Genomic DNA, 57,378 nt, shown 5'->3' with positions numbered 1-57,378 from the left:
CCACCGGCGACGTGGAGCGCGCGTTCGTCGCCGCCATGGCCAAGCCCTCGGCGTGAGGGTCCTGACCAGACCCGTTAGTCTGTGCGCATGTCCGAACCGACCGGTGCAGCCCGCCGTCGCGGGCCCTTCAAGGTCGGGGACCAGGTCCAGCTCACCGATCCCAAGGGACGCCACTACACGTTCACGCTCGAAGAGGGAAAGAGCTTCCACACCCACAAGGGAGCCTTCCCACACGACGAGCTGATCGGCGCTCCCGAGGGCAGTGTCGTCCGTACCACGGGAAACGTCGCCTATCTCGCGCTGCGCCCCCTGCTCCCCGACTACGTCCTGTCCATGCCGCGCGGCGCCGCCGTCGTGTATCCGAAGGACGCGGGCCAAGTCCTCGCGATGGCCGACATCTTCCCGGGAGCGCGCGTCGTCGAGGCGGGCGTCGGCTCGGGATCGCTGAGCACCTTCCTGCTGCGCGCCATCGGCGACCAGGGGATGCTGCACAGCTACGAACGCCGCGAGGACTTCGCCGACATCGCGCGGCAGAACGTCGAGCGCTACTTCGGCGAACCGCACCCCGCCTGGACCCTCAGCGTCGGCGACCTCCAGGACCACCTCTCGGACAGCGACGTCGACCGCGTCATCCTCGACATGCTCGCCCCGTGGGAGTGCCTGGAGTCCGTCTCCAAGGCCCTCGTCCCCGGCGGCATCCTGTGCAGCTACGTCGCCACCACGACCCAACTGGCCCGCATGGTCGAGTCGATCCGCGAGCACGGCACGTTCAACGAGCCGCAGGCATGGGAGACCATGGTGCGCAACTGGCATGTGGAGGGCCTGGCCGTACGCCCCGACCACCGCATGATCGGGCACACCGGCTTCCTGCTCACCGCCCGCCGCCTCGCCGACGGCGTCGAGCCGCCGCTGCGCCGCCGCCGTCCCGCCAAGGGCGCCTACGGGGACGACTACACGGGCCCGGGCAGCACCTCCGGCCGCTCCTGACAGGCCCGTTGGGCCCGCCGCGGCCTCCCGGCCGCTCGGCACGTCCCACATCCCGCACCTCGTCCGTCCCGTCGCCGCACCTCAACCCGGCGGCGGGACGGGCGCGTTGGGGCCGAAAGAGCTGACGCACGGTCAGCATCCCTGCGGAGAACGGAGAACCGCCCCACCTCCCCGTTCCCGTGCGGTGTGACGTATGGCACGATGCTGAGCACCCCCAAGCACACGTCTCACAGGAGTCACCCGGCGTGACGGAACTGCCGCACACCCGTACCCGCGTGGTGCACTGGCTCAGCACCGCCGTGGCCCTCGCCGCCGTCGTCGGAGCCTCGGCCCTCATCCAGCCCGTGGACGCCACGGCGCAGCCCACGCTCACCACCACCTCCGCGGGCCCGGCGCCCGACCCGAAGAAGGCGGATTTCCCCGTCGATTGCGGTTCCCCGTCCGTCAAGGTCGACGTCGTCGACAAGGGCTACGCGGACTTCGACGGCGACGGACGCAGGGAGACGGTCGCGTCCGTGCGCTGCCACTCCGGTACGGGTACGCCGCCCAACGCTCTGTTCGTGCTCGCCGCCGCCGCCCGACCCGGCGACGCTCCGCGCGTCGTGGCCACGATGCTGCGCACCAAGGAGCGGATGACCGTTCAGGATCTGAGCGTCGGCGGCCGTACGGTCTCGGCCAAGCTCCTCGGCTACTCGTCGCCCTCCGTACCGAGCTGCTGTCCGGACAAGCAGCGCAAGGTGAAGTGGGAGTGGAAGGACGGGAAGTTCGCGCTCGAGGCCGCTCCGGTCCAGGGCGGCCCGGAGAGCGTCTGACCGGCAACGCACCGTTTCCCGCCCGGGAATTGGGCACTCAGCGTGAGCGCCGGTGACTCTGCGCGCTAGTCGGCGTCGGGGCCGTAGACTTCAACACTGTCCGAAACACGGCGGACATGGATGCAGTCGCCGGGGCATTCCTTGGCCGAGTCCGCGACGTCGTTGAGGAGTGGAAGCGGTACGGGAGTCGTCGCGCCCTTGTCCTGAAGAAGCTCGTCGTCGGCGCTTTTGACATAGGCCAAGCCGTCGATGTCCAGCTCGAACACCTCGGGTGCGTACTGCGCGCAGATGCCGTCGCCGGTGCACAGATCCTGGTCGATCCAGACCTCGAGTGCGTCGTCCCCGGTGCTCATCCTGTCGCCTGCCGTTCCTGCGCTCGTGATGGAAAGCTGCTGTCCATGAAGGGGTGTTGACAGTTCCGACCCTACAACCGGCCGCTTTCGGATGGTCATGGGTGGGTATTCAGCTGGCGTGAGGGAGCGCGCAAGGGTGAAGATCAGACACACCGCGACCGTCTTTGTGATCTAGGGTTTCAACATGTACCCGCCCAGGTAGGGTCAGGAAGCGTCCAGCTCCCCCTGGAGGAGGTGAGGACCGTGGCAGCCCACGACGACGACATCAACCGCGGCATCCGGCCCGGTCGGGGTTCCGAAGACCCGTCCGGCCAGGTCGCGTATCTGGAGCAGGAGATCGCCGTCCTGCGCCGCAAGCTCGCCGACTCTCCGCGGCACACTCGGATTCTTGAAGAGCGGATCGTCGAGCTTCAGACGAATCTTGCCGGCGTCTCCGCGCAGAACGAGCGGCTCTCCAACACTCTCCGTGAGGCGCGCGATCAGATCGTGGCTCTCAAGGAAGAGGTCGACCGTCTCGCACAGCCGCCGGCCGGCTTCGGTGTTTTCCTCTCCGCGAACGAGGACGGCACAGCCGACATCTTCACCGGTGGACGCAAGCTCCGCGTGAACGTCAGCCCCAGCGTCGAGCTCGAAGAGCTCCGGCGCGGCCAGGAACTGATGCTCAACGAAGCGCTCAACGTGGTCGAGGCGATGGAGTTCGAGACCGCGGGCGACATCGTCATGCTCAAGGAGGTCCTGGAGGACGGGGAGCGCGCACTGGTCGTCGGCCACACCGACGAGGAGCGCGTGGTCCGCCTGGCCGAGCCCCTGCTGGAGTCGACGCTCCGCGCGGGCGACGCACTGCTGCTGGAGCCGCGTTCCGGCTACGTCTTCGAGGTCGTGCCGAAGAGCGAGGTCGAGGAGCTGGTCCTCGAAGAGGTCCCCGACATCGACTACCAGAAGATCGGCGGTCTGCGCGGTCAGATCGAGCAGATCCGTGACGCGGTGGAGCTGCCGTACCTGCACCCGGATCTCTTCAAGGAGCACGAACTGCGCCCGCCCAAGGGCGTTCTGCTCTACGGTCCTCCCGGCTGCGGCAAGACGCTCATCGCCAAGGCCGTCGCCAACTCCCTGGCCAAGAAGGTGGCGGAGGTCACCGGCAAGCCCCAGGGGAAGAGCTACTTCCTCAACATCAAGGGCCCGGAGCTGCTCAACAAGTACGTGGGCGAGACCGAGCGGCACATCCGTCTGGTCTTCCAGCGCGCCAGGGAGAAGGCGAGCGAGGGCACGCCCGTCATCGTTTTCTTCGACGAGATGGACTCCCTCTTCCGCACCCGCGGCTCGGGCGTCAGCTCGGACGTGGAGAACACGATCGTTCCGCAGCTGCTCTCCGAGATCGACGGCGTGGAGGGCCTGGAGAACGTCATCGTGATCGGCGCCTCCAACCGCGAGGACATGATCGACCCGGCGATCCTGCGGCCCGGCCGTCTCGACGTGAAGATCAAGATCGAGCGTCCGGACGCCGAGGCCGCCAAGGACATCTTCTCGAAGTACCTCACCGCGAACCTCCCGCTGCACGCGGACGACGTCGCGGAGCACGGCGGCAACGCCAACGCCGCCTGCGACGCGATGATCCAGTCCGTCGTGGAGCAGATGTACGCGGAGTCCGAGGAGAACCGCTTCCTGGAGGTCACCTACGCCAACGGCGACAAGGAAGTGCTCTACTTCAAGGACTTCAACTCCGGCGCCATGATCGAGAACATCGTCGGCCGGGCGAAGAAGATGGCGATCAAGGCGTACCTGGACCAGAACCAGAAGGGTCTGCGCGTCTCCCATCTGCTCGCCGCCTGCGTGGACGAGTTCAAGGAGAACGAGGACCTGCCGAACACGACCAACCCCGACGACTGGGCCCGCATCTCCGGCAAGAAGGGCGAGCGCATCGTCTACATCCGCACGCTGGTCACCGGAAAGCAGGGTGCGGACACCGGCCGTTCCATCGACACCGTGGCCAACACCGGTCAGTACCTGTAAGCAGACAGCGATCCGGCTGCGGACGCCCCTGGTGGACCCCCGCCGAGGCAGGGGAGGCGTCCCGTGGCCGGATCCTTTTTGAGCAGTGCGAGGAAGTCCGCTGAGTGATCTCCCGACTTCAGGCCGTGCGTTCTAGGCTCGTCCGTAGTGCCGCTGCGTGCAGTGCTGAGGGAAGGACCGAAGACGGGGCGGACGCGCAGCGGGACTTGAGCGGTGACCCACAGGCGGGCCGCTGCCGGGCAAGGAGGACCGCATGACCGTACGGCGAGTAATGGGCATCGAGACCGAGTACGGAATCTCCGTACCCGGCCATCCCAACGCCAATGCCATGCTCACCTCATCCCAGATCGTCAACGCCTACGCCGCGGCGATGCACCGGGCACGCCGTGCCCGCTGGGACTTCGAGGAGGAGAACCCGCTGCGGGACGCCCGCGGCTTCGACCTGGCACGGGAGTCGGCCGACGCCAGCCAGCTCACCGACGAGGACATCGGCCTGGCGAACGTCATCCTCACCAACGGCGCGCGTCTCTACGTCGACCACGCACACCCCGAGTACAGCGCGCCCGAGGTCACCAACCCCATGGACGCCGTCCTGTGGGACAAGGCCGGCGAGCGGATCATGGCGGAGGCGGCGGAGCGCGCCGCCGAGGTCCCAGGCACCCAGGCGATCCACCTCTACAAGAACAACACCGACAACAAGGGCGCCTCGTACGGCACCCATGAGAACTACCTGATGAAGCGGGAGACGCCGTTCTCCGACATCGTGCGGCACCTGACGCCGTTCTTCGTCTCCCGCCAGGTGATCTGCGGTGCCGGCCGTGTGGGCCTGGGCCAGGATGGCAGCGAGCACGGGTTCCAGCTCAGCCAGAGAGCCGACTACTTCGAGGTCGAGGTCGGGCTGGAGACGACGCTCAAGCGCCCGATCATCAACACCCGGGACGAGCCGCACGCCGACGCGGAGAAGTACCGCAGGCTGCACGTGATCATCGGCGACGCGAACCTCTCGGAGGTCTCCACCTACCTCAAGCTCGGCACCACCGCCCTCGTCCTGTCGATGATCGAGGACAACTTCATCGCGGTCGACCTCGCCGTCGACCAGCCCGTGCGCACGCTCCACCACGTCTCGCACGACCCGACGCTGGGCAAGCTGATCACGCTGCGCAGCGGCCGTACGCTCACGGGCGTCCAGCTTCAGATGGAGTACTGCGAGCTGGCCCGCAAGTACGTGGAGGAGCGCTGGGGCGCCGACGCCGACGAGCAGACCAAGGACGTGCTCACGCGCTGGGAGGACGTGCTCACGAGGCTGGAGCAGGACCCGATGAGCCTGTCCGGCGAGCTGGACTGGGTGGCCAAGCGTGAGCTGATGGAGGGCTACCGGCGCCGTGACCGGCTGGGCTGGGACGCCGCGCGGCTGCACCTGGTGGACCTCCAGTACGCGGACGTACGACCCGACAAGGGGCTCTACAACCGCCTCGCCAACCGCGGCAACATCCAGCGGCTGCTGGAGGAGGAGGACATCCAGCGGGCCGTGGGCAAGCCGCCGGAGGACACCCGGGCCTACTTCCGCGGCCGCTGCCTGGAGCAGTACGCGGACGACGTGGCCGCCGCCTCCTGGGACTCGGTGATCTTCGACCTCCCCGGCCGTGACTCTCTGCAACGGGTGCCCACGCTGGAGCCGCTGCGCGGCACCCGCGATCACGTCAAGGAGCTGCTCGACCGCTGCCGCAGCGCGGAGGACCTGGTGAGGGTGCTTTCCGGGGGCTGAGGACGGCTATTCGATGCCGCATGCGGGAATCACCGGGGTGGTACTCCGACGTTGGAGAAGTGAAGGGCCGATGTCAGTCCCTGCTTGTAGGGTCTGATCTTGTACGTCACGCGTACACCGAACCGAGCGGGGTGAGGGATATGGCGACCAAGGACACGGGCGGCGGGCAGCAGAAGGCCACCCGTCAGACCGAGGAAACCGAGGAACAGACTGACGAGACACAGGTCTCCGATGACCTCAAGGAGCGCCAGGAAGCACTCTCGGACGATGTGGACTCCGTCCTGGACGAGATCGACGACGTCCTCGAGGAGAACGCGGAGGACTTCGTGCGGTCCTTCGTTCAGAAGGGCGGAGAGTAGTCGCGTGATCACCGTCCTGCGTCCCCGGAGCCGGGGGCGCAGGACGGATGACTTCCGGGCCTGAGGGTAAGGTCCGTGCAGGATTTCAAGATCTCTCCTCTGACCGACTTCCGATCCGTGGAAGGAAACGTGTGGAAGCCAACACTCGTGACACAGGGCGTCTGCCGGCTGCCTTCCTGACGCCCGGCTCGTCCTCGTTCATGGACTTCCTGTCCGAGCACGCTCCTGAGGTGCTGCCCGGCAGCCGGCCGCTGCCTGCTGTCGAGGGCGCCGTGCAGGCTCCGCACGGCACGACCATCGTCGCGGCGACGTACTCGGGCGGCGTGGTGCTCGCCGGAGACCGCCGCGCGACGATGGGGAACGTCATCGCGCAGCGCGACATCGAGAAGGTCTTCCCGGCTGACGAGTACTCAGCCGTGGGAATCGCCGGCACGGCGGGACTCGCGGTGGAGATGGTGAAGCTCTTCCAGCTGGAGCTGGAGCACTTCGAGAAGGTGGAGGGCTCGACGCTCTCGCTGGAGGGCAAGGCCAACCGCCTGTCGACCATGATCCGCAGCAATCTCGGCATGGCCCTCCAGGGCCTGGCCGTCGTCCCGGTCTTCGCGGGGTACGACGTGGACCGCGAGAAGGGCCGGATCTTCTCCTACGACGTGACGGGCGGCCGCTCGGAGGAGCTGGGCTTCACGGCCGTGGGCTCCGGTTCGGTCTTCGCGCGGGGCTCCCTGAAGAAGCTGCACCGGGAGGACCTGACGGAGGAGCAGGTCTCCACGGTCGCGCTCCAGGCGCTCTACGACGCCGCGGACGACGACTCCGCGACGGGCGGCCCCGACATGGCACGCAAGATCTATCCGACGCTCACGGTCATCTCCGACGAGGGCTGCCGCAAGCTCGCCGAGGAGGAGGTCTCCGCGCTCGTACGCACGATGCACGACGCCCGGCTCCAGCACCCCAACGGGCCGCAGGCCCCGCTCACCTGACGAAGGCCACGGGGCCTTCAGCGCCCTCTGACAGGAGAAGGAAGGGACGGATAGCCGGTGTCGACGCCGTTCTACGTCTCACCACAGCAGGCCATGGCGGACCGCGCCGAGTATGCCCGCAAGGGCATCGCCCGGGGCCGCAGCGTGGTCGTGTTGCAGTACACCGACGGCATCGTGTTCGTCGCCGAGAACCCCTCGCGTTCGCTTCACAAGATCAGCGAGATCTATGACCGCATCGCCTTCGCGGCGGTGGGCAAGTACAACGAGTTCGAGAATCTGCGGATCGGCGGCGTCCGTTATGCGGATCTGCGTGGATTCACCTATGACCGCGCCGATGTGACGGCCCGTGGGCTGGCGAACGTCTACGCCCAGACGCTGGGGACGATCTTCTCCAGCGCGGCGGAGAAGCCGTACGAGGTGGAGCTGATCGTCGCCGAGGTCGGGCCCGGGCCCGAGGACGACCAGATCTACCGGCTCCCGCACGACGGTTCCATCGTCGACGAGCACGGCTCGCTCGCCGTCGGAGGCAACTCCGACCAGATCAACAGCTATCTCGAGCAGCGCCACCGCGACGACATGACCCTCGAGGAGGCCGTGAAGCTCGGCAAGGAGTCCCTGGCGCGCGACAACAACGGCGGTGAACGCGAGGTCACCGCCGACCAGTTGGAGGTCGCGCTGCTCGACCGCAGCCGTGTGCAGCAGCGCAAGTTCAAGCGTGTGCTGGGCAGTCAGCTGCGGCGGCTGCTGGGGGAGGACGAGAGCTCCGGCGGCGGTTCGGGCTCCTCATCGGGTTCGTCTTCGGACGACGACAGCACGGAAGAGTCCTCCGGCGAGGACTCGGAGGAGTAGCGGGCCGCCGGTCCCGGACCGGGTCCCTCATCCGCTGCGATGTGCCCCGCAGGCTCAACTGCCTGCGGGGCACACGGCCTTGGAGGCTCGGGCCTCAAGCCCCGGGCCCGGGCCGCTCGCCGCCAGTGCGGCTTCGGCTCGGCAGTCTCAGCGGGGCCGACGGGGGTCAGTGGCTCTCGGGTGCTCCGGTCCCGGTGCCCGCCTCGGGCGGTCCGGCCGTGGACCCGCGGCGTACGAGCCGCACGGGCAGCACGGGGGCGCCGGGCGCCCGCCCCGCCAGTACGGCGAGCAGCGCGCGCATGCCTGCCGCGCCGACCTCCTCCGCGGGGAGCCGTACCGTCGTCAACTCCGGTTCCAGCGCCGTCGCCAGGCTCAGATCGTCGAAGCCGGTCACGGACACGTCCTCGGGCACCCGCAGCCCCAGTCGCCGTGCCGCCTTGCAGGCCCCGGCGGCCAGCAGGTCGTCGTCGCAGACCAGCGCCGTGGGCCGGGGGCGGGCGGTGAGGGCTCGGGTGGCGGCCCTCAGCGCGTCCTCGACGTCGAGGGCGCTGCGCTCGGTCCGTACGACCGCCCCCGGAGCCGCCGCGACCGCCTCCGACAGCGCACGGGCCCGCTCCCGGAAGGTCCAGGTGTCCACCGCGGCGGCCAGATGCGCGAGGCGCAGGTGACCGAGCCCGAGTAGGTGCCCGGCCGCCTGGCGCATGCCGTCGGCGATGTCGAGATTGACGGTGGCGGCGGCCCGGTCGCCCGCCGGGTCGGTGTCCAGCATCACCAGCGGCAACCCGCCCTCGCGGAGAGCGGCCAGCGCGTCGGCGGCCATCGACGAGGCGATCACGCCGTCGAGCGCGGCCCGCGCGGAGCCGAAGGGGTCGACGGCCGGCCCGGTGCCCGCGGGGGAGGGGTAGAGGACCACTCCGAAGTCGTGCTCGGCGGCGACGCGTGAGGCGCCGGCGTGCACGCGCGCGAAGTAGTCGTGGGTGAGGGCGGGCACGACGAGGAGCGCGGTGCGCGTACGGCCCAGACGGAGGCTGCGTGCGGCCAGATTGGGGCGGTAGCCGAGCTCCCGTGCGGCCGTCCGTACGGTCTCCGCGGTACGGGCCGAGACCCGGCCCTGCCACTTGCCGCCCAGTACCAGGGAGACCGTCGCCTGCGAGACGTTCGCGTGGCGTGCGACGTCGCGGCTCGTGGGGCGGCCGGGAGAGGCCCCGGGGGCGGCAGGCGGCTGGTCCGCTCCGCCGGGACAGCCGGGCCGCCTGCTGCTCGCCATCCGTAGCGCTCCTTCTCCGTCCGTGGCCCGGCCCGGGGGAGTTCTCGGATTCCAGGTGGACCGTGGGGTGAGCGACATGGTACGTATGACGGCGGCCGTTATACGTACAACGTGACAGCGTGGCCTGCTGAGCCTCGGAAGGGAGACGGAAGCCATGGCGACGGGCTATGCCGAGCTGCTGCGGGCCCGCCACGCGATGCGGCTGCTCGCGGGCACGCTGACGGGAAGGCTGCCCAACGCCACGGGCCCGCTTGCGATCGTGCTCTTCACCCGCGCGGAAGGCGGGAGTTACACGCTCGCGGGCGTCCTCTCCGCCGTGTACGGGCTCGCGACCGCCCTCGGCCAGCCGCTGCTGGGACGCCTCGTCGACCTCCACGGACAGCCGCGCGTGATGCTTCCCGCGGCAGTGCTCTCGGCGCTGGGGATGCTGCTGCTCACGCTCGCCGGCACGGATCCGGTCTGGGCCGCCGCCGTCGGCGTGCTCGTCGCCGGGGTCTGCACGCCACCGCTCGAAGGCGGACTGCGCGCGCTGTGGCCCAGCGTGCTGCGCGGGCCCGAGAAGGTGCACAGGGCGTACGCGCTCGACGCCGTCGCGCAGGAGGTGATGTTCGCCGTCGGGCCGCTGCTGGTGACGGTGTTCGTGGCGATGTGGAACGAGGCCGCGGCGCTGCTGCTCATCAACGCGCTCGGCGTGCTGGGTGCCCTGTCCGTCGTCGTATCGCCGCCCTCGCGTGCCTGGCGCTCCGCTCCGCGCGAGCCCCACTGGCTGGGTGCTCTCCGCTCGCCGGGGCTGCTGGCGCTGCTGGGCACCTTCTTCTTCGTCGGTCTCGCGCTGGGCGCCGTCGCCGTCGCGTCCGTCAGTTACGCGGACGATCACGGCGAGGCGCTCATCTCCAGCTATCTGCTCTCCGCGCTGGGCTTCGGCGCGCTCGCCGGCGGCCTCGTCTACGGGGCGCGGCGCTGGCCGGGCGCTCCCGAACGCCGCCTGGTGTGGCTGGTTCTCGCCCTTGCCGCGGGCTATATGCCGCTGGCTCTCGTGCCCGGGGTCGTCGCGATGACGGTCCTTGCGGGTGTCGCGGGTGTGTTCCTCGCTCCGGCGCTCGCGTGCGCGTTCGTGGTGGTCGACCGGCACGCGCCTTCCGGGACCGTCACGGAGGCCTTCTCCTGGCTGGTCACGACGTTCGGCGTCGGTGCGGCCGCCGGTACGGGCGTGGTGGGTCCCGTGATCGAGGCGGGCGGCGCCTCGGCGGGGTTCGCGGTCGTCGGCGGGGGAGGGCTCGCGGCCTTCCTCGTACTGCTGCTGACGGCCCGTGCCCTCTCGGCGGCGCCACCGGCGGGCTCCCGCAGCGCCGCCGCGGGAACTGCGTCAGGCCCCTCTCCCGACCGGGCGGCGGGGTCCGCGGCGAGCCCGGACGGGAGCCCCGGCGCAGCGCTCGCGGCAGGCGCCGCAGCGGCTCCCGGCCACGCGTCGGCGCCGGTCACCGAGGCGGAAAATGATCGCAACGGTGCCCCCCAACCCGGTTTCAGAACAGGCCCTCAGGCGTAATGTTCAGTCATGGACCGCCGAATCTTCGGGCTTGAGAACGAGTACGGCGTCACGTGTACGTTCCGGGGTCAGCGCCGTCTGTCCCCCGACGAAGTGGCGCGGTATCTCTTCCGCCGTGTCGTGTCATGGGGCCGCAGCAGCAACGTGTTTCTGCGCAACGGCGCCCGCCTCTACCTGGATGTGGGCTCACACCCCGAGTACGCGACTCCCGAGTGCGACAACGTGACCGAGCTGGTCACCCACGACAAGTCCGGCGAGCGCATCCTCGAGGGTCTCCTCGTCGATGCCGAACGGCGCCTGCACGAGGAAGGAATCGCAGGCGACGTCTTTCTCTTCAAGAACAACACCGACTCCGCGGGCAACTCCTACGGCTGCCACGAGAACTATCTCGTCGCGCGGCACGGGGAGTTCTCCCGGCTCGCGGACGTGCTCATCCCCTTTCTCGTCACGCGGCAGCTCGTATGCGGCGCGGGGAAGGTGCTCCAGACGCCGCGCGGCGCCGTCTACTGCGTCAGCCAGCGCGCCGAGCACATCTGGGAGGGCGTCAGCTCCGCGACGACGCGCTCCCGCCCGATCATCAACACCCGCGACGAGCCGCACGCGGACGCGGAGCGCTACCGCCGTCTCCACGTGATCGTCGGCGACTCCAACATGTCCGAGACGACCATGCTGCTCAAGGTCGGCGCCACCGACCTCGTGCTGCGCATGATCGAGGCGGGCACGGTGATGCGCGACCTGACCCTGGAGAACCCGATCCGGGCCATCCGCGAGGTCAGCCACGACATCACGGGGCAGCGCAAGGTGCGCCTGGCGAGCGGCCGTGAGGCGTCGGCGCTGGAGGTGCAGCAGGAGTACTACGAGAAGGCGCTGGACTTCTGCGACCGCAGGGGCATCCGCACGGGCCGCGTGGAGCGCGTACTGGAGCTGTGGGGCCGCTCGCTGGACGCCATCCGCACCCAGGAGCTCGACAAGATCAACACGGAGATCGACTGGGTCATGAAGTACCAGCTGATCGAGCGCTACCGGAACAAGAACAACATCACGATGTCGCACCCCCGCATCGCGCAGATAGATCTCGCCTACCACGACATCCACCGTCGCCGTGGCCTCTACTACCTGCTGGAGCGCAACGGCCAGGCCGCCCGCATCTGCAACGACCTGAAGATCTTCGAGGGCAAGTCGGTGCCGCCGCAGACGACTCGTGCGCGGCTGCGCGGCGACTTCATCAGGCGGGCTCAGGAGCAGCGCAGGGACTTCACCGTCGACTGGGTCCATCTCAAGCTCAACGACCAGGCGCAGCGCACCGTGCTGTGCAAGGACCCCTTCCGGTCGGTCGACGAGCGGGTGGAGAAGCTCATCGCAGGTATGTAAGAGGTGCGACAGGGGGGACGGGATGTCCGGACGGGGCCGTAGGGTTGCCCCCGACCGTCCGGACATCCCTACACCGCGAGTTGGACACAATGCTGAAGACCCCCGGGGGAACGACCCCCCGCCCCAGGAAGCCCTTCGTGCGCCGCATCGTCGCGGCTCTCGCCGTATCAGCGCTGGTCGCCTCCGTCGCCGGCTGCGGCGGCGAGGACGAGAACGGGCAGCCCCCGAAGGTCACCGGCGCCACGGACAAGAAGCCCAAGGTGGCCAAGGGCAAGGGCAAGCCTCCGAAGGGCCTGAAGGTGAAGGTCCTGAAGGAGGGCAAGGGGCAGAAGGTCAAGAAGGGCGACTCGCTCAACGCGAACTACCACGGCCAGCTGTGGAACGGCAAGGAGTTCGACAGCAGCTGGAAGCGCGGCCAGCCCGCCACTTTCCAGATCGGCACGGGCAAGGTCATCAAGGGCTGGGACGAAGCCCTCGTCGGCAAGAAGCTCGGCAGCCGCGTCGAGATGGTGGTGCCCCCGGCGAAGGGTTACGGCAAGCAGGGCCAGCCCCCCACGATCCCGAAGAACTCCACGCTGGTCTTCGTCGTCGACCTCGAGAAGATCATGCCGAACAAGATCGACGGCAAGCCGGCCAAGCTCGACCACAACCCGGACCTGCCGAAGGTGAGCACTGAGGTCGAGGCGGACAAGGCGCCCAAGATCACGATGCCGAAGGGCAAGGACAAGGCGCCGGACAAGCTGCTCGACGAGACGATCGTCAAGGGCGACGGCAAGAAGGTCACCGATAAGAGCACCATCCTGACCCAGTTCTCGGCGAAGCTCTGGAAGGGCGGCAGGCAGCTCGACGACACCTGGGCGCAGGGCGGCCCGCAGGAGATCCCCGTCTCCAAGATCCCCGGCTGGTCCGAGGCGCTGAAGGGGAAGAAGGCGGGCAGCCGCGTGGTGATCTCCGTCCCGAAGGACGAGTTCCCGAAGCAGCAGCGCAAGCAGTTCTCCTCGGGCGTGGTCTTCTCCGTGGACGTGCTGAGCGTCAAATGACCCCGCGTGACAGACTGGCGCGGTTGTCCGAATGATTCGTTGCTAGGAGCCATTTCGTGAGCATCGACAAGCCCGAGGTCGACTTTCCCGAGGGCGCGCCGCCTGCCGATCTGGAGATCGTGGATCTCTGGGAGGGCGACGGGCCCGAGGCCAAGGCCGGCGACAACGTCTCCGTCCACTACGTGGGCGTCTCCTTCTCCAGCGGCGAGGAGTTCGACGCCAGCTGGAACCGGGGCAAGCCGCTTCAGTTCCAGCTCGGCGCCGGCCAGGTCATCCCCGGCTGGGACCGCGGTGTGCAGGGCATGAAGGTCGGCGGGCGCCGCCGGCTGACCATTCCCGCCCATCTCGCGTACGGGGAGCAGGGCGCGGGCGGCGGCCGTATCAAGCCGAACGAGACCCTGATCTTCGTCTGCGACCTGGTCTCCGTCTGAGTCCGGGCCGCTGCGCGGTTTCGACCGGGGGTCCCGCCCGAGGGCGGGGCCCCCGGTCTTGCTTTTGCGGGGAACGCCCCGAGCGGTACGGTCAATTGCCGAGAAGAGCACAGAGAAGTACGAGAAGTACGGGAGCACGAGGGAGCCCATGGCGATTGCCAAGGCCGAGCGGCTGATGAATCTGGCGCTGTGCCTGCTCGGGACCCGGCGCCCGCTGACGAAGCGCGAGCTGCGTACCTCGATCGAGGCATATCTGGAGGCCGGCAGCGACGAGGCCTTCAACAGGATGTTCGAGCGCGACAAGGACGATCTGCGCGAACTCGGCCTCGTCATCGACACCGTGGAGAGCCTGGACGGCGATACCGGCTACCGGGCGCAGCGCGACAGCAACCGCCTCCCGCCCATCGCTCTCGACGCCGAGGAGGCCACTGCCCTCGGCCTCGCCGCCCGCGTCTGGCAGCAGGCACGCCTCGCCGGGGCGGCGAGCGGCGCCCTCCAGAAGCTGCACGCCGCCGGCGGCATGCCGCACCACGGCGAGCAGGGCGACGCGGCCGTGCCCTCGGTGCCGCACAGCACGCTGGAGCCCCATATCCCCGCCCGTGAGGCGGCGTTCGAGCCGCTGATGCTCGCGTGCAGGGACCGGCGCCCCGTCGTCTTCGACTACCGCAAGTCCAACGCCGCCCGTCCGGAGCGCCGCCAGGTCGAGCCCTGGACGCTGGAGTGCTGGCGCGGCCACTGGTATCTCGCGGGGTACGACCGCGACCGGCAGGCCGAGCGGGTCTTCCGCATCTCACGGATCACGGGGCCGGTGCGCTCACGCTCGTCGGCGTTCACCGCCGTGGTGCCGGACCAGGTGACCGTACGGGAGACCGTGGAGCGCTGGGCGGGGGAGAGCGCGTCCCGCAGCGCGCGCATCCGGCTGCGCGCGGGTGCGGGCTACCCGCTGCGGGCCCGGGCCACCGAGGTACGTGAACTGCCCGGCGGCTGGGAGGAGTTGGAGATCCCGTACGGCCACGGGCTGGACGCCTGGCTGGTGGAGTTCGGGCCGGACGTGGTCGTGCTGGAGCCGGCCGAACTGCGGGCCGAAGTGGTGGACCGGCTGCGCGCCGTCGCCAAGGGCTGAGGGGGAGCACAGACGTGGCACCGAACGCCATCGACCAGACCCGAAGGATGCTGTCGCTGGTCACGTATCTGCGCGACCGTCCCGGTGCCCGCATCGACGACGTGGCCCGCGCCTTCGGCATCACCTCCGACGAGCTGATCTCCGACCTGGACGTGCTGCCGATGTGCGGCACCAGCTTCCGCGGCGGCGATCTGCTGGAGATCGACACCGACGGCGAGCGGATCTGGTGGCGGAACGCCGACGCCCTCGGCAGCGACACCGCCCAGCCGCTGCGCCTGGCCTCCGACGAGGCCACCGCACTGCTCGTCGCCGCACGCGCCGTGGCGACCCTGCCGGGGCTCCGCGAGAGCGACCGGGACGCGCTGCGCCGTGCCACCGCGAAGCTGGAGGAGGCCGCCGGCGAGAGCGCGGGCGCCAGCTCGCGGCTGTCGGTCACCTTCGAGTCGGAGGGCGGCGTCTTCGCCGACATGGACCGTGCCATCGCCGAGCAGCGCAGGCTGTGGCTGCGCTACTACTCCCCTGCGCGCGACGAGTTGACCGAGCGCGAGGTCGATCCGATCCGCCTCTTCGCGGTGGGGCACACCTATCTGGAGGGCTGGTGCCGGCTCTCCGAGGCCCGCCGTACCTTCCGGCTGGACCGGGTCGCGGCCATCCGGCTGCTGGAGGAGCCCGCGGATCCGCCGGCCGTGGAGCTGCGCGATCTGAGCGAGGGGCTGGTGCAGCCGTCCGCCGACGATCCGGAGGTCGTGGTCGAGGTGGGTCCCGGTGGCCGCTGGGTCGCCGAGTACTACCCGTACGACAGCGCGGAGGAACTGCCCGACGGGGGCCTGCGTGTGACCCTGCGCACTCCCGATCCGGCCTCGCTGCGGCGCCTGGCCCTGCGGCTGGGCCGCGACGGCAGGATCGTGGCGCCCCGCGAACTCGCCGACAGCGCACGCGAGGCGGCGCGCACGGCGCTGGCGGCGTACGGGGAGTAGGGAGGGCGTCCGCCCCCCGCCCCGCTCCCACTAGGCTCGGCTCATGCTCTGGCCCATGTTCTTTCTCGCGCTCGCCTTCTGCGGAATCGCCGTGCTCGGCGTGCTGGCCGTCCGGGTCGGGCTGGAAGTGCGCCGGTTCACCCGGGCCGTCGGCGACAGCTCGGAGCGCATCACCCGTGCCGCAGAGGATCTGGAACGGGCCGCGGTGCCGCTGGCGGGCCGGGCCGGAGCCGCGCGTGAGGCGCACGAGGGTGCGGGCGGCAAACCGGACGACCTACGTGATCAGCGCGCTGACCTGCGAAGCGATCCGCAGGGTGAGGCACGGGCCGACGTGTCCGGCGGTGCGCGGCAGGCCGGGGCGAACGGCACCGGCCCGAAGCGGCACTGAGCGGACGCCGCGACGGAGGTGCACGGGTGCCCTGCCTGGCCCGTACCTTTGAGCGGTAAGCTGCGCAGTGCCGCGTTGCGGCAGCGGGGGGCGAGCGCTACTTCGGGTCAGTGCGGGCATTGCCCGCTGTTCACGGCCCAGGGTTACGATCGCTGGAGCACTCGCTTGACGCAGCCCGTCCGATTCCACACGGCAGGCAAGGACATACGCCGGCCCCGGCGAGAAGGTAGTGGCACATGATCGGCAACCTGAAGCCCCTGGAGATCGTTCTGATCGTCCTGGTCATCCTGCTGCTGTTCGGCGCCAAGAAGCTTCCGGACATGGCCCGTTCACTGGGCAAGTCTGCCCGCATCCTCAAGAGCGAGGCCAAGCAGATGAAGAAGGACGGCGGCGACGACTCCGACGCCGGGACCGCCGACTCGCAGCAGGCGCACAAGACCATCCAGGCCGCGCCCGGCGACGTCGCCAGCTCCCGGCCCGTCTCCGAGCCGAGCAGCCAGCAGCAGCAGAACCAGTCCTGACCGTCGTGTGACCCCGCCGTACGGCGCCGGCACGGCGACGGCGGCACGTATGGCACGACCGGCATTTCCGACACTTCAGACAACGAGGACCTGGGTTGCTCAAGTCAGCCCGTAAAGAGGGCAAAAGGGAGAAGGACCCCGAGGGGCGGATGCCCCTCGCGGACCATTTGCGGGAGCTGCGCAACCGGCTGCTGAAGGCGGTGCTGGCGATCCTCGTCGTCACCGTCGTGGCGATGATCTACTACAAGCAGATCGCCGACTTCCTCACGGACCCCGTGCGCGAATCCGTCGGCTGCACGCAGGGCTTCGGGCGGGCCGCGAAGGACGGCGAGACCTGCGCCGAGATCACCATCAACGGTCTGATCGCCCCCTTCACGATCATGCTCAAGGTCGCGCTGATGGCCGGCGTGGTCGCTGCCTCCCCGATCTGGCTCCACCAGCTGTGGGCCTTCCTCGCCCCCGGTCTGCACAAGCACGAGAAGAAGTACGCGCGCGCCTTCGTCGGCGCCGGGGTCCCGCTCTTCCTCGGCGGCGCCTACCTCGCGTACCTGATCCTGCCCCAGGCGGCCGCGGCGCTCCTCGACTTCACCCCGGACGGCACCGGGAACCTGATCCCGCTGGACGACTTCATCGACATCGTCACGCGGCTCGTGATCGTCTTCGGTCTCGCCTTCGAACTTCCGCTGCTGCTGGTGATGTTGAACCTCACCGGCATCCTCAGCGGACGCCGGCTGCTGAGCTGGTGGCGGGTGATGGTGCTGTGCATCACGATCTTCTCCGCGGTGGCCACGCCGACGGGCGACCCGCTGACGATGTCGGCTCTGGCGGCGCCCATCGTGCTGCTGTTCTTCGGCGCCGTGGGCATCTGCCTCCTGAACGACCGGCGCCGCAGCCGGAGCGATCCGTACGCGGACCTGGACGACGACGAGGCGACGGAGATCGACGCCCCCGACGCCCTCGACCAGGGTGAGAGCGTCCCCGCGCCCCGATCGCTCCCGGAGGGCGAGTCCGGCGGCGGCCCGGGTGAGAACGGCAACGGCCGGCAGGGACGCGACGGTTACGACGACGCGACCTGACCGGGTATGGTCCGCGCGTGACCAGCGAGATCACTCTTTTCGTCAATCCCACGGCGGGCCGCGGCCGTGGGGCCGGCGCCGCGCAGCCCGCGGCTGACGCCCTGCGCGGAGCCGGCTTCGCCGTACGCACCGTCGTCGGCAACGACGCGGACGACGCGCTCGTGCGCGCACGCGAGGCCGTGCAGGCCGGCACCGGAGCGCTGATCGCCGTCGGCGGCGACGGCATGGCCTCCCTCGCGTTGCAGGCCGTCGCCGGTACGGAGACCCCGCTCGGCGTCGTGGCCGTGGGCACCGGAAACGATTTCGCCCGGGCCACGGGCCTGCCGGTGCGGCACCCCGCCGAGGCCGGGCGGGTCGTCGCCGAGGCGCTCAAGGCGGGGCACGAGCGGCACATCGACCTCGGCAGAATCGGGGACCGCTGGTTCGGGTCGGTGCTCGCCTCGGGCTTCGACTCACGCGTCAACGACCGCGGCAACCGGATGCGCTGGCCCTCCGGCAAGGCCAAGTACGACCTGGCGATCCTCGCCGAGCTGGCCGCCTTCAAGACCATCCCGTACCGCATCACGCTCGACGACGGGGAGCCGCTGGAGACCGAGGCCACGCTGGTGGCCGTCGGCAACGGGCCCTCGTACGGCGGCGGCATGCGCATCTGTCACGGCGCCGAGCTGGACGACGGGCTCCTCGACGTGACGGTCGTGGGGGAGTGCAGCCGCGCCACGCTGCTGCGGGTCTTCCCCCGCGTATACAAGGGCACCCATCTGTCCCATCCGGTCGTCACGACTTACCGGGCGCGGAGCGTGCGCCTGGAGGCGCCGGACGTCACGGGATACGCGGACGGGGAGCCGGCGGGGCCGCTGCCGCTGACGGCGCGGGTCGTGCCGCGGGCGGTGCGGCTGCTCGTCGCCCCGTGACCCCCCGCGCCCGCCTGCCTTGCGGCATCGCCACGGCGGGACCCCGTGATCCGTGACCGGACGATGATCGTGCGTCGCTGTCGGAGGTGGCCGGTAGGCTCGTAGTCACGATGACCGAGGATCTGTCCCCCGCAGAGCGATACGCACAGGCGCGGCTGCGCGCCGCAGAGCAGGCCACCGCTCTCGCCCCGTTCCGTGACCTGTACGACTTCGATCTCGACGAGTTCCAGATCGAGGCGTGCAAAGCCCTCGAAGCCGGGAAGGGAGTGCTGGTCGCGGCGCCGACCGGCTCCGGCAAGACGATCGTCGGCGAGTTCGCCGTCCATCTCGCCCTCACGCAGGGCCGCAAGTGCTTCTACACCACCCCGATCAAGGCCCTGTCCAACCAGAAGTTCAACGACCTGGCCAAGCGGCACGGCGCGGACCGCGTGGGCCTGCTGACGGGGGACAACAGCGTCAACGCCGACGCCCCGGTCATCGTCATGACCACCGAGGTCCTGCGGAACATGCTGTATGCGGGCTCGCAGGCGCTCGACGGCCTCGGACACGTGGTCATGGACGAGGTGCACTATCTCTCCGACCGCTTCCGCGGCGCCGTATGGGAAGAGGTGATCATCCACCTTCCCGAGTCGGTCACGCTGGTCTCGCTCTCGGCGACCGTCTCCAACGCCGAGGAGTTCGGCGACTGGCTGGACACCGTCCGCGGCGACACCGAGGTGATCGTCTCGGAGCACCGTCCCGTGCCGCTGTGGCAGCACGTGCTGGCCGGGCGCCGGATGTACGACCTGTTCGAGGAGAAGGGCGACAAGCGCGAGGTCAATCCGGACCTGGTGCGCATGGCCCGCATGGAGAACACCCGGCTGACCGGGCCGCGCGACCGCCGCCGCGGCAGCCCGCGCAGGGAGGCCGACCGCGAGCGCGAGCGGCGCCGGCGCTCCCGCGTATGGACGCCGGGCCGCCCCGAGGTCATCGACCGCCTGGACTCCGAGGGGCTGCTGCCCGCGATCACCTTCATCTTCAGCCGCGCCGGATGCGAGGCCGCGGTGCAGCAGTGCCTGTACGCGGGGCTGCGGCTGAACGACAGCGCCGCCCGCGCGCGGGTCCGCGACATCGTCGAGGAGCGCACCGCCGACATCCCGGACTCCGATCTGCACGTGCTGGGCTACTTCGAGTGGCTGGAGGGTCTGGAGCGGGGCATCGCCGCGCACCACGCGGGCATGCTGCCGACCTTCAAGGAGGTCGTCGAGGAGCTGTTCGTACGGGGCCTGGTCAAGGCCGTCTTCGCCACGGAGACGCTCGCGCTCGGCATCAACATGCCGGCCCGCTCGGTGGTCCTGGAGAAGCTGGTCAAGTGGAACGGCGAGCAGCACGCGGACATCACCCCCGGTGAGTTCACGCAGCTGACGGGGCGTGCGGGCCGCCGCGGCATCGACATCGAGGGGCACGCGGTCGTGCTGTGGCAGCGCGGCATGGACCCGGGCGCCCTCGCGGGCCTGGCCGGTACGCGTACGTATCCGCTGCGTTCGTCCTTCAAGCCCTCGTACAACATGGCCGTCAACCTGGTCGGGCAGTTCGGGCGGCACACCTCGCGCGAGCTGCTCGAGACGTCCTTCGCGCAGTTCCAGGCCGACCGTTCCGTGGTCGGCATCTCCCGGCAGGTGCAGCACAACGAGGAGGGCCTGGAGGGCTATCGGGAGTCCATGACCTGCCACCTCGGGGACTTCGAGGAGTACTCGCGGCTGCGCCGCAGGCTGAAGGACCGTGAGACGGAGCTGGCCAAGCAGGGCGCCCTCCAGCGCAGGGCGCAGGCCGCGGCGGCGCTGGAGAAGCTGAAGCCGGGCGACGTCATCCACGTACCGACGGGCAAGTTCGCGGGGCTGGCGCTGGTGCTCGACCCGGGCACGGGCGGCGGTGGCGGGCGCGGCCCGTCACATCAGCGCGGCTGGCAAGCGCAGGAGGGCCCGCGTCCGCTCGTGCTGACGGCTCAGCGGCAGGTGAAGCGGCTGGGCTCCATCGACTTCCCCGTGCCGGTCGAGGCGCTGGAGCGGATGCGCATCCCGAGGTCGTTCAACGCGCGCAGCCCCGCGTCGCGACGCGATCTGGCGTCGGCGCTGCGTACGAAGGCCGGGCACCACGCACCGCCGCGGCACCGCAAGCAGCGGTCGGGCGCGGCGGACGACGAGGAGATCGCCAGGCTGCGCGCGGAGATCCGCCGCCACCCCTGCCACGGCTGCGACGAGCGGGAGAACCACGCGCGCTGGGCGGAGCGCTACCACCGGCTCAAGCGGGACACGCGTCAGCTGGAGCGCAAGATCGAGGGCCGCACCAACACCATCGCCCGCACCTTCGACCGGGTCTCGGCGGTGCTGACGGAGCTGGACTATCTCCGCGGCGACGAGGTGACGGAGAACGGGCGGCGGCTGGCGCGGCTCTACGGAGAGCTGGATCTGCTGGCGAGCGAATGCCTGCGCTACGGCGTCTGGGACGGTCTGCCGCCCTCCGAACTGGCCGCCTGCGTCTCGGCGTTGGTGTACGAGTCGCGTGCGGCCGACGACGCGCTGCCGCCCAAGCTTCCCGGCGGCGGGGCGCGCGACGCCCTGGAGGAGATGGTGCGCATCTGGGGCCGTCTGGACGGCCTCGAGGAGGAGCACCGCATCAGCCAGACCGAGGGCGTCGGCCAGCGCGAGCCCGACCTCGGCTTCGCGTGGGCCGCGTACCGCTGGGCCGAGGGGCACGGCCTGGACTCCGTGCTGCGCGACGCCGACATGCCCGCCGGGGATTTCGTGCGCTGGTGCAAGCAGTGCATCGACGTGCTGGGGCAGATCTCCGTCGCCGCCCCGGCCGGCGGTGACGTGGCGAAGAACGCGCGCAGGGCGGTCGAGTCGATGCGCCGCGGTGTCGTGGAGTACACGAGCGTGGGCTGAGCGGCCGCGGCGCGGTGCCGCCGACTGCCGGGCAAGCCGACTGCCGGGCAACGGGCGGGAGTTGGCGCGGAGGACGGCTCGGCGGGCGTACGGGTTGGTGCCGTGCGCCGCGCGGGCATGTACAACGCGCCTGATGTTCTCGTGCCCCGCGGGAGGTCGCTGTGCGCACCACGTCCGGAACCACGTCCGGAGCCGTGTCCGGAACCACCGCCGGATCCGGCCCCGTCTTCCCGCCGGCGCGCGCAGCCCGCGCCCGGCGCTGGGCCGCCGCCGCGGCAGCGCTCGCCGCGGCGCTGACGCTCTCGTCCGCGGCTCCCGCTCCGCCGCCCGGCGAGGCCCGCGCTCCGGCGTCGGCGGACGGCCTGCGCGTCACCCAGATCCAGGCGATGGCCACCCACAACAGCTATCACCGTGAAGCCCCGTTCGCGGAGCAGCAGTTGATGGCACGGCACGATCCGGGCTTCCGTACGCTGCTCTACAGCCATGCGTCGCTGCCCGTGCAGTTCGAACGCCAGCAGGCCCGCGGCATCGAGCTCGACGTCCTCCCCGACCCCGACGGCGGCCTCTACGCCGACCCGCTGATCCGCAAGGACGCCGGACTGCCTCCCCTGACCGATCCCCGGCTGCGCGAGCCGGGCTTCAAGGTGCTGCACTGGGCCGACTTCGACTACCGCAGCAGCTGCGTCACGCTCAAGGGCTGTCTGAGCCAGGTGAAGCGGTGGTCCGAGCGCCACCCCGCCCATGTGCCGGTCCCCGTACTGCTCGAACTCAAGCAGACCGACCCGGAGATGGAGGCCCGCGGCGGCGCGAAGAGCCCGCCCTGGGACACGAAGATGCTGGATGCGCTGGACGCGGAGATCCGCAGTGTCTTCCCGGACGAGGCGACGCTCACCGCCGACGACATCCGCCGCCCCGGCGAGACCCTGGAGGAGTCGGTGCTCGCGCACGGCTGGCCGCGTCTGTCCGCCGCGCGCGGCAAGGTCATGTTCCTGATGGACAACGACGACCAGCGGCTACAGGACGCCTACCGCGCCGGCGGCCGGGAGAGCCTCCAGGGCAGGGTGCTGTTCACCGATTCCGAGCCCGGCCGTCCCGACGCGGCGTACATGAAGGTCAACGATCCGACGGGGCCCAACAGGGCCGTCATCCAGGAGCTGGTGAAGAAGGGCTACTTCGTACGCACCCGCTCCGACGAACCGCTCGACCAGGCCGCCGGCGGCGACACGGGCATGCTGCGCGACGCGCTGGCCTCGGGCGCGCAGATGATCTCGACGGACTTCCCCGTACCCGGTCTCGCCGCACGCTACGGCTCGGACTACGTGGCCGAACTCCCGCACGGCAGCGGCCCGGTGAGGTGCAATCCGGTCACGGCGCCGGGGCCGGGCTGCCCGCGCGGGCGGCTGGAGCGCTGAACGGGGACCGGCGGCGGCTCGGGGCCCGTGCCCGCCCCCCTGGCAGGGGCGCCCGGTTCCGCGTCCGGGCCCGCGGCCGGCCGGTCAGTGCGCGCGTCCGCGGTCAGGGACGGCCCTACGCCGGGCCCTACGTCGCGGACTCCTGCTCCGCCTCCACCTGGGCGTTCCACTCTTTCTTCGACGCCTGCCAGCCGTCCTCGTCGTGTCCCAGTCGCCAGTAGCCGGAGATGGACAACTGGTCGCGCTCCAGGCCCCGTTCGAGACGCAGGTGGCGGCGGAGCTCCTTCACGAAGCCGGCCTCGCCGTGCACGAAGGCCTGCACCGTGCCCGCCGGGAAGTCGAGGGCCCGCACCGCCTCCACCAGCTTCGTCCCGACACGGGCCGTGCCGCGGTGCAGCCACACCACGGTCGCGGTGTCCGGCACGCTCAGCTTCTGCTCCTCCTGCGGGCCCTCGACCTCGATGAGGGCCCGCACATCGGCGTCCGCGGGCATGGCTTCGAGCGCCGCGGCGATGGCCGGCAGGGCGCTCTCGTCACCGGCGAGGAGGTGCCAGTCGGCGGCGGGGTCCGGGCCGTACGCGCCCCCGGGGCCGAGGAAGCGGATCTCGTCGCCGGGCCGTGCGTCGCGCGCCCACGGACCGGCCAGGCCCTCGTCGCCGTGCACGACGAAGTCGAGGGTCAGCTCGCGTGCCGAGGGCGCCCAGGAGCGGACCGTGTACGTACGGGTGACCGGCCACTGGTCGCGCGGGAAGTCCGCGCGGACGCGCGCCATGTCCATGGGCTCCGGATACTCCACGCCCGGGACCGGGAAGAGCAGCTTCACATAGTGATCCGTGTACTGGCCCGCCTCGAACCCGTCGAGGCCGGGACCCGAGAGCACGACGCGCACCATGTGGGGCGTGAGCTGCTCGGTGCGGACCACGCGGGCGTGGTGGACCTGGTTCTTGCGGGCCGTGCGGTCTGCCACGTGAAACTCCAGGGGCGCGGAAGCGGGGCGGAGAGGGGCTCATGGGGGAGCCGTGGGGCCGGCGGCCTCGCCGGCCCCGGCAAGTTAGGTTTGCCTAAGTTCCCCAAAGCTACCACTTCACGCCGCGTATGCCGCGCCGGAAGGCAGACGGACGATCTGCGGGATACGGCCCGGCTGCCGGTGCGCGGCGGCCTGCCCGAGCCCTCGCCCGAGTCCGCGCTCAGCCCTCCCGCTCCGCCAGTACGTTCAGCAGCCGTTCCAATGAGCCGCCGAGGCCCCACCGCTCCGCGAGCACATCCAGCGCCCGCGGGTCCCACGGCCGGACCGGCAGGGCCGCGTCGAACTCCGGCAGTGCCACGTCGTCGGCGACCCGCACCACCTTCGGTGCCACCGCCAGATAGGGGCGCGCCTCGGCCAGCCGCTTGCGCTGCGCGGGCGTGATCGCCGACGCCGGGTCGTCGGCGGCCGCGATGATCCCCGCCAGGTCGCCGTAGCGCTCCAGCAGCTTCGCGGCCGTCTTCTCGCCGATGCCCTGCACGCCGGGCAGCCCGTCGCTCGGGTCGCCGCGCAGCAGGGCGAGATCGGCGTAACCCGCGCCGTCCACGCCGTACTTGGCGCGCAGCGCGGCACCGTCGTAGACGTCCAGGTTCCCCACGCCCTTGACCGGATACAGCACCCGTACGCCCCGGGCGTCGTCGATCAGCTGGAACAGGTCGCGGTCGCCGGTGACGATGTCCACGGGCGAGGCCGCGCGGGCGGTGAGGGTGCCGATGACGTCGTCCGCCTCGTAGCCCGCCGCGCCGACGCGGGCGATGCCGATCGCGTCCAGCACCTCGTCGATCACGGGCACCTGCGGCGCGAGAGTGTCCGGGATCTCCTCCGCGTCCGGTCCGGCGGCCGCCTCTTCGGCCACGCGGTGCGCCTTGTAGGACGGGATGAGGTCGACGCGCCACTGGGGACGCCAGTCGAAGTCCATGCAGGCCACCAGCGATTCCGGGTGGCGGCTGCCCACCAGCCGCGCGATGAAGTCGAGCAGCCCGCGCACGGCGTTGACCGGGGTGCCGTCGGGCGCCCTGACCGAGTCCGGCACACCGAAGTACGCACGGAAGTAGAGGGACGAGGTGTCCAGGAGCATCAGGCGTCGCGCGGTCGTCGTAGTCACGGCCCCGATGATGCCGTACAGGTCGGACAGCGGAGCGCAGCGGCTTCGTGCCCCCCGGCACGCCCGTCGGGACCGCTCGTCCCGGATCCCCTCGCGGAGTCTCCGCGACGCGTCCCCGACGCCCTTGCGCGTGGCGCGAATTGGCCTGCCCCATCGGCCGATACCGGCCTACTCTCTTCTCCGTACGAGGAACGCGCCCTCCGGCCGCCGGCAAGCCGCGGCGGGCGACCACCGGGAGGCGGGCCGCCGTACGGGGGAGCGGCGCCTTGGTCGCACGGGGGGCGTACGGTGCCGGTATGGCGCTGACAAGTACCGGCACCGTGCGACGCGTCGTCTCACTCGTACCGTCGCTCACCGAGGCGCTGGCGGCCACCGCGCCCGGCCTGCTGGCCGGTGCCACCGACTGGTGCAGCCATCCTCCGGGGCTGGATGTGCCCCGGGTGCGGGGCACCAAGAATCCGGACGTCGAGCTGATCGTCTCCCTCGCCCCCGACCTCGTCGTGGCGAACGAGGAGGAGAACCGGGAGGCGGATCTCGCCGCCCTGCGCGCGGCCGGTCTGGAGGTCCTGGTCACCGAAGTCCGCACGCTGCCGCAGGCGTTCACCGAGCTGGAGCGGATGCTGACCGCGGGCTGCGGGCTCACGCGGCCCGCCTGGCTCGACGCGGCGGAGGCCGCCTGGCGGGAGGTGCGCGCGGAGTTCGACGTGCGGGCCGTGGTCCCGGTGTGGCGCAGGTCGTGGATGGTGCTCGGCCGCGACACCTTCGCGGGCGCGCTGCTGGCGCATCTCGGGGTGCGCAACGTCTACGGAGGGCACGCGGAGCGCTATCCGAAGGTGCCCGTAGGGGAGTTGAACGAGCCGGGGCGCGCCGATCTCGTCGTACTGCCGGACGAGCCCTACCGCTTCACCGCGGAGGACGGGCCGGAGGCCTTCCCCGCACTGCCCGCCGCTCTCGTCGACGGGCGCTTCCTGACCTGGTACGGGCCCTCGCTCGCCGAAGCGCCTGGCGCCCTCGCTGGGGCGCTGCGCACGGCGCTCAGCCGGCCGCCGGGGCCGCGCGCGCAGGCTCGGCCCGCGCAGGCTCCGCATCCCGACGGGCGGTATCCCGAGGGGCCGCATCCCGACGGTCCGCTTCCGTCCGCGCCGCCTCCACCAGAGCGCGCATGACGCGTACGTCCTGGCCCTCCTCGGGGTGCCACTGCACGGCCAGCACGAACGGGTGCTCGCCGCCGGGGAGTTCGAGCGCCTCGACCGTGCCGTCCTCGGCGTGCGCCCCGGCCACGAGTCCCTCGCCGAGCCGTGCCACCGCCTGATGGTGGTACGTCGGCACTGACACCGGCTCCGGCAGCACCTCCGCGAGCCGGGTCCCGGCCACGGGCCGTACGCCGTGCTCGGCGAAGACTCCCGGGCTGCCGCGGTGGCCCTCCATGTGCTGGACGAGGGTGCCGCCCAGCAGCACGTTGAGGATCTGCATGCCGCGGCAGATGCCCAGCAGCGGCACGCCCTGGTCCAACGCGGCCCGTGTCAGGGCCAGTTCCCATGCGTCACGCTCGGGGTCGGCCGGTCCGCAGTCCGGTGCGGTCTCGGCCCCGTACCGTGCGGGTTCGACGTCCGGTCCGCCGGAGACGACCAGGGCGTCGAGCCTGCCGACGACGCGGGCCGCCTGCTCTTCGCGGTCCGGCGGCAGCAGCAGGGCGCATCCGCCGGCCCGCTGCACCAGGCGGTGGTATCCGGCGGGCAGCACCGCGGCCCGGTGCTGCCACACGCCCCAGCGGACATCGTTCTCCATGTAGGTGCTGACGCCGATCAGCGGTGTCTGCATGAAGGGTGTCTGCATGAAGGAAGCCTCCGGCGGCGGTCTCGTCCACGGTCACCGGCGTCCGGTCGTCGCGGTCCGCCGGTCGTACGGTTCTCCAGCCTACGGGCGCCGTACGGCCCGTCCCGTACGCACCCTTCGTACGGGACGGGGCAGGCGCCCGTGCCGGATGTAACTCGTACCGGATGCGCTAGGAGCGCGGACCCGGCGCGGGAGCGGGCGCCGGTTCGCTGTCTCCGGAGTCGCGCTCCAGCTCCGCCTCGGCCGCCGCGAGCGCCGCGAACTCCTCCTCGGGGGCCGCGGCCACCAGCCGGTGCCGGCTGTAGAAGGCGAAGTAGGCGACGGCCACGGCGTACAGGACGAGGGCGATCCCGGCCGCCATCGGGTCGACCAGGAACGTGGCGACGACCGCCGCGCAGGCCAGCACGAAGGCGACCGACGAGGTGAGGAGCCCGCCCGGTGTGCGGTACGGCCGCGGCAGCTCCGGCTCGCGGCGCCGCAGCACGATGTGCGAGAGCGACATCAGCACGTAGGAGATGGCCGCGCCGAAGACGGCGATGTTGAGCATGCGCGCGCCGTCGCCGGTGGCCGCCGCCAGCGAGAAGCCGATCGCGCCGGGCACCAGCAGCCCCAGGTAGGGCGCCTTGCGGCGGCTCGTCAGCGACAGGAAGCGCGGCAGGTAGCCGGCCCGTGACAGGGCGAAGAGCTGCCGCGAGCCGGCGAAGATGAGCGAGAAGAAGGAGGCCACCAGGCCTGCGAGGCCCGCGTAGTTGACGATCCGGCTCAGCGTCGTCGCCTCGCCGCCGGTGGCCGCCTGGAGCGCCGCCACGAGCGGGTTGTCGGCGTCCTTGATGGCGTCCGAACCGGCAGCGCCGGCAGCGGGGATCAGCGTCAGCACGGCGAGCAGCACCAGGATGCCGATGGAGAAGGCCAGGGCCTTCGGCATGGCCCGTACCGGGTCGCGGGCCTCCTCGGCCGCCAGCGGCACGCCTTCGACGCCGAGGAAGAACCACATGCCGAACGGGAACGCGGCCCAGATGCCCAGCAGGCCCAGCGGCAGCCACGAACTGGAGCCGAAGGCGGCGCCGTCGACCGCGACGTCGTTGAGCGAGGCGTCGCCGAAGTGCGTGAACGCGCCGATGCAGAAGACCAGCAGGGCCGCGACCGCGATGCCCGTGACGACGAAGCTGAAGCGCAGCGCCTCGCCGACGCCCCACAGATGGATGCCGATGAAGATCGCGAAGCACACGAGGTAGACGGGCCAGCCGGCGTGGATGCCGAACAGGCCCAGCGATTCGACGTATCCGCCGATGAAGACGGAGATGGCCGCCGGGGCGAGGATGTACTCGATGAGGATCGCCGTACCGGTCAGGAAGCCGCCCCAAGTCCCCAGCGCGCGGCGGGCGAAGCCGTAGCCGCCGCCGGCGGTCGGCAGGACCGAGGAGAGCTCCGCGAGGGAGAAGACGAGGCAGGTGTACATCGTGCCCATGAGCACGGTGGCTATCGCCAGGCCGCCGAAGCCGCCCTCGGCGAGACCGAAGTTCCAGCCCGCGTAGTCGCCGGAGACGACGTATGCGACGCCGAGGCCGGTCAGCAGCAGCCATCCGGCGCTGCCGCGCCGCAGCGAACGGGCCTGGAGATAGGCCTCGGCGCTCTCCGGGCCGGTATCGGGGGACGAGTGCGAGGACTTGGTTCCTTCGGCCATGACCGCTCCTACCCTCGGCATTGGTGTGGTCACATACCTTTGCTCCGAGGTGGGGCACAGCGCAACCCCTCGCACGTTACGCGGCAGTTACGTGTGCGCGTCCACCCCTCGGGTGCCTCAGAACCCTTCGCGACCGTCCCCCTCACCGGTGCGGAAGCGGCGCGGAAGGTCATGTCAGGAACCCCCGCAGCAGCGCGGCGGTGCCCGCGCAGTGCTCACGGCTGACGCGGCGCGCACGCTCGGAATCGCCCGCCAGCACGGCGTCGACGAGCTCCGCGTGCTGCTGCTGTGCGTGCTCCAGGTTGCGCACCAGCAGCGGGATGCGGCCCAGCAGATCGTTGACCTTGGCGCGTACGGCCGCGTACTGGGCGGTCAGTGTGGGGGAGCCGGCCAGCTCGACGAGGGTGAGGTGGAAGAGCGTGTCGCTGCGCCGGTAGCCGGCCAGGTCCGCGTTGCGCGTCGCGTCGAGCGCGGTGCGCAGCCGTGCGGCCTCGGCGTCCTCCAGCCCGCGGGACGCGCACAGTTCGGCCGCGCCGGTCTCCAGCACCTCGCGGAAGCGGAGGGTGTCCCGTACGTCCAGGTCGCCGGCCGGCCCCGGGGCCCCGGCCGTCCCCGGGGCGCCGCGCCGCAGCTCCTGCGGGGAGCCCTCGCCGGGGGACGGCGGCTGCTGATGCCGCACGAAGGTGCCGCCGTAGCGTCCGCGGCGACTGACCACGAGGCCCTGCTCCGCGAGGACCTTCAGCACCTCGCGCAGCATGACGCGGCTGATGCCCAGGCGTCCGGCCAATTCGCGCTCGGCGGGCAGGCGTTCGCCGTCGGGCACCAGGCCCAGCCGCACGATCTGGAGTATCTGCTCCAGCGCCTCCTCGAAGCCGTTGCCCGCCCGAACCGGGCGGAGCACCGCGGCGAGCCGGTCGGCGTCCTCTCCCGGGCCGGCGGATCCCCCTGCCCCGGTGTCCTGCCCGGCGCTCACTGGCCCTCCCTCATCGGAACCCCTTCCGCGCCAATGGTCTTCCGGACTACCTTATGACTTCCCGCGGACCGACAGGAGGCCAGACGTGGCAGACCGCACACCCCCGCTCTCATTGGACGAGCTGCGCGTGCTCGTCGAACGGGAGGAGATCGACACAGTCGCCCTGGCCTTCACCGACATGCAAGGGCGGTTGCAAGGCAAACGCTTCGCGGCCCGCCACTTCCTCGACGACGTCCTGGAACACGGCACCGAGGGCTGCAACTACCTCCTCGCCGTGGACGTCGACCTGAACACCGTCGACGGCTACACCATGTCGTCCTGGGAGCGCGGCTACGGCGACTTCGCCATGCACGGCGACACCAGCACGCTCCGCCTCGTCCCGTGGAACCCGGGCACGGCGATGATCACGGCCGATCTCGCGTGGCACGACGGTTCGCCCGTCGTCGCGTCGCCCCGGCAGATCCTCCGCCGCCAGCTCGACCGGCTCGCGGAGCGCGGCTGGAGCGCGTACGCGGGCACCGAGCTGGAGTTCATGGTCTTCCAGGACACCTACGAGCAGGCCTGGAACAGCGCGTACCGGGGGATGACCCCGGCGAACCAGTACAACGTGGACTATTCGATGCTCGGCACCAGCCGCGTGGAGCCGCTGCTGCGCCGGATCCGCAACGAGATGGGCGCCGCCGGGATGCGCGTGGAGTCCGCGAAGGGCGAGTGCAACCTCGGCCAGCACGAGATCGCGTTCCGCTACGACGAGGCGCTCACGACCTGCGACCAGCACGTCGTCTACAAGACCGGCGCCAAGGAGATCGCCGCCCAGTCGGGGCAGGCGCTCACCTTCATGGCCAAGTACGACGAGCGCGAGGGCAATTCCTGCCACATCCATCTCTCGCTGCGCGACGAGAACGGCGCCCCGGTCCTCGCCGACGACGACGGCCCGTACGGCATGTCCGCCACGATGCGCCACTTCCTGGCCGGACAGCTCGCCGCGATGCGCGAGTTCACGCTGCTCTACGCCCCGAACATCAACTCCTACAAGCGGTTCCAGCCGGGGTCCTTCGCGCCGACCGCCGTCGCCTGGGGGCCCGACAACCGCACGTGCGCGCTGCGCGTCATCGGACACGGCCAGGGCCACCGGCTGGAGAACCGGGTGCCGGGCGGCGACGTCAATCCGTATCTCGCCACCGCGGGAATGATCGCCGCGGGACTCCACGGCATCGACCAGAAGCTGGAGCCGTCGGAGGCCTGCACGGGCAACGCGTACAACGGCGACGCCGAGCACGTGCCCAGCACACTGCGGGACGCGGCCGAGCTGTGGGAGCGCAGCGCGCTCGCACGCGAGGCGTTCGGCGAGGAAGTCGTCGCGCACTACAGCAACATGGCGGCCGTCGAGCAGCAGGCGTACGACACCGCCGTCACCGACTGGGAGCGCTTCCGCTCCTTCGAGCGCATGTGAGGTACGGGACTTGCAGGACGAGCACCACACGGACGGACTCCCGGTCGTCAACCCGGCGACCGAGGAACTGATCACCACCGTCACGGCCGCCGGGCCCGGGGACGTCGACGCCGCGGTCCGCCGCGCCGTGAGCGCCCAGAGCGCGTGGGCGGCCCTCGCCCCGGGCGAACGGGCCCGGCTGCTGCGCCGGTTCGCCGTCACGGTCGACGAACACCTCGAAGAGCTCGCGGAGTTGGAGGTGCGGGAGGCGGGACATCCGCTCGGGAACGCCCGATTCGAGGCGGGCAACGTACGGGACCTCCTCGACTACGCCGCGGGAGGCGTGGAGCGCCTCAACGGGCGGCAGATCCCCGTCGAAGGCGGCATCGACATCACCTTCGCCGAACCCCTCGGCGTCGTAGGCGTCATCGCGCCCTGGAACTTCCCCATGCCGGTGGCCGCCTGGGGGTCGGCTCCCGCGCTGGCGGCCGGCAACGCCGTCGTGCTCAAGCCGGCGGAGACCACGCCGCTGACCGCGCTGCGCCTCGGCGAACTGGCCCTGGAGTCAGGACTGCCCGAAGGCCTCTTCCAAGTGCTGCCCGGCGAGGGCCCGGTGGCGGGCACCGCACTCGTGGAGCATCCGCGGGTCGCCAAGATCGTCTTCACCGGCTCGACGGCCGTGGGCAAGGACATCATGGCGAGGTGCGCGGCGAGCGTGAAGCGCGTGACGCTCGAACTCGGCGGCAAGAGCCCCAACATCGTCTTCGCCGACGCCGATCTGCCGCTCGCCGCCACCGCCGCCCCCGGCTCGTTCCTCGACAACACCGGGCAGGACTGCTGCGCCCGCAGCCGCATCCTCGTGCAGCGACAGGTCTACGACCGCTTCCTGGAGCTGCTGGAGCCCGCGGTCAAGGCATTCACGGCGGGCGATCCGTCCGACCCGGCGACGTCCATGGGCCCGCTGATCTCGCACCGCCAGCGTGAACGGGTGCGCGGCTACGTGCCGGAGGACGAGCCCGCGCTGATCCGCGGCGAGGTCCCCGCGGGCAAGGGCTTCTGGTATCCGGCGACGGTGCTGGAGGGCCGTCCCGGCGACCGGCGCAGCGCCGAGGAGATCTTCGGCCCCGTCGCCGTGGCGATCCCCTTCGACGACGAGGCCGAGGCCGTACGCATCGCCAACGACTCCGAGTACGGCCTCGCCGGATCCGTCTGGACCCGCGACGTGGGACGTGCGCTGCGCGTCTCCCGGGCGGTCCAGGCAGGCAACCTGTCCGTCAACTCCCACAGCGCCGTGCGCTACACGACCCCCTTCGGCGGCTACAAGCAGTCGGGCCTCGGCCGTGAACTCGGCCCCGACGCCGTCGCCGCCTTCACCGAGACCAAGAACGTCTTCGTCAGTACGGAGGAGCAGCCGTGACCGAACCGCGCACCGACCCCGCCGGAGCAGCCGCCTCCAACTGCCGCCGTCTGACGGGCCGTACGGCCGTCGTCACCGGCGCGGGCAGCGGCATCGGCCTCGCCTCGGCACGGCGACTGGCCGCCGAGGGCGCACGCGTGGTCTGCGCCGACGTCGACGGCGAGCGCGGCAAGGCCGCGGCCGAGGAGACCGGCGGACTCTACGTGGAGACGGACGTCACCGACTCCGACCAGGTCGAGGCCCTCTTCCGTACGGCGCACGAGACGTACGGCTCGGTCGACATCGCCTTCAACAACGCGGGCATCTCGCCGCCCGACGACGACTCGATCCTCAGCACCGGCATCGACGCCTGGCAGCGCGTGCAGCAGGTCAACCTCACGTCGGTCTACCTGTGCTGCAAGCACGCCATCCCGTACATGCAGCGGCAGGGGCGCGGCTCGGTCATCAACACGGCGTCCTTCGTGGCCGTGCTGGGCGCCGCCACGTCGCAGATCAGCTACACGGCGTCCAAGGGCGGTGTGCTGGCCATGTCGCGGGAGCTCGGCGTGCAGTTCGCCCGCGAGGGCATCAGGGTCAACGCGATCTGCCCGGGACCGGTCAACACCCCGCTGCTGAAGGAGCTGTTCGCGAAGGACCCGGAGCGGGCGCAGCGCCGCCTGGTGCACGTGCCGCCGGGGCGCTTCGCGGAGCCGGAGGAGATCGCCGCCGCCGTCGCCTTCCTGGCCAGCGACGACGCGTCGTTCGTCAACGCGACGGACTTCATGGTGGACGGCGGCATCTCGGGGGCCTACGTGACGCCGCTCTGACGGACGCCCCCCCGCTGACGGACGCCCCGCTGACGGGGGCCGTCGGGAGGGTTCTTCGCCGCGGCCCCCGGTCTCGCGCTCTTCGGTGCGTTCCGCCCGGTTCCACCCGCTTCTGCCGGGCCCCGCGCGGGCGTTCCCGCCGGGCGGTGGCCATGTGAATCGTACAACTGTTGTCCTACAGTGCAGTGCGTGAGCATGACGACGCCGCCCGGCTGGTACCCCGACCCCGACCCGGCGCAGAGAGCCAACTCGCCCTCCGCGGAGCGGTGGTGGGACGGCGCCTCGTGGACGGGCCAGACCCGCACCAAGGCGGCGGTACGCGGCCCGCTCGTCGCGGGCGTCGTCGGCGCGGCGGTGCTCGTCACGGCACTCGTCGTCAGCGCGGTCCTCACCTTCGGGGTGCGCGCGGGAGGCGCCGCGCACGACCAGGCGGGCGGCGGAGCGTCCGGCAGTGAACCCGCTCCGCCCGACGGGAAGAAGGGCGGCCCCGGCGACGGGCCGGGAGCACCGGAAGGACCCGAGGGAGATCTCCCGGCCACCGGGATCGATCTGCCCGTGCTGAACGGCTGGGAGCACGACCCGTTCGGGCCGGTGGTGACGACCGGGGAGTACAAGTGCCCCGGCAGCAAGAAGGAGAGCTGTCTGCGCGGCTCGTCCTCGATCGTCGTGGCGCCCACGGACAGCCGCAGCGAGGAGGACACGGCGAAGAACGACATCGAGCGCTTCGCCAGGACCGCCTACAGCAAGGGCACTTACGGCGGCATCACCTCGCACGAGGCGGTGGCCTCCGAGAAGACGTCGGTGGCGGGCGAGGACGCGTACCGCGTGCGCTGGAAGATCGTCAACCGCACCAAGCCGGACGCCTACGTGGAGACGGTGGCCTTCGAACACCCCGACGGATCGGGCGAGATGCTGCTGATGCACACCGGCTTCGACATCGCCGATTCCGCGCCGCCGCTGAGCGACATGGACAAGCTGGCCGAGGGAGTCGAGGAGGCGGACGACGGCGGACAGGACGACCCCGGCGAGGACATCTGAAGACGCGGGCGTATGACGAGGGGTGACTGACGGCGGGCGTACGACCGGGGGTGCCCGACGAAGGCGTCGGAGACGGAGACCGCCTCGGCCGCCCCGTTCAAATGCCCCCGCCCAGAGGGGACTCAGAGGAGACTCGGCGGGGACTCAGCGGCGGGAACTCAGAGGAAGGTGCGGCCCTCGCCCCGGTACGTAGGCAGGGAGCCCGTGACGCGGTCGCCCTCGATCGCGTACAGCGTGTCGAACCGCTCGCACAGCTCACCCGCCTTCGCGTGCCGGAACCAGACCCGGTCTCCCACCGCCAGTTCGTCGGCGGCCGGCCCGAGCAGCGGCGTCTGGACCTCTCCCGCACCCTCCTGCTTGTCGTAGCGCAGACCACGGGGCAGATAGGGCTGCGGCAGCCGGTCGGCGCCGGGTGCCCCCGACGCCGGATATCCGCCGCCCAGTACGGTCACCACGCCCACGCCCGGCCTGCGTACGACCGGCAGCGCGAACAGCGCCGCGGGCCTGGCCGTGAAGGACGTGTAGTGGTCGAAGAGGCGTGGCGCGAACAGGCCCGAGCCCGCCGCGATTTCGGTGACGGCGTCCTCGGCGGCCGTGTACTGCACGCTGCCCGTACCGCCGCCGTTGACGAGCTCCAGGTCGGGCACCACGCGGCGCACCGCGTGCACCGCCGCGGCACGTCGCGCCGCCAGTTCGCGCCGGGCGGCGGCCTGCATCAGCCGCACGCCCCGCGTGCGCGGCCAGTTGCCGGGAGCGTCGTCGCCGACGCCCGCGATGTGCCCCTCGTACGCCATCAGACCGGTCAGCCGGAAGCCCTTGCGGCGGGTGATGGAGCGGGCCAGTTCCGCGAGCAGGGTGGGGGAGTGCAGCGGCGACCGGCGGGCCCCGACCCGGACGCGTCCGTCCAGCATCCGCAGTGAGGTGTCGAGTTCGAGGCAGACCCGGATCTCCTGGGTGCCGCCGTCGCGCGCGGCGTCGATCAGATCGAGCTGTGCGGTGTCGTCCACCATCACGGTCACGCTCTGCGCGAGCTTCGGATCGGCGGCGAGTTCCGCGAAGCCGGACCGGTCGGCCGACGGATACGCCAGCAGTACGTCGTCGATGCCCGAGCGGGCCAGCCAGAGGGACTCGGGGAGGGTGAAGCTCAGTACGCCGGCGAAGCCGTCGCGCGCGAGCACACGCTCCAACAGGGCACGGCAGCGCACCGACTTGCTCGCCACGCGCACCGGCTTGCCGCCGGCACGGCGCACGAGGTCGTCGGCGTTCTCGTCGAAGGCCTGGAGGTCGACGACGGCGAACGGCGCGTCCAGGTGCGCGGTCGCGCGGTCGTAGCGGGCACGGTCGGCGGCGGGACTTGCGGCAGAAGCTGCGTCGGGGCCTGCGGCGGTACTCGCGGCGGGACTTGCGCGATCCGCGCCGCGACGTGCCGCGGGACCTGCGGCGGGCCGTGCTGAAGTACGTGCTGAAGTACGGGCTGAAGTACGGGCTGTGGGTTCCGGATCGGCTTCGGGCACCCCGGCAGCTTGCCAGAGCGGAGCTGTGCGGGACAGCCCTGGCATCTGCCCGACCGGGTTGCCGGGACCACCAGTTCGCACCGTAGAGTGACGGCCGCACGCTGTCATGAGTCTGGACCAGCGGCGTGCTGTCCGATACGAACCGGCATGCCCCGAAAGGGAGTCGTGTGGGGTGGCACTGCGCGCGGGAGGGGTGCAGATGAGCACTGACGCCGACCGCACGCACTCGCCGGACCCTTCATCTGAGCCGGAACGGGACTCATTTCCCAGACGTCCCCAGGCCCCTCCCCGCCCAGCATTTCCCCCGCGCCCGTCCGCGCCTCCGCGCCGGGGCGCGTCCGTGGAGCATCCCCAGAGAGACGAGCCCAGCCCACAGATGCCGCACGACACGGAACCGGACGCGTCCAGGCCCGGCGGACCGCGGTCCCCGTCCGCCCCGTCCGCTCCCTCGGCCGCTTCCGCTTCGTCCGGAGGGCCGCGCATGCCCTGGTCCGCCTCGACGCCTCAGCCTCCGCCGCCCACCGGGGAGCCGCTGACGTCCGAGACGCTGCGGCGAGGGCCGTACGCGAGGGGCACGGACGGGCAGAGCGGCATGTCGGCGAGAGGCGGAACGGGAACGTCCGGGAGCGCGGGCGGCACCGGCGCTCCAGGCCCGGGCACTTCGGGTTCGGGCACTTCGGCTTCGGGCGCTTCCGGTCCGGGCACCTCGGCTCCGGGCGGCGTCCCGTCACCGCGCACGCCGGCGCCCCCCGCACCGCCCGGATTCCCCGGAGAGGCCGGACAGCCCGGCGGCCTCGCCGATCCGGGGCCTCCCACCTGGCAGTTGAGGCCCGTCCGCGACCGGCCCGTGCACAACCGGCCCGCGCCGCGCACCGTCGCAGCCGCCGTCTGTCTCGTGCTCGGCGTCGGACTCCTCGGCGGCGCCGCCGCCGGCACCTGGCTCACCGACGATCCCGGCCAGCAGGCGGTCACGGACGGCTCGTTCGACGAGATGCGCGCCGCCTGGCACAACAACACCGTCGACCAGCTCTTCCCCCGCGTGCTCGAAGGCAAGGGCGCCGGACCCGGCGGCGCCGACCGCCGATGGGTACGCGTCGCCGTCGCGCCCGACAGCAACTGCCGTGGCGCGTTCGACCCGTTGCTCGCCAAGGCGCTCTCTCCCGTCGGATGCAGCCGTCTCGTACGGGCGACATACGCCGACGAGACCACCAGCAACGTCATCACGGTCGGATTGCACTTCACCCGCTCCGAGGGCGCGGGCATGCGCGCGCTGCGCAAGCGGTTCGCCGTGGAGAACCTCAGCGAGCGCACCGACCTGATGCCCCGTCCGTATGCGTCGCGCGGCACGGTCTCCGCCGACTTCGGCGACGCGCAGCGCGCCAGCTGGACGATCCGGGTGCTCTCGGACGCGCCCGTCGTCGTCTACGCGGTGAGCGGCTTCGCCGACGGGCGCGTGGTCAGCGATCCGCAGCCCGCGGCCGAGGCGACGGAGAGGGGCGAGACATCCGCCGCGGCGCAGGCCGGACTCGGCCACGACGCACAGGGCATCGCGGACCGCATCGAGCAGCGGCTGCGCAGCGCGGCGGAAGCAGAGGACGAGTGATGACGTACACCCGCAACACGGACACCGGTGCCGAGGGCGGCCGTCCTGCGGGGAGGGGGCCTGCGGGCACCCGCCGGAACGGCGCGCGCGACCGGTCCCGTTCCGTGCGCGCCGCCCGCCCGCGGCGGGTCACGACCGAGGGCGGGCGCCCGCGGCGAGTCACGGCCGCGCTCGCCGCCGCGCTCGGACTCCTCCTGACGGTCCCGGCCGCCGGAAGCGCCGACGCGGCGGACGGCGAGGGCATCCAGCGGCAGCAGTGGGGCCTGAAGGCGATCCACGCGCCGGACGCCTGGAAGACCACCAAGGGCAGGGGCATCACGGTCGCCGTGCTCGACACCGGCGTCGACCCCGGCCACCCCGATCTGAAGGGCACCGTCCACGGCGGCAAGGACTTCATCGGCATGGGCGCGAAGAAGGGCGACCGCGCCTGGGCCCGTCACGGCACGGCCATGGCGGGCATCATCGCGGGCCACGGACACGGCAAGGGCGGCAAGCTCGGCGTGCTCGGCGTCGCCCCGGACGCGAAGATCATGCCCGTACGGGTCCTGCTGGAGGACAGCGACCCGGAGCGCAAGGAGGCCCGCAACCGGCGTCCCACCGCACTCGCCGCCGGGATCCGCTGGGCCGCCGACCACGGCGCCGATGTCATCAACCTCTCCCTGGGAGACGACAGCAGCTCCGCCCACCCCGAACCCGGCGAGGACGCCGCGGTCCGCTACGCGCAGCGCAAGGGCGCCGTCGTCGTGGCCTCCGCGGGCAACGGCGGTGAGGAGGGCGACCACGTCTCCTATCCGGCGGCCTACCCCGGCGTGGTCGCGGTCACGGCCGTCGACCGTCACGGGGCGCGCGCCTCGTTCTCCACCCGGCGCTGGTATGCGACGGTCGCGGCCCCCGGGAAGCAGGTCATGATCGCCGACCCGGACCGGCAGTACTACGAGGGGTGGGGCACCAGCGCGGCCTCGGCCTTCGCCTCCGGCGCGGTGGCTCTCGTACGGGCGGCACACCCCGACCTCAGCCCCGCGCAGATCAAGGAGCTGATGTCGGACACCGCCCGGCACACCCCCGAAGGGGGGCGCAGCGACGCGCTCGGCACGGGCGTCGTCGACCCGGCGGCTGCCATCGAGACGGGCTCGAACATCAAGCCCCGCAAGCAGGAGCCCAGCAACCCGCCGTACCGGAGCGAGTTCTTCGGCACCGGTCCCGACGACGGACCGAGCGCCGGGTGGCTGGCGACCATCGCCGCCGTACTGGGCCTGCTGCTGATCGGCGGCGCGGTGGCGGTGCACAAGGGCGTGAACCTGGAGACCCTGCGCGGCATCCGCTCCGGGCTGCCCCGCGACTGAGGCTCCGGCGAGGGTACGGACGACCGCGGCAGGGACGGCGCGATCCGGACGGTGGCGGTACGGATCGAGCGGTACGGATCCAGCGGTACGGATCGCGCGTTGCGGACGTCGGCGGTGCCGCCGTGCCTCCACGGGAAGCGGTGCATCCCGCGGAGGCCCGGGCCCATGGCCCCGCCGCCGGGAGGCTCCGGCCCGGAACTAAGCTCACGTTCGTGGCGCTCAAGAACATCCCCGACCCCGGCTTCGCCGACGACACCGGCGCGGCCGATCCCGCCCTCGCCGAGGCGCTGGCCGCCTGGCGGTCCGCGCCCGGGGAACCGGGTGCCGAACGGCGCGTCCTGGAGGCGCTCGCAGGTGCCCGGCTGCTGGTGCCCGTCGTGGCCGTGCTCGGCGAGAGCCACGTCGACGAGTCGGGACTGCGCCGCGAGAAGACCAGCGACATGGCCGTGCCGACGCTCACCTCTCCCGGAGGGCGCCGCGCGCTGCCCGCCTTCACCAGCACCGACGCCCTCGCCCGCTGGAACGCGCAGGCCCGCCCCGTGGCGGTGCCGCTGCACCAGGCGCTCCAGGCGCTCGCTCACGAGCAGGCCGACACCCTCGTACTGGATCTCGCCGGGCCCGTGACGTTCCAGGTCACCGGTCCCGCGCTGCGCGCGCTCGCCGAGGGCCGCACCGCTACCGACGCCGCGGCCGACCCGCAGGTCACGGCTGCCCTGCGCACGCTGCTCGCCGGCCGCCCGGAGGTGGCGGGCGCGCATCTCGCGCCGGGCGGCCCCGGCTCCGACGGCACCCTCGCCCTGACGCTGACCGACGCCGCGGCGGCCGACCCAGGGACCGCCGCCGCGACGGTACGCGGACTCGCGGAAGCGCTCGCCTCCGACGAGGCCCTGCGCTCCCGCCTCGTACGCGGCCTGGAGCTGGCCCTGCTCCCGCCAGGCACCGCACTGCCCGAAGGCGCCCTCTACCGGCGCTGACCGTCCGGTCCGGCACCGGCGACCGGGCGCTGACCCGTCAGGTACGGCCCGTGCCCGCCGCGCACCCGTGGCGTCCCCGCTCGACATGCGAGCCCGGCACGCGCGGCGGAGGATGGTGGACGACCCATCCCGACGTGTCAGGAGTGCCATGCAGACCGAGACGGAGCTGCAGACCACTGCGGCGGAATTCCTGGGAACCCTGGTGCTCGTCTTCTTCGGGGTGGGTGCCACGGTGCTGGCGGGCGAGTACATCGGGACGCTGGGCATCGCCCTCACGTTCGGCTTCACGCTGCTCGCCGTCGCATACCTCTTCGGGCCGGTGTCGGGCGCCCACGTGAACCCGGCGGTCACCCTCGGCATGCTGGCGGCCAAGCGCCTGGACGTGCACACCGCCGTCAAGTACTGGATCGCCCAGCTCGCCGGAGCCATCGCCGGCGCCGCGCTCCTCTTCCTGCTCGCCAAGCAGGTCCCCGGTCTGAAGACCAGCGAGAGCTTCGGCACCAACGGCTTCGGCGACCGCTCCGCCGTGCAGATCAACCTCGGCGGCGCCTTCCTCGCCGAGCTGCTGATGACCGCGCTGCTCGTCTACGTCTACCTGTGCATGACGCACCGGATCACCATCGCGGGCTTCGGCGGCATCCCCATCGGTCTGACGCTGGCGGTGGTCAGCCTGATCGGCATCCCGCTCACGGGCGCCTCGGTCAACCCGGCCCGCAGCCTGGGCCCGGCGATCTTCGCAGGCGGCGCCGCGCTGACCCAGTTCTGGCTCTTCCTCGTCGCGCCGCTCGTGGGCGGACTGCTGGCCGCGGCGATGCACCGCGTCACGCACCCGCCCGCGGGCGCCGACCTGCACCGCAACCTCCAGCCCACGGGCTCGCCGCGCTAGGCGCACCGCCCCCGCCTCTGCCTCAGCTGAACACCGGCCCCGTGAACTTCTCACCGGGGCCCTGACCCGGCTCGTCCGGTACGGCCGACGCCTCGCGGAAGGCCAGTTGCAGCGACTTCAGCCCGTCCCGCAGCGGCGCCGCGTGGTACGTGCCGATCTCCGTAGTGCTCGCGGTGACGAGTCCCGCCAGGGAGTGGATGAGCTTCCGCGCCTCGTCCAGGTCACGGTGGTCCTCCCCGCCCTCGGACAGCCCGAGGTTCACCGCCGCCGAGCTCATCAGGTGCACCGCGACGGTGGTGATCACCTCGACCGCCGGTACGTCCGCGATGTCGCGGGTCATGCTGTCGAAGTCCGGGCCGCCCGCCGCACCGGGAGCGCGGTCGCCCGGGATCTGGGGGCCGTTGGAAGCTGAGTCGCTCATGCGTGCCACCCTAGGCCCCGCCCGCGTCGCGCCGCCCCCGCCCGCCGCCCGGACCCCGTACCGCCCCGGTGGGGAGCGTTCGCGGCCCCTGGTATGCTGGGACATCGACCGGCTGGAGAGCAGTTGTCTCCAGCCCGCAAGTGGAGGCTCCGATCTCCCACCTGACGGCCCTCGGGGCCGCGGGTCAACGGTCAGGCTGCGCCCCGCGGATCTCGCGTCGGTGCTCCAGGTCTTTGAGGAGCCACCGCCTGTGTCCGTCAGGGGCGTTTTCTGCGCCTTGGCGCGGTGGTCACACAGACGACATCACTTGCGCGGCCGTCCGCCAGACCGCCGCGCCGTGTACCCGAGGAGGCCCCATCAGCGCCGAGCCCCGCATCAACGACCGGATTCGCGTCCCTGAGGTGCGACTCGTCGGTCCCAGTGGCGAGCAGGTCGGCATCGTGCCGCTTGCCAAGGCCCTGGAGCTCGCACAGGAATACGACCTCGACCTGGTCGAGGTGGCCGCGACGGCCCGCCCGCCGGTGTGCAAGCTCATGGACTACGGAAAGTTCAAGTACGAGTCGGCCATGAAGGCCCGTGAAGCGCGTAAGAACCAGGCGCACACGGTCATCAAGGAGATGAAGCTCCGGCCGAAGATCGATCCGCACGACTACGACACCAAGAAGGGTCACGTCGTCCGGTTCCTCAAGCAGGGTGACAAGGTCAAGATCACGATCATGTTCCGTGGACGTGAGCAGTCCCGGCCCGAGCTGGGCTTCCGTCTGCTTCAGCGGCTCGCGGACGACGTCGCCGACCTGGGCTTCGTGGAATCCAACCCGAAGCAGGACGGGCGCAACATGATCATGGTGCTCGGTCCGCACAAGAAGAAGACCGAGGCGATGGCCGAGGCCCGCGAGGCGCAGGCCGCCCGCAAGGCCGGCCGCCAGCAGGAGAGCAACCCCGCCGAGGAGCCCGCCGAGGCGTGAGCCCTCCGGGGGCTTCCTGCCTCGGGACACCCAGGACAACCCGTACAAGCGACAGACGGCGCCTGCGCCGGCCGGAACGAGCCGGGCGAGGGCGTCACCGACGAGGAGTGAACGGCGACATGCCCAAGAACAAGACGCACAGTGGTGCCCGTAAGCGCTTCAAGATCACCGGCTCCGGCAAGGTGATGCGCCAGCGTGCCGGTCGCCGCCACCTTCTCGAGCACAAGCCGTCCACGTTGACGCGCCGCCTGGCCGGCAAGACCGAGATGGCCCCGGCCGACGCCAAGAAGGCCAAGAAGCTTCTCGGCAAGTAAGGCCGGTTCGACCGGGACCCAATCGATTCGGGCTGGGTGGTCGTCCCACCAGACCGGCCCCGTGTACCAAGGAGTTATCAAGTGGCACGCGTCAAGCGGTCAGTCAACGCACACAAGAAGCGCCGGGCGATCCTGGAGCAGGCCAGCGGCTACCGCGGCCAGCGCTCGCGTCTGTACAGGAAGGCGAAGGAGCAGGTCACCCACTCCTACGTCTACAACTACAACGACCGCAAGCGGCGCAAGGGCGACTTCCGCCAGCTGTGGATCCAGCGGATCAACGCCGCGGCCCGCGCCAACGGCATCACCTACAACCGCTTCATCCAGGGTCTGAAGGCCGCCAACATCGAGGTGGACCGCAAGATCCTGGCCGACCTCGCGGTCAACGACGCCGGTGCCTTCACCGCGCTCGTCGAGGCTGCTCAGAAGGCGCTGCCGAGCGACGTCAACGCTCCGAAGGCCGCCTGAAGCACACCGCAGGCATGACGCACGGCAGCGGACCCGCGGGCATCACCGCCCGCGGGTCCGCTGCCGTGCGTCATGCAAGGTCACGAACCGGGAAGTGAGCAGCCGCACATGGGCACCCCCGACCCCGATCCGATCTCGCCGCGCTCGGCGCGGGTCGCCGCGGCGCGGCGGCTGCTGCGGCGCAACTTCCGCGCGAAGGACCGCCGTTTCCTCGCGGAGGGGCCGCAGGCGGTACGGGAGGCCGTCGGTGCGCGAGCCGGCGGCGGCACGGGGAGCGGCACGGGCGGCGGGGCGGAAGACGGTACGGGCGGCGGCGCTCCGGTCCTCGTCGAGCTGTTCGCGACGCCGGAGGCCGCGGACCGCCATGCGGGGATGGTCGGGAAGGCCAGGGAGTCGGGCGTACGCGTACACCTCGCCGATCCGCAGACCCTGGACGGAATGACGCAGACCGTCAGCCCGCAGGGACTCGTCGGGGTGTGCCGCTTCACCGACTCCCCGCTGGAGGACGTACTCGCCGCCCGTCCGCGTCTCGTGGCGGTCCTCGCCCACGTACGCGATCCGGGCAACGCGGGCACCGTGCTGCGCTGCGCGGACGCCGCCGGGGCCGACGCCGTGGTCCTCACCGACGCGTCCGTGGATCTGTACAACCCCAAGACGGTGCGGGCTTCGGCGGGTTCGCTCTTCCATCTGCCCGTGGCCGTCGGCGTCTCCGCCGCCGCGGCGGCCGAAGGGCTGCGTGCCGCCGGCGTACGGCTGCTGGCCGCCGACGGCGCGGGGGAGCGGGACCTCGACGACGAACTCGACGCCGGGACCATGAGCGGCCCCACCGCCTGGATCTTCGGCAACGAGGCGTGGGGCCTGCCGGAGGAGACCCGCGCACTGGCCGACGAAGTGGTGCGGGTGCCGATCCACGGCCGGGCGGAGAGCCTCAATCTGGCGACCGCGGCCGCCGTGTGCCTGTACGCCTCGGGCCGCGCGCAGCGCGGCACCGGCCGGTCGCCCGCGCGATGAGCCGTGCGCCCCGGCGCGCGCCCGGGGCGCGTCGCGCCGCCTGCCGTGCGGCTTCCGCTCCACGTCACGGGGAGGGACAGGCGGATGGTGCACTAGTAGGGTGGCCGGGCCCGGGGGTGGAGCCAGTTCGGGCCGGTGGACCGGTGCTGCCAGACAAGGGGGTGCGGCGGGATGAATGTGTGGGCGGACCGCGCGCAGCCGCGTGGTGCCCCGTCCCCGTCGGCGCCCCCGCAGTCCCCACCCTCCGCGGGCGGCACCGGGAATCAGCCTGCGTGCCGCGCGGAGGAGCGTCCCGCGCAGACCGCCGGCTCCCGTAGCGCCAACTCCCGTACCGCGAGCGCGTCTTCGCAGCCGTACGCGTCGTACGTCCCGTACCCGGGCGCCGAAGGACCCGGGGTGCATCCCGACGATCTGCCCGAGGGGCTGGTCGTGGCGGACCGTGCCGGCAGGGTCGTCTGCTTCAACGCCGCCGCCGCCCGTCTCACCGGACTCAGCCCCGACGAGGCCGTCGGCGGCAGTCTCCAGCAGGCGCTGCCGCTGGAGGACATGGACGGCCGCCGCTGGTGGCAGGTGACCGATCCGTACGGCGGCCTCGCGACCCGCACCGGACAGCCCGAGCGCAATCTGCTGCTGCCCGGCGGGCGCGAAGTCCTCGTCGCGGCCCGCTATGTACGGGCCCGCCCCCTGGGTCCCGTACAGCGGCTTGTGGTGACGTTGCGCGGCACGGAGGCCAGGCGCCGCGCGGAGCGCAGCCACGCCGAGTTGATCGCGACGGTCGCCCACGAGCTGCGCTCGCCGCTCACCTCCGTGAAGGGCTTCACCGCGACGCTCCTGGCGAAGTGGGAGCGCTTCACCGACGACCAGAAGCGGCTGATGCTGGAGACCGTCGACGCCGACGCCAACCGCGTCACCAGGCTCATCGCCGAGCTGCTGGACATCTCCCGCATCGACTCCGGAAGGCTCGAAGTGCGCCGGCAGCCCGTGGACATGGCCGCCGCAGTACGCCGGCACGTCGAGGCGCACATCGCGGCGGGCCGCTCGGCCGACCGCTTCGTCACCCGCGTCACCGAGCCGCTGCCCGGACTTTGGGCGGATCCCGACAAGGTCGACCAGGTGCTGGGCAACCTGCTGGAAAACGCGGTGCGCCACGGCGAGGGCACTGTCACCATCGAGGTGGCACCCGCACCTTTCCGCAGCGACGAAGAAGGAACGGCAGTCACCGTGAGCGACGAGGGCCCCGGCATCCCCGAGGAGTCGATGAGCCGCGTCTTCACCCGCTTCTGGCGGGGCAGCAAGCGCGGCGGCACCGGCCTGGGCCTCTACATCGTCAAGGGCATCGTCGAGGCGCACGGCGGGACGATCACCGTGGACCGCGCGGTCGCCGGCGGCGCCCGGTTCCGATTTACCCTGCCCGTGGGCGCCCCGGCCTTCATGGCCTGAGCGGCGCGCACGGGCTTCTCCGCGGTCCGCGGGAGCGCGGCCCCGGCCCGTGACCGTACGGTCACGGCCGTGTCAGGGGCCCGCGCCCCTCCATCTAGACTCGGCTGCCGGGGGTCGCCCCAGTCCCCTCGGGGCGAGGGGGCACCTTGCGCAGCCGGATCCAATCGGAAGTACGGGAATTGATGTCCGCACCCAACAAGTCCTACGACCCCGTCGAGGTCGAGGCACTCAAACCGGAAGCGATCGACCGGGCCAAGGACGAGGCGCTCTCCGCCATCGCAGACGCCGGGGATCTCGAGACGCTGCGAGAGGTGAAGGTCGCCCACGCCGGCGACCGCTCCCCCCTGGCCCTCGCCAACCGCGAGATCGGCGCCCTGCCCCCGCAGGCCAAGGCCGAGGCCGGCAAGCGCGTCGGCCAGGCGCGCGGCGCGGTCGGGCAGGCCCTCAAGCAGCGGCAGGAGGAGCTGGAGCGCGAGCGCGACGAGCGGGTGCTCGTCGAGGAGGCAGTGGACGTCACGCTGCCCTACGACCGCATGCCCGCGGGCGCCCGCCACCCGCTGACGACGTTCTGCGAGCGGATCGAGGACGTCTTCGTCGCCATGGGGTACGAGGTGGCGGAGGGCCCCGAGGCCGAGGCCGAGTGGTTCAACTTCGACGCCCTCAACATCGCGCCCGACCACCCGGCCCGGACCATGCAGGACACGTTCTTCGTGCGCGAGCCGGAGGACGCGCGCGGCGCCGGGGACGTGGACGGGCCGTCCGGCGAGGACAGCGGCGTCGTGCTGCGTACACACACCTCGCCCGTGCAGATCCGTACGATGCTCGACCGCGAGCCACCGCTGTACGTCATCTGTCCCGGGCGGGTCTTCCGCCCCGACGAGCTGGACGCCACGCACACCCCCGTCTTCGCCCAGGTCGAGCTGCTGGCCGTGGACGAGGGCCTGACGATGGCCGACCTCAAGGGCACGCTCGACCACATGGTGCGCGAGCTGTTCGGCGAGGGCGTGCACACGCGGCTGCGCCCGAACTACTTCCCGTTCACCGAGCCTTCGGCCGAGATGGACATGGTCTGCTACCGCTGCCACGGCGAGTCCGTCGGCGATCCGGACCGCCCGTGCCGCACCTGCTCCAGCGAGGGCTGGATCGAGCTGGGCGGCTGCGGCATGGTCAACCCGCGCGTGCTGACCGCCTGCGGCGTCGACCCGGAGAGGTACAGCGGGTTCGCCTTCGGATTCGGGATCGAGCGGATGATGATGTTCCGCCACAACGTCGAGGACATGCGAGACATGGTCGAGGGTGACGTGCGCTTCACCAGGCCTTTCGGGATGGAGATCTGATGCGCGCCCCGCTTTCGTGGCTGCGAGAGTACGTAGAGCTGCCGGCCGGTGAGACCGGACGTGACGTCGCGGCGAAGCTGATCGAGATCGGTCTGGAGGTCGAGACCGTCGACCGGCTCGGCGCCGGGCTCAAGGGCCCGCTCGTCGTCGGCAAGGTCCTCGCCGTCGAGGAGCTGGCAGGGTTCAAGAAGCCGATCCGCTACTGCCAGGTCGACGTCGGGCAGGCCGGGGGAGGCACGGGTGAGCCGCAGAACATCGTCTGCGGCGCCACCAACTTCCGCACCGGCGACAAGGTCGTCGTCGCGCTTCCCGGCGCCGTGCTTCCCGGCGACTTCGCCATCAGCGCCCGCAAGACCTACGGCAAGGTCTCCGAGGGCATGATCTGCTCGGCCGCCGAGCTGGAGATGGGCGACGACCACTCCGGCATCATCGTCCTGCCGCCGGAGTACGAGCCGGGCGCCGACGCCGTGGAGGTGCTCGAACTCGTCGACGAGGTACTGGACATCGCCGTCACCCCGGACCGCGGCTACTGCCTGTCCATGCGCGGCATCGCCCGCGAGACGGCCATCGCGTACGGGCAGCAGCTGCGCGACCCCGCGCTGCTGGACGTGCCCGCGCCCAACCCGGACGGCTTCCAGGTCGACGTCGCCGACCCGCGGGCCTGCGACCGCTTCGCCGCGCGCACGGTCACGGGGCTGCGGCCCGGCGCCACCTCGCCGCTGTGGCTCCGGCGGCGCCTTCAGAAGTCCGGTATGCGTCCGGTCTCCCTGCCCGTCGACATCACCAACTACGTGATGCTGGAGCTGGGTTCGCCGCTGCACGCCTACGACCGCGAGCGGCTGGACGGCCACATCACGGTCCGCCGTGCGGCTCCGGGGGAGCGGCTGACCACGCTCGACGGCACGAAGCGGAAGCTGGACCCCGAAGACCTCGTCATCGCCGACGACTCCGGGCCGATCGGCCTCGCGGGCGTGATGGGCGGCGGCAACAGCGAGGTCGCCGACCCCGAGCAGGACCCGGAGAGCGGCGAGTGGCGCGGCACGACCGAAGTCGTCGTGGAGGCCGCCCACTTCGACCCGGTCACCGTGGCCCGTACGAGCCGCCGCCACAAGATCTCCTCCGAGGCGTCGAGGCGCTTCGAGCGCGGCGTCGACCCGGAGGCCGCCGCCGCTGCCGCGCAGCGCACCGTCGACCTGCTGGTGCTGCTCGCCGGCGGCACCGCCGGGTCGGGCGTCACCGCGTTCGTCACGCCGCACGGGCCGCACACCGTCAAGATCCCGGCCGCCCATCCGGGCCGGGTCGCGGGAGTCCCGTACGACCGGGAGACCGTCGTGCGGCGCCTTCAGCAGGTGGGCTGCGACGTGTACGGGCAGGACGAGCTGACGGTCACCGTGCCTTCGTGGCGCCCCGACCTGACCGACCCCAACGACCTCGCGGAGGAGGTCATCCGGCTGGAGGGGTACGAGAACCTTCCGTCCACGCTGCCCAGGCCGCCGGCCGGGGGCGGCCTGACCGAGCGCCAGCGGCTGCACCGCAGGGTAGGGCGTGCGCTGGCGGGCGCCGGCTATGTCGAAGCGCCCAACTACCCGTTCGTCGGGCAGGATTCGTTCGACCAGCTCGGCCTGTTGGAGGACGACCCCCGCCGCCGTACCGTCGACCTCGTCAATCCGCTCTCGGACGAGGAACCTTCGATGCGCACCACGCTGCTGCCCGGCCTGCTCGCCACGCTGCGGCGCAACGACGGCCGCGGCAGCCAGGACAGCCAGGGCGGGCTGGCGCTCTTCGAGACGGGCCTGGTCTTCCACCCGACCGGGGAGGAGACGAAGGCGGGCCGCCCGGGCGTCGACGCCCGGCCCACCGACCGGGAGATCGCCTCGCTGGAGGCGGCGCTGCCCAGGCAGCCACGGCATGCGGCCGTCGTGCTCGCCGGGCCGCGCGAGCAGCCCGGCTGGTGGGGCGAGGGGCGCCCGTCGGGGTGGGCCGACGCCGTCGAGGCGGCGCGCACGGTCGCGCGCGCGGCGGGCGCGGACTTGACCGTCCACAGCGCCCGTTACGAGCCGTGGCACCCCGGGCGCTGCGCGGCCCTGTACGTGCGGGGCGCGGACGGCGGCGAGCGGCTCGTCGGCCACGCCGGCGAACTGCACCCGCGCGTGGTCAAGGCGCTCGGACTCCCGCAGCGCAGCTGCGCGATGGAGCTCGACCTCGACGCCGTCGAGGAGGCGGGCGGCGGACTCGTACCGGCGCCGCGGATCTCCGGGTTCCCGGTGGCGACCAGGGACGTGGCCCTGGTCGTGGACGATTCGGTGCCTGCGGCCGACGTGGAGTCCGCGCTGCGCGAGGGCGGGGGCGAACTCCTCGAATCGGTACGGCTGTTCGACGTCTTCAGCGGTGAACAGCTCGGCGGCGGAAGGAAGTCGCTGGCGTACGCGCTGCGCTTCCGGGCGGACGATCGCACGCTCAAGGCCGACGAGGTCTCGGCGGCACGTGACGCCGCGGTCGCCGCCGCGGTCGAGCGTACGGGTGCGGTGCTGCGCGGAGCGGAGGCCTCCGCGGGCTCCTGAGAACGGCCGGTACGGCCCGGCCCCGGCGTCGCTCCAACGACGCCCGGGGGCCGGGCCGTTCTGTGTTCCGGGCGGACTTCGGACGAGAACTCAGGCGGGCCTCGGCCGAGAACTCGGGGGGACCTCGGGCGGCCCCCGGCCGGGTCCGAGGGCGGGCCGCGCGCGGGCGGCGCCCCGGGGTGGCACATAAGGACGGCCCCGCGCCGCACAGTCACGCGCCCGCTCACTCAATCGTGTGAGGAATGCCGGACCTTGGTCGTGGCGGCCCGTGGGTCGTACAACATCGTCCTGGTCGTAGGGGGGTTGTGGGGGAGGGGGCGAGGCAGCAGCACGTGAGGGGCGGACCGTCGCCCCGGAGGCCGGAAGGACCACCGCATGACCGGAGACCAAGGACCGCGCACCGGCGTGAGGAGTCCCGGCCTCACCGAACCGAGGGCCGCGGCCGGACGGCCGTATCCGCGCACGGACACGGAGAGTTCGGGCGGCGGGCCGCGCCCGGCGGGCACCTGGAGCGCACGCTCCGCGGGCGTATCGGGAGCACGCAGAGCCGCCTCCCTCGCGCTGCCCGCCTTATGGACCCTGGGCGTTCTGGTGTGGGAGCTGCTGCTGCCCGTGGGCACGCACTGCGTGGCGCTCCTGGCCGCCACCCCCGCGCTGGCCTGCGCCGGTTCGGGCGGACGCGTCGGCGTGTGGGTCGGCGGCGGCTGCGCCCTCTTCGCGCTCTATCCGCTCGGATCGGTGCCCGTCTACGAGGAGATCGGCGGCAGGATCGGCATGTGCGCGGCGATCGTGAGCGTCGCCGTGACCAGCTGCTACACGACGCGGCGCCGCATGCGGCTCACGGACGAGCTGACCCGGACCCGAGAGGTGGCGACCGCGGCGCAGCAGGCGCTCATACGGCCACTGCCGCCGCGCATCGAGGGGTTCACCATCGCCGCCGGATATCTCTCCGCCGCGCACGGTGCCGCGGTCGGCGGCGACCTCTACGACGCGGTGGCCACGGCGCACGGCGTGCGCATCGTGATCGGCGACGTACGGGGGCACGGTCTGGGCGCCGTCAGTACGGTCGCGGCGGTGCTCGGCAGTTTCCGCGAGGCCGCACACGACGAACCCCGGCTGGAGCGGGTGCCGCACCGTCTGGAACGGGCGCTGGACAGGCATCTGGCCGCCCGCCGCCACGCCTCGGCCGGCGCGGTGCACGCGGGCGAGGCGGCGGGGCTCGGCGATGAACCCGGGCCCGCCGGCGAGGAGTTCGTGACGACGCTGCTGCTGGAGGTGCGCGCCGACGGCACCGTCGTCGCCGTCAACTGCGGTCACCCGTGGCCGTACCGGCTGAGCACGGGTGCCGACGGCCGGAGCCGCAGCGAGCCGGTCTCCACCGCCGAACCCGTCCCGCCTCTGGGCCTGTTGCCGCTGCCGCCGGACGGACCGGCGCCCTGCCCGCTGCGACTGCCGCCCGGTGAGCTGCTGTTCCTCTACACCGACGGGGCCGAGGACGCCCGTGACGCCGACGGCCGCTGGTTCCCGCTGCCCGAGACCCTCACCGCGGCGATGGCCGGGGGCAGATCCAGACGGATGCCACGCAGCTGCGGGGGCAGGGGCGGAGGCGCCGTGCGTGCGGTCACCGCGGAGCCGGCGGACGTCGTCGGATCGGTGCGGCGGTCGCTGCTCCGGCATTCCGGCGGGCGGCTGCCCGATGACGTGGCGCTGCTGGCCCTGCGCAACGATCGCGACGACCGCTGCCGCGTCCACGGGCAGGCGCAGGGGCAGGAGGCCCCGGCGGAACGGGCGGACGAGCACGCGGAGTCGGTGTGCTCCTGCTGACGGGCGAGGAGCGATGGGCCCCAACGGGGCCGCGGATACGCGGACTTCGGCCGCCCGGTCCGCAACTCCACACGTACGTACGCCCCTGTGCCCGCGGGCCGGGGGTCGCGGGCCCACAGGTCGGGGGCCGCGGGCCGGGGCCGTGCGGACGGGCGTCCCGTCAGCCGTACGCGTAGAAGCCCGCGCCCGCCTTACGCCCGAGGCGTCCCGCGTCCACCATCCGCTGGAGCAGCGGGGGAGCGGCGTACAGGGGCTCCTTGAACTCCGCGTACATCGAGTCGGCGACCGACGCGACCGTGTCGAGACCGATCAGGTCGGCGAGCTTGAGCGGCCCCATCGGATGCGCGCAGCCCAGCTCCATGCCGTTGTCGATGTCCTCGCGGCTGGCGATCCCGGACTCGAACATCCGCACCGCGGAGAGCACATACGGCATGAGCAGCGCGTTGACGACGAATCCCGAACGGTCCTGGGCGCGGATCGTGTGCTTGCCGAGGATCCCGGAGACGGCCGCCTCCGCCCGCTTGATCGTCTCCTCGCCGGTGGTCAGCGCCGGGATGATCTCGACGAGCTTCTGCACCGGCGCCGGGTTGAAGAAGTGGATGCCGATGACCTGGTCGGGGCGTGAGGTGGCGACCGCGAGCTTGACCAGCGGGATCGAGGAGGTGTTGGAGGCGAGCACGGCGTCGGCCCGGGTGACGACCTGATCGAGGACCCGGAAGATCTCCGTCTTGACCTGCTCGTTCTCGATCACGGCCTCGACGACGAGGTCTCGGTCGGCGAAGTCGCCCAGGTCCGTGGTGAAGGCCAGCCGGCCGAGCGTGGCGTCCCGCTCGCTCTCGGTGATCTTGCCGCGCTCCGCGGCCTTGCCGAGGGAGTTGGCCAGCCGGGTGCGGCCGAGTTCGAGGGCCTCCCCGGTGGTCTCGGCGACCATGACGTCCAGTCCGGCCCGTGCACACACCTCGGCGATGCCCGCGCCCATCTGGCCGCAGCCCACCACTCCGACCCGTTCGATGTCCGTCACCCTCGTGCCTTTCGCTGATTCTTCGGTCCCAGGCGTGACGGGCGAGTGCCCCTGGGGGACGGCCCGCCGGGGAACGGCCCCCTCGAGGAACGGCTGTGCTCCTCCCCCAGGAGCGGTGCGTACGGGGGTGCTCCGACGCCGGCCCCCGACGTTACCTCTGCGGTGTCCCCGCCTCGCGGCCCGGGTGCGAAAGCCCGCACGGGGGCTTGTACGGGCGCCAACGGCACGGCAGCATCGGCGAATTGGTCTCCACCACCCCGGCCGCGCCGGGAAGACGCCGGGACGGCGGACGGCGTTCCGGCATCTTCCCGGCGCGGCCGCGGGGCGACCATGGAGGAGCGGACACGCAGCCGGCGGCCACCAAGTGCGGCTACCACGAACGGGGAAGGGGAAGTCATGCGGCGCATCACACGAAGAGGTTTCGCGGCGGGCTCGGTGGGAGCCCTGGCGGGAGTGGCCGGTTCGTCGAACCTGGAGGCCGCCGCGGCGGAGCGCCGGCACGCCGGGCACGCCCTCGACAGCCGCGGCCCCGGGCACGGCCACGGCGGCGGGGACCGCGAACTGCGCGGCATGTGGATCGCGACCGTCGACAACCGCGACTGGCCCAGCGCGTCCGGCCTGACCCCGCAGGAGCAGCGGGCCGAACTGCTCGCTCATCTGGACACCGCCAGGCGCCGCCGCCTCAACACCGTCTGGTTCCAGGCGAGGCCGACCGCCGACGCGCTGTGGCCTTCGCCGTACGAGCCGTGGTCGCAGTGGCTCACCGGCGTCCAGGGCGAGGCACCGGGCTGGGACCCGCTGGGCTTCGTCGTACGCGAGGGGCACCGGCGGGGCCTGGCGGTGGAGGCGTGGTTCAACCCGTACCGCATCGCGCTCCACGACGACCCGGGCAAGCTCGTGCCCACGCATCCGGCCCGCCGCCACCCCGACTGGGCAGTGCGCTACGGCGGACAGCTCTACTACAACCCGGGCCTGCCGCAGGTGCGCCGCTTCGTCCAGGACGCCATGCTCGACGCGGTCCGCCGCTACGACATCGACGGCGTCCACTGGGACGACTACTTCTACCCGTATCCCGTCGAGGGCGAGACCTTCGACGACGACGCCGCATTCGAGAAGTACGGCAAGGGCTTCCCCGACCGTGCCGCCTGGCGCCGGGACAACATCGATCTGCTCGTCGCCGAGGCCGGGCGCCGCATCCGCCGCGTCAAGCCGGGACTGCCCTTCGGCATCAGCCCGTTCGGCGTGTGGCGCAACAAGTCGAGCGATCCGGCCGGTTCGGACAGCGCGGCGCAGGTGCAGACGTACGACGACCTCTACGCCGACACCCGCAAGTGGGTGCGCGAGGGGCGGCTCGACTACGTCATTCCGCAGCTCTACTGGCACATGGGCTTCGAGGCCGCGGACTACGCGAAGCTCGCGCCCTGGTGGGCCGGGACCGTACGGGGGTCGCGTACGCGGCTGTACATCGGCGAAGCGCTCTACAAGGCCGGGGATCCGGCTCAGCCCGAGCAGTGGCAGGATCCGGCGGAGCTCTCCCGGCACCTCACCTACTGCCGGTCGCTGCCCGAGGTGCGGGGGCACGCCTTCTTCTCCGCGAAGGAGGTCTCGGAGGACGTGATCGGGGCGATGGACCGCGTGGTCGCCGACCACTATCCGCGGCGGCGGTAGCCGGGCCGCCACCGCCGCCGAGAGCCGTCCGTCCTGCCCGTCCCGCAGCGCCCCTCGGGCACTGCCCGAGGCACAGCCCGCTCCGCGGTGCGGGGCGGGGCGGTCAGGTCAGGCGTGCCGCTTGGTCCTGTCGCGTTCCTGTACGACGGAGTCGGGTCCTGGTGACATCACGGCCTCGTGACCGTCGTCGAAGCGCACCCGGAACGGCGGTTCGCCGTCGGGGCCCAGCACCTCGACGATCTCGGCCTCCCGGTCGTGTTCACCCACGACCCGGCCGTGCACCAGCAGACGGTCGCCCGTGTTCGCTCGCATCAGGAGAACCCTCCTGTTCACAGGGGATGCACCGGAACATCCGTACAGTCCACGGTGTGCTGTCCGTACCGATAAGTCTAAGCCGGACGGCCCGGCCTCGCCCGGCCCGTGCGGTGCCCTCGGACGGTCCCGGGCAGTGCCCGGCGACCCCTGGACGAGGCCCGGCGGTGGTGGACGCTGCCCGCAGCATGGCCCTCACGCACCTGGGTACCTGCCACGCCCGAGCAGGGAGGAGCCGGGAGCGATGAGCACACTGCTGGACGGACTGTCCACCGAGCACCGCCGGAGGCTCCGCGACGCGGCACCGGGCGCCGAACTGGCGGCAAGTCCCATGCTGGCGACGCTCAGCGACCGGCGGGACTTCGGCCGCGGCGGCTGGATCTTCGAGCGGAAGCTCGACGGCATCCGCCTGCTCGCCGTGCGGGAGCGGGGCCGGGTCCGCCTCCTCTCCCGTACGGGCCGCTCCCTCAACGGCTCGTACCCCGAGATCGTCGAGGCGCTGGAGGCACAGGACTGCGATGACTTCACGGCCGACGGCGAGGTCGTCGCGTTCTCGGCGGGCCGTACGGACTTCTCGCGGCTCCAGCAGCGCATGCAGCTGACGGACCCGGACCAGGCACGCACCACCGGCGTCGCCGTCACGTACTACCTCTTCGACCTGCTGAGGCTCGACGGCCAGGACGTGCGCGGGCTTCCGCTGCGCGCCCGCAAGTCGCTGCTGCGCTCCGCGCTGCGCTTCCGCGGCCCGCTGCGCTTCACCGCCCACCGCAACCAGGGCGGGCAGGGGCTGCTGGACGACGCGTGCCGCCGCGGCTGGGAGGGGCTGATCGCCAAGGTCGCCGACGGACGGTACGTGACCAGGCGCTCCCCGGACTGGCTGAAGCTGAAGTGCGCCAGCGGACAGGAGTTCGTCGTCGGCGGCTTCACCGAGCCCGCGGGCAGCCGGGTCGGCCTCGGCGCGCTGCTGCTGGGCTACTACGAGGACGGCCGCCTGCGTTACGCGGGCAAGGTCGGCACCGGCTACGACCACGCCACGCTCCTCGACCTGCGCCGCAGACTGGACCAACTGGCCACGCGGCGCTCGCCGTTCGCCGAGCCGGTGCGGGAGAAGGGCGCGCACTGGGCGGAACCGGAGCTCGTCGCCGAGACCGGCTTCACGGAGTGGACGAGGGACGGCAGGCTGCGGCATCCGCGCTTCCTGGGACTGCGCGAGGACAAGAAGCCGGGGGATGTCGTACGGGAACGGCCGCGGCGGGGGTGAGGGCGCCCGGCCGGGACGACGAGCCCGGGTCATGCCGGGACCTGGCCCCCGGGACGGGCGGCGCCGTCACCGCTCCCGGGCGCCTCCGCTACATTGCCGCCTTGCGGCGGGCCTGCTCCTCCGCCTCCCCGGCCTTCTCCGCCCTGCGCCGTGCCTCGCGTTCGGCGCGGTCCGCGTCGCGCTCGCGTCTCCGCGACTCCTTGCGGGCCTCCTCCGCCTCACGCAGCTCACCGCGCAGCTGCTCCAGGCGCTCCTCGGCCGCTTCCCGTTGGGCGCGTGCCGCCGCGGTCTCCCCGGCAGCGGCGTCCGCTTCGCGCCGCAGCCGGCGTGCTTCGTCGGCGGCTTTGCGGGTGGCGGCACGTGCCGCCTTTCCGCCGTCCTGAGCCTTCTGCGCCTGCTTCGCGGGTTGCGCCTGCGTTGCGGTCCGCGCCTGCTTTCCGCTCCGCGCCTGCTTTCCGCTCCGCGCCTGCTTTTCGGGCTGCTTGCGCGCGGGCTTCCGCGGCTCCCTCTCCGGCTGCTTCCGCGCCTGCTTCTCCGGCCGTCGAGCCTGTGCCCGCTTCCGTACGCCACCGGCCGCGGCCGCCTCCCGGGCCGCCGCATCGAAACCGGGCGTCGCGCTCAGTGGCCTCGACAGCCGTCCCGCCGCCCACTCCTGCGCGGCGGCGGGGTCCGCCAGCACCGCGTGCAGCGTCTGCGCGACCTCCTGCTGCGCCTGCGGACCCAACGGCTGCCCGGCCTGCGAAGCGAGCCGTTCCGCCTGTCTCGCCAGTGCGTCCACCAGCTGGTGCTGCCGCCGGGAGAGCGTGCGCAGCTCTTCCCCGTCGAGGTTCCGGTGGGCGCCGCGCAGCTCTTCGCCGAGCCGCAGCAGCGGCGCGACCTGGTCGCCCTCCTCCCGTACCAGCAGATTGCTCGCCCAGGCAGCCAGAGTCGGGCGGCGCAGGGAGCGGATCCGTGCCGCCAGCTCCCGCTGCCCGCCGGTGCGGGCCCGGTGCGCGCGGTCGTCGCGGGCGGCCGTGAACTCCCGCGGCCGCAGCCCGTACAACTCCTCCGCCACCTCGTCCAGATCCACGACCGCACTCCCGTGTCCGCCGCCGCGCACCGACGGCGGCCGGGCGCCCGCCCGGCGCCGAACGGAAGGCGGCCGTACGGCGACCGGGGCAGCCGGGGGTGACCGCAACGCCCCGCAATGACGGTGATGACCGCGATGATGATGTGCGCTTTCATTGCACCGCTCTCGCACAGTGGTGTCCACCACAGTGCCTCCGAGCAGGGGCGGGAATGACGAACGTCCTATCGAAGACGGGCGCTGATCGCTCTACGATCGCCGGATGGCCCTTCGCCTCACGCTGCTGGCATCCAGCCGGAGCTCATCAGTGCTCGATGTGCGGTTCGGGGACAGCCGCTCGCTCGACGCCACGGGATGGCACGAGGTCAAGAGGGTCGGCCCCTCCCTGTCTCATCTGGCCGCCGCCGAACTGCGGTACTGCTCCCCGTCGGTGCGCTGCCGCGAGACGGGGCTCTCCCTCGGTCTCTCCCCGGTGGCTCAACCGGCGCTGCGCGACTGCGACATGGGCCGCTGGAGCGGCTACACCCTGCGTGAGGTCGCCGCCCGGGAGCCGCAGGCGGTGCAGGCCTGGCTGTCCGACCCGCGTTCCGCGCCGCACGGCGGCGAGTCCCTGGTGACCTTCATCCAGCGCATCGGCGGCTGGCTGGACACCCGGCCCGTGGGCGACGGCGGCTGGATCGTCGCGGTCACCGAGCCGGGCGTGATGCGGGCGGCGCTGTGCTACGTACTGAAGGCGCCCCCGCAGGCGTACTGGCAGGTCGACGCGCAGCCGCTGGCGATCCTCACGCTCTCCGGACGGGCGGGGGACTGGAGCCTCAATCTGGGGAACTGACGGGCCGGGCAGGTCCGGGCCGATCCACCGGGGCGGACCCGGCCGGACCGCCGGGCCACACCGGGGCTTCGTGGCCCGGCGCGAGGACCGGAGCGGACCCCGGCTCCGGCGGGCGCGGGAACCCGGCGAAGGGCAGTTCCACATCC

General features: G+C 71.9%; 51 protein-coding genes and 2 pseudogenes (2 of these 53 only partly in view). 40 read left to right on the top strand and 13 right to left on the bottom strand.

Annotated features, from left to right (window positions below):
• The 3 genes from HCC61_RS31540 to HCC61_RS21445 all read left to right on the top strand — a co-directional run.
• A protein-coding gene (locus tag HCC61_RS31540) for a site-2 protease family protein (RefSeq protein WP_346777313.1) crosses the window boundary here: on the top strand, positions 1-56 show its 3' end. Its footprint begins 1,960 nt before the window's first position; 56 of the gene's 2,016 nt are visible here — the last part of the coding sequence; its start codon lies beyond the left edge, outside the window; its stop codon occupies positions 54-56.
• A gap of 31 nt (positions 57-87) precedes the next feature.
• Positions 88-987, top strand: a complete 900-nt coding sequence (locus tag HCC61_RS21450) for a tRNA (adenine-N1)-methyltransferase (RefSeq protein ID WP_169137740.1) — start codon at positions 88-90, stop codon at positions 985-987.
• 245 nt (positions 988-1,232) lie between these two features.
• Positions 1,233-1,799: a hypothetical protein gene (locus HCC61_RS21445; protein WP_169137738.1), complete on the top strand. Its 567-nt coding sequence runs from the start codon at positions 1,233-1,235 to the stop codon at positions 1,797-1,799.
• A gap of 65 nt (positions 1,800-1,864) precedes the next feature.
• Here the strand turns inward: HCC61_RS21445 and HCC61_RS21440 are convergent, their stop codons facing one another.
• Positions 1,865-2,152 (bottom strand): ferredoxin, encoded by a 288-nt coding sequence (locus tag HCC61_RS21440; RefSeq protein ID WP_169137736.1) that lies wholly within the window; start codon positions 2,150-2,152, stop codon positions 1,865-1,867.
• Between the two features lie 243 nt (positions 2,153-2,395).
• Here HCC61_RS21440 and arc point away from each other — a divergent pair, with 243 nt between their 5' ends.
• The 5 genes from arc (at position 2,396) to prcA (ending at position 8,112) form a co-directional block, all read left to right on the top strand.
• Positions 2,396-4,162: a proteasome ATPase gene (gene arc, locus HCC61_RS21435; RefSeq protein WP_169137734.1), complete on the top strand. Its 1,767-nt coding sequence runs from the start codon at positions 2,396-2,398 to the stop codon at positions 4,160-4,162.
• Between the two features lie 253 nt (positions 4,163-4,415).
• Positions 4,416-5,927: a depupylase/deamidase Dop gene (gene dop, locus HCC61_RS21430; RefSeq protein ID WP_169137732.1), complete on the top strand. Its 1,512-nt coding sequence runs from the start codon at positions 4,416-4,418 to the stop codon at positions 5,925-5,927.
• Positions 5,928-6,067: 140 nt separating this feature from the next.
• A complete protein-coding gene (locus HCC61_RS21425) occupies positions 6,068-6,286 on the top strand; it encodes a ubiquitin-like protein Pup (RefSeq protein WP_169137730.1) in 219 nt (72 codons plus the stop codon).
• Positions 6,287-6,417: 131 nt separating this feature from the next.
• A complete protein-coding gene (prcB, locus tag HCC61_RS21420) occupies positions 6,418-7,263 on the top strand; it encodes a proteasome subunit beta (protein ID WP_169137728.1) in 846 nt (281 codons plus the stop codon).
• A 57-nt stretch (positions 7,264-7,320) separates the two neighbouring features.
• Positions 7,321-8,112, top strand: a complete 792-nt coding sequence (prcA, locus tag HCC61_RS21415; RefSeq protein WP_169137726.1) for a proteasome subunit alpha — start codon at positions 7,321-7,323, stop codon at positions 8,110-8,112.
• Between the two features lie 166 nt (positions 8,113-8,278).
• On the opposite strand, the gene HCC61_RS21410 is transcribed toward prcA, so the two are convergent.
• Positions 8,279-9,379 (bottom strand): LacI family DNA-binding transcriptional regulator, encoded by a 1,101-nt coding sequence (locus HCC61_RS21410; RefSeq protein WP_169137724.1) that lies wholly within the window; start codon positions 9,377-9,379, stop codon positions 8,279-8,281.
• 154 nt (positions 9,380-9,533) lie between these two features.
• Between HCC61_RS21410 and HCC61_RS21405 the strand changes: the two genes are divergently transcribed.
• The 12 genes and pseudogenes from HCC61_RS21405 to HCC61_RS21350 all read left to right on the top strand — a co-directional run bounded on the left by HCC61_RS21405 (position 9,534) and on the right by HCC61_RS21350 (position 23,099).
• Complete coding sequence (locus HCC61_RS21405; RefSeq protein WP_169137722.1) at positions 9,534-10,925, top strand: MFS transporter; 1,392 nt, start codon at positions 9,534-9,536, stop codon at positions 10,923-10,925.
• A 9-nt stretch (positions 10,926-10,934) separates the two neighbouring features.
• Positions 10,935-12,296, top strand: coding sequence for a Pup--protein ligase (pafA, locus tag HCC61_RS21400; protein ID WP_169137720.1), 1,362 nt, complete (start codon positions 10,935-10,937; stop codon positions 12,294-12,296).
• A gap of 137 nt (positions 12,297-12,433) precedes the next feature.
• Positions 12,434-13,336: an FKBP-type peptidyl-prolyl cis-trans isomerase gene (locus HCC61_RS21395; protein ID WP_346777312.1), complete on the top strand. Its 903-nt coding sequence runs from the start codon at positions 12,434-12,436 to the stop codon at positions 13,334-13,336.
• A gap of 56 nt (positions 13,337-13,392) precedes the next feature.
• The gene (locus tag HCC61_RS21390; protein ID WP_055488325.1) at positions 13,393-13,767 is read left to right on the top strand and encodes an FKBP-type peptidyl-prolyl cis-trans isomerase; all 375 of its coding nucleotides are present in this window, start codon (positions 13,393-13,395) and stop codon (positions 13,765-13,767) included.
• 148 nt (positions 13,768-13,915) lie between these two features.
• The gene (locus HCC61_RS21385; RefSeq protein WP_169137716.1) at positions 13,916-14,890 is read left to right on the top strand and encodes a WYL domain-containing protein; all 975 of its coding nucleotides are present in this window, start codon (positions 13,916-13,918) and stop codon (positions 14,888-14,890) included.
• Positions 14,891-14,904: 14 nt separating this feature from the next.
• Positions 14,905-15,867: a WYL domain-containing protein gene (locus HCC61_RS21380; RefSeq protein WP_169137714.1), complete on the top strand. Its 963-nt coding sequence runs from the start codon at positions 14,905-14,907 to the stop codon at positions 15,865-15,867.
• 43 nt (positions 15,868-15,910) lie between these two features.
• Positions 15,911-16,096: pseudogene (locus tag HCC61_RS21375) on the top strand (hypothetical protein); the annotation flags it as partial.
• 395 nt (positions 16,097-16,491) lie between these two features.
• On the top strand, positions 16,492-16,776 hold the full coding sequence (gene tatA / locus HCC61_RS21370) for a Sec-independent protein translocase subunit TatA (RefSeq protein WP_169137712.1): 285 nt from the start codon (positions 16,492-16,494) through the stop codon (positions 16,774-16,776).
• A 95-nt stretch (positions 16,777-16,871) separates the two neighbouring features.
• Entirely contained in the window at positions 16,872-17,852 is a 981-nt protein-coding gene (gene tatC / locus HCC61_RS21365; protein WP_169137710.1) for a twin-arginine translocase subunit TatC, read from the top strand.
• A 17-nt stretch (positions 17,853-17,869) separates the two neighbouring features.
• The gene (locus HCC61_RS21360) at positions 17,870-18,763 is read left to right on the top strand and encodes a diacylglycerol kinase (protein ID WP_169137708.1); all 894 of its coding nucleotides are present in this window, start codon (positions 17,870-17,872) and stop codon (positions 18,761-18,763) included.
• Positions 18,764-18,873: 110 nt separating this feature from the next.
• A complete protein-coding gene (locus tag HCC61_RS21355) occupies positions 18,874-21,687 on the top strand; it encodes a DEAD/DEAH box helicase (RefSeq protein ID WP_169137706.1) in 2,814 nt (937 codons plus the stop codon).
• 194 nt (positions 21,688-21,881) lie between these two features.
• Positions 21,882-23,099, top strand: a complete 1,218-nt coding sequence (locus tag HCC61_RS21350) for a phosphatidylinositol-specific phospholipase C1-like protein (protein ID WP_169137704.1) — start codon at positions 21,882-21,884, stop codon at positions 23,097-23,099.
• Positions 23,100-23,226: 127 nt separating this feature from the next.
• Here the strand turns inward: HCC61_RS21350 and HCC61_RS21345 are convergent, their stop codons facing one another.
• Both HCC61_RS21345 and HCC61_RS21340 read right to left on the bottom strand, forming a co-directional pair.
• Positions 23,227-24,066, bottom strand: a complete 840-nt coding sequence (locus HCC61_RS21345; RefSeq protein ID WP_169137702.1) for a siderophore-interacting protein — start codon at positions 24,064-24,066, stop codon at positions 23,227-23,229.
• 220 nt (positions 24,067-24,286) lie between these two features.
• Positions 24,287-25,201: a 5'-3' exonuclease gene (locus HCC61_RS21340; protein ID WP_169138112.1), complete on the bottom strand. Its 915-nt coding sequence runs from the start codon at positions 25,199-25,201 to the stop codon at positions 24,287-24,289.
• Positions 25,202-25,524: 323 nt separating this feature from the next.
• On the opposite strand from HCC61_RS21340, the pseudogene HCC61_RS21335 reads away from it, so the two are divergent.
• Positions 25,525-26,265, top strand: a pseudogene (locus HCC61_RS21335) (helical backbone metal receptor); the annotation flags it as partial.
• On the opposite strand, the gene HCC61_RS21330 reads toward HCC61_RS21335, so the two are convergent.
• The 3 genes from HCC61_RS21330 to HCC61_RS21320 all read right to left on the bottom strand — a co-directional run bounded on the left by HCC61_RS21330 (position 26,264) and on the right by HCC61_RS21320 (position 29,721).
• The gene (locus HCC61_RS21330; RefSeq protein ID WP_169138111.1) at positions 26,264-27,049 is read right to left on the bottom strand and encodes a gamma-glutamyl-gamma-aminobutyrate hydrolase family protein; all 786 of its coding nucleotides are present in this window, start codon (positions 27,047-27,049) and stop codon (positions 26,264-26,266) included. The pseudogene HCC61_RS21335 and the gene HCC61_RS21330 overlap by 2 nt on opposite strands.
• 184 nt (positions 27,050-27,233) lie before the next feature.
• Positions 27,234-28,748, bottom strand: a complete 1,515-nt coding sequence (eat, locus tag HCC61_RS21325) for an ethanolamine permease (protein ID WP_169137700.1) — start codon at positions 28,746-28,748, stop codon at positions 27,234-27,236.
• A 169-nt stretch (positions 28,749-28,917) separates the two neighbouring features.
• Positions 28,918-29,721: an FCD domain-containing protein gene (locus HCC61_RS21320; RefSeq protein WP_169137698.1), complete on the bottom strand. Its 804-nt coding sequence runs from the start codon at positions 29,719-29,721 to the stop codon at positions 28,918-28,920.
• 85 nt (positions 29,722-29,806) lie between these two features.
• Here HCC61_RS21320 and HCC61_RS21315 point away from each other — a divergent pair, with 85 nt between their 5' ends.
• The 4 genes from HCC61_RS21315 to HCC61_RS21300 all read left to right on the top strand — a co-directional run bounded on the left by HCC61_RS21315 (position 29,807) and on the right by HCC61_RS21300 (position 34,414).
• Entirely contained in the window at positions 29,807-31,174 is a 1,368-nt protein-coding gene (locus HCC61_RS21315) for a glutamine synthetase family protein (RefSeq protein ID WP_169137696.1), read from the top strand.
• 10 nt (positions 31,175-31,184) lie between these two features.
• The gene (locus tag HCC61_RS21310) at positions 31,185-32,570 is read left to right on the top strand and encodes an aldehyde dehydrogenase family protein (RefSeq protein ID WP_169137694.1); all 1,386 of its coding nucleotides are present in this window, start codon (positions 31,185-31,187) and stop codon (positions 32,568-32,570) included.
• The gene (locus HCC61_RS21305; RefSeq protein WP_169137692.1) at positions 32,567-33,376 is read left to right on the top strand and encodes a 3-oxoacyl-ACP reductase; all 810 of its coding nucleotides are present in this window, start codon (positions 32,567-32,569) and stop codon (positions 33,374-33,376) included. The genes HCC61_RS21310 and HCC61_RS21305 overlap by 4 nt, the downstream gene beginning before the upstream one ends.
• Positions 33,377-33,571: 195 nt before the next feature.
• The gene (locus HCC61_RS21300; RefSeq protein WP_240969175.1) at positions 33,572-34,414 is read left to right on the top strand and encodes a DUF2510 domain-containing protein; all 843 of its coding nucleotides are present in this window, start codon (positions 33,572-33,574) and stop codon (positions 34,412-34,414) included.
• Between the two features lie 158 nt (positions 34,415-34,572).
• On the opposite strand, the gene HCC61_RS21295 is transcribed toward HCC61_RS21300, so the two are convergent.
• Positions 34,573-35,724, bottom strand: a complete 1,152-nt coding sequence (locus HCC61_RS21295) for an alanine racemase (RefSeq protein ID WP_169138109.1) — start codon at positions 35,722-35,724, stop codon at positions 34,573-34,575.
• 685 nt (positions 35,725-36,409) lie between these two features.
• Between HCC61_RS21295 and HCC61_RS21290 the strand changes: the two genes are divergently transcribed.
• The 4 genes from HCC61_RS21290 (at position 36,410) to HCC61_RS21275 (ending at position 40,734) form a co-directional block, all read left to right on the top strand.
• The gene (locus HCC61_RS21290) at positions 36,410-37,531 is read left to right on the top strand and encodes a hypothetical protein (RefSeq protein ID WP_240969164.1); all 1,122 of its coding nucleotides are present in this window, start codon (positions 36,410-36,412) and stop codon (positions 37,529-37,531) included.
• Entirely contained in the window at positions 37,531-38,874 is a 1,344-nt protein-coding gene (gene mycP / locus HCC61_RS21285) for a type VII secretion-associated serine protease mycosin (RefSeq protein ID WP_169137688.1), read from the top strand. Before HCC61_RS21290 ends, mycP begins: the two co-directional genes overlap by 1 nt.
• 212 nt (positions 38,875-39,086) lie before the next feature.
• Positions 39,087-39,848 (top strand): SseB family protein, encoded by a 762-nt coding sequence (locus HCC61_RS21280; protein WP_169137686.1) that lies wholly within the window; start codon positions 39,087-39,089, stop codon positions 39,846-39,848.
• A 148-nt stretch (positions 39,849-39,996) separates the two neighbouring features.
• Positions 39,997-40,734: an MIP family channel protein gene (locus tag HCC61_RS21275; protein ID WP_169137684.1), complete on the top strand. Its 738-nt coding sequence runs from the start codon at positions 39,997-39,999 to the stop codon at positions 40,732-40,734.
• Between the two features lie 22 nt (positions 40,735-40,756).
• Here the strand turns inward: HCC61_RS21275 and HCC61_RS21270 are convergent, their stop codons facing one another.
• A complete protein-coding gene (locus HCC61_RS21270; RefSeq protein WP_169138105.1) occupies positions 40,757-41,074 on the bottom strand; it encodes a DUF1844 domain-containing protein in 318 nt (105 codons plus the stop codon).
• A 383-nt stretch (positions 41,075-41,457) separates the two neighbouring features.
• Here HCC61_RS21270 and infC point away from each other — a divergent pair, with 383 nt between their 5' ends.
• The 8 genes from infC to HCC61_RS21230 all read left to right on the top strand — a co-directional run bounded on the left by infC (position 41,458) and on the right by HCC61_RS21230 (position 51,072).
• On the top strand, positions 41,458-42,120 hold the full coding sequence (gene infC, locus HCC61_RS21265) for a translation initiation factor IF-3 (RefSeq protein ID WP_169138103.1): 663 nt from the start codon (positions 41,458-41,460) through the stop codon (positions 42,118-42,120).
• A gap of 119 nt (positions 42,121-42,239) precedes the next feature.
• Positions 42,240-42,434: a 50S ribosomal protein L35 gene (gene rpmI / locus HCC61_RS21260; RefSeq protein WP_070018614.1), complete on the top strand. Its 195-nt coding sequence runs from the start codon at positions 42,240-42,242 to the stop codon at positions 42,432-42,434.
• A gap of 81 nt (positions 42,435-42,515) precedes the next feature.
• Positions 42,516-42,899: a 50S ribosomal protein L20 gene (gene rplT / locus HCC61_RS21255; RefSeq protein ID WP_028436556.1), complete on the top strand. Its 384-nt coding sequence runs from the start codon at positions 42,516-42,518 to the stop codon at positions 42,897-42,899.
• 108 nt (positions 42,900-43,007) lie between these two features.
• A complete protein-coding gene (locus HCC61_RS21250; RefSeq protein ID WP_169137682.1) occupies positions 43,008-43,910 on the top strand; it encodes an RNA methyltransferase in 903 nt (300 codons plus the stop codon).
• A gap of 396 nt (positions 43,911-44,306) precedes the next feature.
• The gene (locus HCC61_RS21245) at positions 44,307-45,350 is read left to right on the top strand and encodes an ATP-binding protein (protein WP_169137680.1); all 1,044 of its coding nucleotides are present in this window, start codon (positions 44,307-44,309) and stop codon (positions 45,348-45,350) included.
• 182 nt (positions 45,351-45,532) lie between these two features.
• On the top strand, positions 45,533-46,687 hold the full coding sequence (gene pheS / locus HCC61_RS21240; protein WP_169137678.1) for a phenylalanine--tRNA ligase subunit alpha: 1,155 nt from the start codon (positions 45,533-45,535) through the stop codon (positions 46,685-46,687).
• Complete coding sequence (pheT, locus tag HCC61_RS21235; RefSeq protein ID WP_169137676.1) at positions 46,687-49,248, top strand: phenylalanine--tRNA ligase subunit beta; 2,562 nt, start codon at positions 46,687-46,689, stop codon at positions 49,246-49,248. The genes pheS and pheT overlap by 1 nt, the downstream gene beginning before the upstream one ends.
• A 375-nt stretch (positions 49,249-49,623) precedes the next feature.
• The gene (locus HCC61_RS21230; RefSeq protein WP_169137674.1) at positions 49,624-51,072 is read left to right on the top strand and encodes a PP2C family protein-serine/threonine phosphatase; all 1,449 of its coding nucleotides are present in this window, start codon (positions 49,624-49,626) and stop codon (positions 51,070-51,072) included.
• Positions 51,073-51,232: 160 nt separating this feature from the next.
• Here the strand turns inward: HCC61_RS21230 and HCC61_RS21225 are convergent, their stop codons facing one another.
• A complete protein-coding gene (locus tag HCC61_RS21225) occupies positions 51,233-52,093 on the bottom strand; it encodes a 3-hydroxybutyryl-CoA dehydrogenase (protein WP_169137672.1) in 861 nt (286 codons plus the stop codon).
• Positions 52,094-52,489: 396 nt separating this feature from the next.
• Between HCC61_RS21225 and HCC61_RS21220 the strand changes: the two genes are divergently transcribed.
• Positions 52,490-53,761: a family 10 glycosylhydrolase gene (locus HCC61_RS21220; RefSeq protein ID WP_169137670.1), complete on the top strand. Its 1,272-nt coding sequence runs from the start codon at positions 52,490-52,492 to the stop codon at positions 53,759-53,761.
• A gap of 108 nt (positions 53,762-53,869) precedes the next feature.
• On the opposite strand, the gene HCC61_RS21215 is transcribed toward HCC61_RS21220, so the two are convergent.
• Positions 53,870-54,073, bottom strand: coding sequence for a DUF1918 domain-containing protein (locus HCC61_RS21215; RefSeq protein WP_169137668.1), 204 nt, complete (start codon positions 54,071-54,073; stop codon positions 53,870-53,872).
• A gap of 244 nt (positions 54,074-54,317) precedes the next feature.
• Between HCC61_RS21215 and ligD the strand changes: the two genes are divergently transcribed.
• A complete protein-coding gene (gene ligD / locus HCC61_RS21210; protein ID WP_169137666.1) occupies positions 54,318-55,334 on the top strand; it encodes a non-homologous end-joining DNA ligase in 1,017 nt (338 codons plus the stop codon).
• Positions 55,335-55,422: 88 nt separating this feature from the next.
• Here ligD and HCC61_RS21205 read toward each other — a convergent pair whose 3' ends face one another.
• A complete protein-coding gene (locus HCC61_RS21205; RefSeq protein ID WP_169137664.1) occupies positions 55,423-56,403 on the bottom strand; it encodes a hypothetical protein in 981 nt (326 codons plus the stop codon).
• Between the two features lie 259 nt (positions 56,404-56,662).
• Between HCC61_RS21205 and HCC61_RS21200 the strand changes: the two genes are divergently transcribed.
• Complete coding sequence (locus HCC61_RS21200; RefSeq protein WP_169137662.1) at positions 56,663-57,232, top strand: histidine phosphatase family protein; 570 nt, start codon at positions 56,663-56,665, stop codon at positions 57,230-57,232.
• On the opposite strand, the gene HCC61_RS21195 is transcribed toward HCC61_RS21200, so the two are convergent.
• Positions 57,216-57,378: the end of a hypothetical protein gene (locus HCC61_RS21195; protein WP_169137660.1), read on the bottom strand. 749 nt of this gene lie beyond the right edge of the window; 163 of the gene's 912 nt are visible here — the last part of the coding sequence; the start codon falls outside the window, past its right edge — the gene reads right to left on this strand; its stop codon occupies positions 57,216-57,218. The genes HCC61_RS21200 and HCC61_RS21195 overlap by 17 nt on opposite strands.

It is taken from the genome of Streptomyces sp. HNM0575 (assembly GCF_012726265.1).
Classification (GTDB): domain Bacteria; phylum Actinomycetota; class Actinomycetes; order Streptomycetales; family Streptomycetaceae; genus Streptomyces.
This window is presented reverse-complemented; position numbering and strand designations above follow the sequence as displayed.

What these genes read in the sequence shown, in the direction of transcription:
- HCC61_RS21270 (WP_169138105.1), bottom strand. Translation starts at nt 41,074, where the DNA reads ATGACCCGCGACATCGCGGACGTACCGGCGGTCGAGGTGATCACCACC.
- HCC61_RS21340 (WP_169138112.1), bottom strand. Translation starts at nt 25,201, where the DNA reads ATGCTCCTGGACACCTCGTCCCTCTACTTCCGTGCGTACTTCGGTGTG.
- eat (WP_169137700.1), bottom strand. Translation starts at nt 28,748, where the DNA reads ATGGCCGAAGGAACCAAGTCCTCGCACTCGTCCCCCGATACCGGCCCG.
- HCC61_RS21215 (WP_169137668.1), bottom strand. Translation starts at nt 54,073, where the DNA reads ATGCGAGCGAACACGGGCGACCGTCTGCTGGTGCACGGCCGGGTCGTG.
- HCC61_RS21405 (WP_169137722.1), top strand. Translation starts at nt 9,534, where the DNA reads ATGGCGACGGGCTATGCCGAGCTGCTGCGGGCCCGCCACGCGATGCGG.
- mycP (WP_169137688.1), top strand. Translation starts at nt 37,531, where the DNA reads ATGACGTACACCCGCAACACGGACACCGGTGCCGAGGGCGGCCGTCCT.
- HCC61_RS21450 (WP_169137740.1), top strand. Translation starts at nt 88, where the DNA reads ATGTCCGAACCGACCGGTGCAGCCCGCCGTCGCGGGCCCTTCAAGGTC.
- HCC61_RS21275 (WP_169137684.1), top strand. Translation starts at nt 39,997, where the DNA reads ATGCAGACCGAGACGGAGCTGCAGACCACTGCGGCGGAATTCCTGGGA.
- HCC61_RS21425 (WP_169137730.1), top strand. Translation starts at nt 6,068, where the DNA reads ATGGCGACCAAGGACACGGGCGGCGGGCAGCAGAAGGCCACCCGTCAG.
- HCC61_RS21200 (WP_169137662.1), top strand. Translation starts at nt 56,663, where the DNA reads ATGGCCCTTCGCCTCACGCTGCTGGCATCCAGCCGGAGCTCATCAGTG.
- HCC61_RS21330 (WP_169138111.1), bottom strand. Translation starts at nt 27,049, where the DNA reads ATGCAGACACCGCTGATCGGCGTCAGCACCTACATGGAGAACGATGTC.
- HCC61_RS21300 (WP_240969175.1), top strand. Translation starts at nt 33,572, where the DNA reads ATGACGACGCCGCCCGGCTGGTACCCCGACCCCGACCCGGCGCAGAGA.
- HCC61_RS21385 (WP_169137716.1), top strand. Translation starts at nt 13,916, where the DNA reads ATGGCGATTGCCAAGGCCGAGCGGCTGATGAATCTGGCGCTGTGCCTG.
- HCC61_RS21355 (WP_169137706.1), top strand. Translation starts at nt 18,874, where the DNA reads ATGACCGAGGATCTGTCCCCCGCAGAGCGATACGCACAGGCGCGGCTG.
- dop (WP_169137732.1), top strand. Translation starts at nt 4,416, where the DNA reads ATGACCGTACGGCGAGTAATGGGCATCGAGACCGAGTACGGAATCTCC.
- ligD (WP_169137666.1), top strand. Translation starts at nt 54,318, where the DNA reads ATGAGCACACTGCTGGACGGACTGTCCACCGAGCACCGCCGGAGGCTC.
- HCC61_RS21440 (WP_169137736.1), bottom strand. Translation starts at nt 2,152, where the DNA reads ATGAGCACCGGGGACGACGCACTCGAGGTCTGGATCGACCAGGATCTG.
- pheT (WP_169137676.1), top strand. Translation starts at nt 46,687, where the DNA reads ATGCGCGCCCCGCTTTCGTGGCTGCGAGAGTACGTAGAGCTGCCGGCC.
- tatA (WP_169137712.1), top strand. Translation starts at nt 16,492, where the DNA reads ATGATCGGCAACCTGAAGCCCCTGGAGATCGTTCTGATCGTCCTGGTC.
- HCC61_RS21220 (WP_169137670.1), top strand. Translation starts at nt 52,490, where the DNA reads ATGCGGCGCATCACACGAAGAGGTTTCGCGGCGGGCTCGGTGGGAGCC.
- pheS (WP_169137678.1), top strand. Translation starts at nt 45,533, where the DNA reads ATGTCCGCACCCAACAAGTCCTACGACCCCGTCGAGGTCGAGGCACTC.
- HCC61_RS21410 (WP_169137724.1), bottom strand. Translation starts at nt 9,379, where the DNA reads ATGGCGAGCAGCAGGCGGCCCGGCTGTCCCGGCGGAGCGGACCAGCCG.
- HCC61_RS21250 (WP_169137682.1), top strand. Translation starts at nt 43,008, where the DNA reads ATGGGCACCCCCGACCCCGATCCGATCTCGCCGCGCTCGGCGCGGGTC.
- pafA (WP_169137720.1), top strand. Translation starts at nt 10,935, where the DNA reads ATGGACCGCCGAATCTTCGGGCTTGAGAACGAGTACGGCGTCACGTGT.
- HCC61_RS21230 (WP_169137674.1), top strand. Translation starts at nt 49,624, where the DNA reads ATGACCGGAGACCAAGGACCGCGCACCGGCGTGAGGAGTCCCGGCCTC.
- HCC61_RS21290 (WP_240969164.1), top strand. Translation starts at nt 36,410, where the DNA reads ATGCCCTGGTCCGCCTCGACGCCTCAGCCTCCGCCGCCCACCGGGGAG.
- rpmI (WP_070018614.1), top strand. Translation starts at nt 42,240, where the DNA reads ATGCCCAAGAACAAGACGCACAGTGGTGCCCGTAAGCGCTTCAAGATC.